This is a genomic window from Pseudomonas sp. PDM28, assembly GCF_019219115.1.
GTDB lineage: Bacteria > Pseudomonadota > Gammaproteobacteria > Pseudomonadales > Pseudomonadaceae > Aquipseudomonas > Aquipseudomonas laurylsulfatiphila.
The window spans coordinates 403008-459542 of the sequence record NZ_JAHUWG010000004.1; the positions used below are offsets into that span (position 1 = coordinate 403008).

The 56535-nt window shown below is 61.3% G+C and carries 52 protein-coding genes and 1 riboswitch (2 of these 53 running past the window's edge); of the genes, 36 read left to right on the forward strand and 16 right to left on the reverse strand.

The window, feature by feature from the left end:
- From KW841_RS11155 to KW841_RS11210, 12 genes are all read left to right on the forward strand, one after another.
- Positions 1 to 314: the 3' end of a glycosyltransferase family 4 protein gene (locus KW841_RS11155; protein ID WP_218475955.1), read on the forward strand. 811 nt of this gene lie to the left of the window's left edge; the window shows 314 of its 1125 coding nt (coding positions 812-1125); its start codon lies beyond the left edge, outside the window; the stop codon is at positions 312 to 314.
- The gene (gene rfaP, locus KW841_RS11160; protein WP_007971806.1) at positions 311 to 1117 is read left to right on the forward strand and encodes a lipopolysaccharide core heptose(I) kinase RfaP; all 807 of its coding nucleotides are present in this window, start codon (positions 311 to 313) and stop codon (positions 1115 to 1117) included. The genes KW841_RS11155 and rfaP overlap by 4 nt, the downstream gene beginning before the upstream one ends.
- Entirely contained in the window at positions 1117 to 1851 is a 735-nt protein-coding gene (locus KW841_RS11165) for a lipopolysaccharide kinase InaA family protein (RefSeq protein WP_218475957.1), read from the forward strand. Before rfaP ends, KW841_RS11165 begins: the two co-directional genes overlap by 1 nt.
- Complete coding sequence (locus tag KW841_RS11170; protein ID WP_218475959.1) at positions 1848 to 2600, forward strand: lipopolysaccharide kinase InaA family protein; 753 nt, start codon at positions 1848 to 1850, stop codon at positions 2598 to 2600. The genes KW841_RS11165 and KW841_RS11170 overlap by 4 nt, the downstream gene beginning before the upstream one ends.
- Positions 2600 to 4051, forward strand: a complete 1452-nt coding sequence (locus KW841_RS11175; RefSeq protein WP_218475961.1) for a lipopolysaccharide kinase InaA family protein — start codon at positions 2600 to 2602, stop codon at positions 4049 to 4051. The genes KW841_RS11170 and KW841_RS11175 overlap by 1 nt, the downstream gene beginning before the upstream one ends.
- A gap of 219 nt (positions 4052 to 4270) precedes the next feature.
- Complete coding sequence (locus KW841_RS11180) at positions 4271 to 4606, forward strand: YceK/YidQ family lipoprotein (protein WP_218475963.1); 336 nt, start codon at positions 4271 to 4273, stop codon at positions 4604 to 4606.
- A 165-nt stretch (positions 4607 to 4771) separates the two neighbouring features.
- Positions 4772 to 6529, forward strand: coding sequence for a carbamoyltransferase (locus KW841_RS11185; RefSeq protein ID WP_007996581.1), 1758 nt, complete (start codon positions 4772 to 4774; stop codon positions 6527 to 6529).
- The gene (locus KW841_RS11190) at positions 6513 to 7643 is read left to right on the forward strand and encodes a glycosyltransferase (RefSeq protein WP_218475965.1); all 1131 of its coding nucleotides are present in this window, start codon (positions 6513 to 6515) and stop codon (positions 7641 to 7643) included. Before KW841_RS11185 ends, KW841_RS11190 begins: the two co-directional genes overlap by 17 nt.
- Positions 7643 to 8539, forward strand: a complete 897-nt coding sequence (locus KW841_RS11195; RefSeq protein WP_218475967.1) for an antimicrobial resistance protein Mig-14 — start codon at positions 7643 to 7645, stop codon at positions 8537 to 8539. Before KW841_RS11190 ends, KW841_RS11195 begins: the two co-directional genes overlap by 1 nt.
- Positions 8540 to 8547: 8 nt before the next feature.
- Positions 8548 to 9990: a PIG-L deacetylase family protein gene (locus tag KW841_RS11200; protein WP_218475969.1), complete on the forward strand. Its 1443-nt coding sequence runs from the start codon at positions 8548 to 8550 to the stop codon at positions 9988 to 9990.
- Positions 9987 to 11141 (forward strand): glycosyltransferase family 4 protein, encoded by a 1155-nt coding sequence (locus KW841_RS11205; protein WP_218475972.1) that lies wholly within the window; start codon positions 9987 to 9989, stop codon positions 11139 to 11141. The genes KW841_RS11200 and KW841_RS11205 overlap by 4 nt, the downstream gene beginning before the upstream one ends.
- Positions 11138 to 12022 carry a glycosyltransferase gene (locus KW841_RS11210; protein WP_102698633.1) on the forward strand — a complete coding sequence of 295 codons (885 nt, stop codon included), beginning with the start codon at positions 11138 to 11140 and terminating at the stop codon, positions 12020 to 12022. Before KW841_RS11205 ends, KW841_RS11210 begins: the two co-directional genes overlap by 4 nt.
- 81 nt (positions 12023 to 12103) lie before the next feature.
- Here KW841_RS11210 and KW841_RS11215 read toward each other — a convergent pair whose 3' ends face one another.
- Entirely contained in the window at positions 12104 to 13969 is a 1866-nt protein-coding gene (locus tag KW841_RS11215; RefSeq protein WP_218475974.1) for a bifunctional O-antigen ligase/aminoglycoside phosphotransferase family protein, read from the reverse strand.
- A gap of 154 nt (positions 13970 to 14123) precedes the next feature.
- On the opposite strand from KW841_RS11215, the gene msbA reads away from it, so the two are divergent.
- Entirely contained in the window at positions 14124 to 15926 is a 1803-nt protein-coding gene (gene msbA, locus KW841_RS11220) for a lipid A export permease/ATP-binding protein MsbA (protein ID WP_218475977.1), read from the forward strand.
- A 177-nt stretch (positions 15927 to 16103) separates the two neighbouring features.
- Positions 16104 to 17528 carry a bifunctional D-glycero-beta-D-manno-heptose-7-phosphate kinase/D-glycero-beta-D-manno-heptose 1-phosphate adenylyltransferase HldE gene (gene hldE / locus KW841_RS11225; protein ID WP_218475980.1) on the forward strand — a complete coding sequence of 475 codons (1425 nt, stop codon included), beginning with the start codon at positions 16104 to 16106 and terminating at the stop codon, positions 17526 to 17528.
- Positions 17529 to 17710: 182 nt separating this feature from the next.
- On the opposite strand, the gene KW841_RS11230 is transcribed toward hldE, so the two are convergent.
- The 4 genes from KW841_RS11230 to KW841_RS11245 all read right to left on the reverse strand — a co-directional run bounded on the left by KW841_RS11230 (position 17711) and on the right by KW841_RS11245 (position 21227).
- The gene (locus tag KW841_RS11230) at positions 17711 to 18676 is read right to left on the reverse strand and encodes a metal ABC transporter ATPase (protein WP_218475982.1); all 966 of its coding nucleotides are present in this window, start codon (positions 18674 to 18676) and stop codon (positions 17711 to 17713) included.
- Positions 18677 to 18708: 32 nt separating this feature from the next.
- Complete coding sequence (locus KW841_RS11235) at positions 18709 to 19521, reverse strand: aldo/keto reductase (protein ID WP_007977442.1); 813 nt, start codon at positions 19519 to 19521, stop codon at positions 18709 to 18711.
- The gene (locus KW841_RS11240; protein ID WP_218475984.1) at positions 19518 to 20693 is read right to left on the reverse strand and encodes an FAD-binding oxidoreductase; all 1176 of its coding nucleotides are present in this window, start codon (positions 20691 to 20693) and stop codon (positions 19518 to 19520) included. Before KW841_RS11240 ends, KW841_RS11235 begins: the two co-directional genes overlap by 4 nt.
- 201 nt (positions 20694 to 20894) lie before the next feature.
- Entirely contained in the window at positions 20895 to 21227 is a 333-nt protein-coding gene (locus KW841_RS11245) for a multidrug efflux SMR transporter (RefSeq protein WP_218475987.1), read from the reverse strand.
- 103 nt (positions 21228 to 21330) lie between these two features.
- Here KW841_RS11245 and KW841_RS11250 point away from each other — a divergent pair, with 103 nt between their 5' ends.
- Complete coding sequence (locus tag KW841_RS11250; protein ID WP_015093203.1) at positions 21331 to 22233, forward strand: LysR family transcriptional regulator; 903 nt, start codon at positions 21331 to 21333, stop codon at positions 22231 to 22233.
- A gap of 11 nt (positions 22234 to 22244) precedes the next feature.
- On the forward strand, positions 22245 to 23522 hold the full coding sequence (gene waaA, locus KW841_RS11255) for a lipid IV(A) 3-deoxy-D-manno-octulosonic acid transferase (protein WP_218475990.1): 1278 nt from the start codon (positions 22245 to 22247) through the stop codon (positions 23520 to 23522).
- A 133-nt stretch (positions 23523 to 23655) separates the two neighbouring features.
- On the opposite strand, the gene KW841_RS11260 is transcribed toward waaA, so the two are convergent.
- Positions 23656 to 25095: a TolC family outer membrane protein gene (locus KW841_RS11260; RefSeq protein ID WP_218475992.1), complete on the reverse strand. Its 1440-nt coding sequence runs from the start codon at positions 25093 to 25095 to the stop codon at positions 23656 to 23658.
- A 205-nt stretch (positions 25096 to 25300) separates the two neighbouring features.
- A riboswitch (TPP riboswitch) is annotated at positions 25301 to 25406 on the forward strand.
- A gap of 150 nt (positions 25407 to 25556) precedes the next feature.
- Between KW841_RS11260 and thiC the strand changes: the two genes are divergently transcribed.
- Together thiC and cytX are read left to right on the forward strand one after the other, a co-directional pair.
- On the forward strand, positions 25557 to 27446 hold the full coding sequence (thiC, locus tag KW841_RS11265; RefSeq protein ID WP_015093206.1) for a phosphomethylpyrimidine synthase ThiC: 1890 nt from the start codon (positions 25557 to 25559) through the stop codon (positions 27444 to 27446).
- A gap of 167 nt (positions 27447 to 27613) precedes the next feature.
- Positions 27614 to 28906, forward strand: a complete 1293-nt coding sequence (cytX, locus tag KW841_RS11270) for a putative hydroxymethylpyrimidine transporter CytX (protein ID WP_218475994.1) — start codon at positions 27614 to 27616, stop codon at positions 28904 to 28906.
- On the opposite strand, the gene KW841_RS11275 is transcribed toward cytX, so the two are convergent.
- Positions 28875 to 29621, reverse strand: coding sequence for an RsiV family protein (locus tag KW841_RS11275; RefSeq protein ID WP_104451577.1), 747 nt, complete (start codon positions 29619 to 29621; stop codon positions 28875 to 28877). The two genes, cytX and KW841_RS11275, sit on opposite strands and share 32 nt — an antisense overlap.
- Positions 29622 to 29845: 224 nt before the next feature.
- Here KW841_RS11275 and KW841_RS11280 point away from each other — a divergent pair, with 224 nt between their 5' ends.
- The 9 genes from KW841_RS11280 (at position 29846) to KW841_RS11320 (ending at position 39275) form a co-directional block, all read left to right on the forward strand.
- Positions 29846 to 30463, forward strand: coding sequence for an NUDIX domain-containing protein (locus KW841_RS11280; RefSeq protein WP_007977460.1), 618 nt, complete (start codon positions 29846 to 29848; stop codon positions 30461 to 30463).
- Positions 30454 to 30906, forward strand: a complete 453-nt coding sequence (locus tag KW841_RS11285; protein ID WP_007977461.1) for a DUF1249 domain-containing protein — start codon at positions 30454 to 30456, stop codon at positions 30904 to 30906. Before KW841_RS11280 ends, KW841_RS11285 begins: the two co-directional genes overlap by 10 nt.
- 112 nt (positions 30907 to 31018) lie before the next feature.
- Positions 31019 to 31834: a 3',5'-cyclic-AMP phosphodiesterase gene (gene cpdA / locus KW841_RS11290; RefSeq protein ID WP_218475996.1), complete on the forward strand. Its 816-nt coding sequence runs from the start codon at positions 31019 to 31021 to the stop codon at positions 31832 to 31834.
- A gap of 203 nt (positions 31835 to 32037) precedes the next feature.
- Positions 32038 to 32646: a YqiA/YcfP family alpha/beta fold hydrolase gene (locus KW841_RS11295; protein ID WP_104451575.1), complete on the forward strand. Its 609-nt coding sequence runs from the start codon at positions 32038 to 32040 to the stop codon at positions 32644 to 32646.
- A gap of 50 nt (positions 32647 to 32696) precedes the next feature.
- The gene (parE, locus tag KW841_RS11300; protein WP_007977465.1) at positions 32697 to 34601 is read left to right on the forward strand and encodes a DNA topoisomerase IV subunit B; all 1905 of its coding nucleotides are present in this window, start codon (positions 32697 to 32699) and stop codon (positions 34599 to 34601) included.
- Positions 34601 to 35590 carry an esterase-like activity of phytase family protein gene (locus tag KW841_RS11305; RefSeq protein ID WP_218475998.1) on the forward strand — a complete coding sequence of 330 codons (990 nt, stop codon included), beginning with the start codon at positions 34601 to 34603 and terminating at the stop codon, positions 35588 to 35590. The genes parE and KW841_RS11305 overlap by 1 nt, the downstream gene beginning before the upstream one ends.
- Positions 35587 to 36111, forward strand: coding sequence for a TIGR02281 family clan AA aspartic protease (locus tag KW841_RS11310; RefSeq protein ID WP_007977469.1), 525 nt, complete (start codon positions 35587 to 35589; stop codon positions 36109 to 36111). Before KW841_RS11305 ends, KW841_RS11310 begins: the two co-directional genes overlap by 4 nt.
- A 7-nt stretch (positions 36112 to 36118) precedes the next feature.
- Positions 36119 to 38386 (forward strand): DNA topoisomerase IV subunit A, encoded by a 2268-nt coding sequence (gene parC / locus KW841_RS11315; RefSeq protein WP_015093214.1) that lies wholly within the window; start codon positions 36119 to 36121, stop codon positions 38384 to 38386.
- A 175-nt stretch (positions 38387 to 38561) separates the two neighbouring features.
- The gene (locus KW841_RS11320) at positions 38562 to 39275 is read left to right on the forward strand and encodes a membrane integrity-associated transporter subunit PqiC (RefSeq protein WP_218476000.1); all 714 of its coding nucleotides are present in this window, start codon (positions 38562 to 38564) and stop codon (positions 39273 to 39275) included.
- 256 nt (positions 39276 to 39531) lie between these two features.
- Here the strand turns inward: KW841_RS11320 and KW841_RS11325 are convergent, their stop codons facing one another.
- Positions 39532 to 41049, reverse strand: coding sequence for an AhpA/YtjB family protein (locus tag KW841_RS11325; protein WP_218476003.1), 1518 nt, complete (start codon positions 41047 to 41049; stop codon positions 39532 to 39534).
- Positions 41050 to 41184: 135 nt separating this feature from the next.
- On the opposite strand from KW841_RS11325, the gene serB reads away from it, so the two are divergent.
- A complete protein-coding gene (gene serB, locus KW841_RS11330; protein WP_057395688.1) occupies positions 41185 to 42399 on the forward strand; it encodes a phosphoserine phosphatase SerB in 1215 nt (404 codons plus the stop codon).
- Between the two features lie 131 nt (positions 42400 to 42530).
- Here serB and asd read toward each other — a convergent pair whose 3' ends face one another.
- The 3 genes from asd to KW841_RS11345 are packed head-to-tail and all read right to left on the reverse strand — an operon-like array spanning position 42531 to position 45806.
- Positions 42531 to 43391 (reverse strand): archaetidylserine decarboxylase, encoded by an 861-nt coding sequence (asd, locus tag KW841_RS11335; protein ID WP_218476005.1) that lies wholly within the window; start codon positions 43389 to 43391, stop codon positions 42531 to 42533.
- Positions 43392 to 43409: 18 nt separating this feature from the next.
- The gene (locus KW841_RS11340; protein WP_104451569.1) at positions 43410 to 44225 is read right to left on the reverse strand and encodes a rhodanese-like domain-containing protein; all 816 of its coding nucleotides are present in this window, start codon (positions 44223 to 44225) and stop codon (positions 43410 to 43412) included.
- A gap of 42 nt (positions 44226 to 44267) precedes the next feature.
- A complete protein-coding gene (locus KW841_RS11345) occupies positions 44268 to 45806 on the reverse strand; it encodes an HDOD domain-containing protein (protein ID WP_218476008.1) in 1539 nt (512 codons plus the stop codon).
- Between the two features lie 167 nt (positions 45807 to 45973).
- Here KW841_RS11345 and motA point away from each other — a divergent pair, with 167 nt between their 5' ends.
- From motA to KW841_RS29675, 5 genes are all read left to right on the forward strand, one after another.
- A complete protein-coding gene (gene motA, locus KW841_RS11350; RefSeq protein ID WP_046039800.1) occupies positions 45974 to 46825 on the forward strand; it encodes a flagellar motor stator protein MotA in 852 nt (283 codons plus the stop codon).
- Positions 46826 to 46828: 3 nt separating this feature from the next.
- Positions 46829 to 47875, forward strand: coding sequence for a flagellar motor protein MotB (motB, locus tag KW841_RS11355; protein ID WP_218476010.1), 1047 nt, complete (start codon positions 46829 to 46831; stop codon positions 47873 to 47875).
- Positions 47876 to 48286: 411 nt separating this feature from the next.
- The gene (locus tag KW841_RS11360) at positions 48287 to 48556 is read left to right on the forward strand and encodes a hypothetical protein (protein ID WP_218476012.1); all 270 of its coding nucleotides are present in this window, start codon (positions 48287 to 48289) and stop codon (positions 48554 to 48556) included.
- A 143-nt stretch (positions 48557 to 48699) separates the two neighbouring features.
- Positions 48700 to 49332, forward strand: a complete 633-nt coding sequence (gene dinD / locus KW841_RS11365; protein WP_256357775.1) for a DNA damage-inducible protein D — start codon at positions 48700 to 48702, stop codon at positions 49330 to 49332.
- A gap of 24 nt (positions 49333 to 49356) precedes the next feature.
- Entirely contained in the window at positions 49357 to 49566 is a 210-nt protein-coding gene (locus tag KW841_RS29675; RefSeq protein ID WP_256357776.1) for a hypothetical protein, read from the forward strand.
- Between the two features lie 315 nt (positions 49567 to 49881).
- Here KW841_RS29675 and KW841_RS11370 read toward each other — a convergent pair whose 3' ends face one another.
- From KW841_RS11370 to rsgA, 4 genes are all read right to left on the reverse strand, one after another.
- Positions 49882 to 50373 carry a toll/interleukin-1 receptor domain-containing protein gene (locus tag KW841_RS11370; RefSeq protein ID WP_218476014.1) on the reverse strand — a complete coding sequence of 164 codons (492 nt, stop codon included), beginning with the start codon at positions 50371 to 50373 and terminating at the stop codon, positions 49882 to 49884.
- Positions 50373 to 51332, reverse strand: coding sequence for a caspase family protein (locus tag KW841_RS11375; protein ID WP_218476016.1), 960 nt, complete (start codon positions 51330 to 51332; stop codon positions 50373 to 50375). The genes KW841_RS11370 and KW841_RS11375 overlap by 1 nt, the downstream gene beginning before the upstream one ends.
- A gap of 2 nt (positions 51333 to 51334) precedes the next feature.
- Positions 51335 to 51742, reverse strand: coding sequence for a TIR domain-containing protein (locus KW841_RS11380; RefSeq protein WP_007978807.1), 408 nt, complete (start codon positions 51740 to 51742; stop codon positions 51335 to 51337).
- A gap of 198 nt (positions 51743 to 51940) precedes the next feature.
- Positions 51941 to 52972 carry a small ribosomal subunit biogenesis GTPase RsgA gene (rsgA, locus tag KW841_RS11385; RefSeq protein ID WP_007978809.1) on the reverse strand — a complete coding sequence of 344 codons (1032 nt, stop codon included), beginning with the start codon at positions 52970 to 52972 and terminating at the stop codon, positions 51941 to 51943.
- A gap of 106 nt (positions 52973 to 53078) precedes the next feature.
- Here rsgA and orn point away from each other — a divergent pair, with 106 nt between their 5' ends.
- Entirely contained in the window at positions 53079 to 53621 is a 543-nt protein-coding gene (gene orn, locus KW841_RS11390) for an oligoribonuclease (RefSeq protein ID WP_007983969.1), read from the forward strand.
- A gap of 152 nt (positions 53622 to 53773) precedes the next feature.
- On the forward strand, positions 53774 to 54385 hold the full coding sequence (locus tag KW841_RS11395) for a trimeric intracellular cation channel family protein (protein ID WP_007973246.1): 612 nt from the start codon (positions 53774 to 53776) through the stop codon (positions 54383 to 54385).
- A 13-nt stretch (positions 54386 to 54398) separates the two neighbouring features.
- On the opposite strand, the gene queG is transcribed toward KW841_RS11395, so the two are convergent.
- A complete protein-coding gene (queG, locus tag KW841_RS11400; RefSeq protein WP_218476018.1) occupies positions 54399 to 55463 on the reverse strand; it encodes a tRNA epoxyqueuosine(34) reductase QueG in 1065 nt (354 codons plus the stop codon).
- 63 nt (positions 55464 to 55526) lie between these two features.
- Between queG and KW841_RS11405 the strand changes: the two genes are divergently transcribed.
- Positions 55527 to 56535, forward strand: the 5' portion of a protein-coding gene (locus KW841_RS11405; protein WP_218476020.1) for an NAD(P)H-hydrate dehydratase. Its footprint extends 491 nt past the window's final position; 1009 of the gene's 1500 nt are visible here — the first part of the coding sequence; it begins with the start codon at positions 55527 to 55529; its stop codon lies beyond the right edge, outside the window.

The following is a 56535-nucleotide window of genomic DNA, read 5'->3' on the forward strand; positions in this document are numbered from 1 at the left end:
CCGATCTGTTGATCCACCCGGCGTACAACGAAAATACCGGCACCGTGCTGCTCGAAGCACTGGTGGCCGGCTTGCCGGTGTTGGTGAGCGCGGTGTGCGGTTACGCCCATTACATCGCTGAGGCCGATGCGGGCCTGGTGCTGGACGAGCCCTTCGATCAGGCGCAGCTGACGCAATACCTGACCGGCATGTTGAACGACGCTCAAGCAAGGGCGGCCTGGAGCCGCAATGGTCTGGCCTTCGCCGAAACGGCCGACCTCTACAGCATGCCGCAACACGCGGCCGATGTGATTCTGGCGGAGCACGCTAAATGAAGTTGATGCTGGCTGAACCGTTCAAGAGCCTCTGGGCCGGACGCGACCCGTTCGCCGAAGTCGAGGGGCTCAAGGGCGAGGTGTACCGCGAGCTGGAAGCACGCCGGACATTGCGCACGGAAGTCGACGGCAACGGGTTTTTCGTGAAAATCCACCGTGGCATCGGCTGGGGCGAAATCTTCAAGAACCTGCTTACTGCCAAGCTCCCGGTACTGGGAGCTGGCCAGGAATGGAAGGCGATTCAGCGCCTGCAGGAAGCCGGCGTGCCGACCATGACCGCCGTCGCGTATGGCGAGAAGGGCAGTAACCCGGCCGACCAGCACTCGTTCATCGTTACCGAAGAGTTGGCGCCCACCGTCAGCCTCGAAGACTTCAGCATCAACTGGGTCAAGCAGCCGCCCGAGCCAAAACTCAAGCGCGCGCTGATCGCCGAAGTCGCACGTATGACCGGCATGATGCACCGCGCCGGGGTCAATCACCGCGACTGCTACATCTGCCATTTCCTGCTGCACACCGACAAACCGGTGACCGCTGACGACTTCAAGCTTTCGGTGATCGACCTGCACCGCGCCCAGACCCGTCCGGCGATCACCTCGCGCTGGCGCAACAAGGATCTGGCCGCCCTGTACTTTTCTGCCCTGGACATCGGCCTGACCCGCCGCGACAAACTGCGTTTTCTCAAGGGCTATTTCCAGCAGCCGCTGCGGCAGATCCTGAGCGAAGAAGCCGGGCTGCTGAGCTGGCTCGATGGCAAGGCCAACAAGCTCTACGAGCGTAAACAGCGATACGGGGATGCGCTCTGATGTCGGGTTGGAAACTGGAGCCGGCCTACAGCGATCTGGCAAAGGACTTTGGCAGCCTTGAGGCGGTGTTTGCACTTCAGGGCGAGCAGTTGACCAAGGACCTGCTCTCCGAGGTCATTCGCGTTCAGCGCAATGGCGTCAACTATTACGTCAAGCGCTACGTGGGTGCCGGCAAAGGCTTGCGGCGTTACCTCGGTAAGCCTCGGGTGAAGATGGAGTGGCAGAACCTCAAGCGCTTCGCCAAGTGGGGCATCCCCACGGCCGAAGTAGTGGCCTGGGGGCTGGAACGTCGCGGTGCGGCCTACGCTCGCGGCGCGATGATTACCCGGGAACTACCGCGTACCGAAGACTTGTCGGCACTGGCCGAGCGCCGCGATCCGAAACTGTCGGATCGCGCCTGGGTCGATGCCGTCAGTCGTCAGTTGGCCCAGTACACCCGGACCATGCACGACCACCGCTTCACCCATAATGATCTGAAGTGGCGCAACCTGCTGATCGACGACGAGGCCCGACTGTTTCTGATCGATTGCCCCAATGGCGATTTCTGGCGCGGTTTCTGGCTCAAGTACCGTATCACCAAGGATCTGGCGTGCCTGGACAAGGTCGCCAAGTATCAATTGTCGGCTACCCAGCGCCTGCGCTTTTACCTGCAATACCGCAACCGGACCCGGCTCAACGCTGCGGACAAGAAACGCATCCGGCACGTGGTGAGATTTTTCGAGGGACGCGAATGACTGATTTCCTGGCCGCTGAAGATCGTGCGCTGCTTGAGCGCCATGGTCTCGGCACGTTCGAGGCGCTCTGGGCCAAACAGCTCGATGCGGTGGACGAACCCAACACCGGTCGCGGCGGCTGGAGCAGTGTGTTTCGGCTGGATCTGGAAGGTCATGGCTACTACCTCAAGCGGCAAAGCAACTACCTGACCCGCACCTTGCGCGCGCCGTTCGGTGAGCCGAGTTTTGCCCGCGAGTTTCGCAACATCTCCCGTTACCGGAAGATGGGCATTCCAGCGCTGGAAGCGGTGTTCTACGGTCAGCGCAAGGTCAATGGCGAAGTCCGCGCGATCCTGCTGACCCGCGCCCTGGACGGTTGGGACGACCTCGACTCGCTGTTGCGGCGCTGGGCTCAATTGAGCCCTGAGCAGCACTCGGAGATCCTCAAGGCCAGTGGCGAACTGGCCCGGCAACTGCACGCGGCACGCCAGGTGCACGGGTGTTTCTATCCCAAACACATTTTCATGCGTGCCACCGGCCACGGCTACCAGGCTCAATTGATCGACCTGGAAAAGACCCGGCCGCTGCTGTACGGGCAGCGTGACCGCATCAAGGACCTGGAACCGCTGACGCGCCGCGCGCCCGAGTGGGGCGAATCGCAGCTGCGGCAATTGCTGGCGGCCTATCTGGATCAGCCGCAGGACAGCTCGCTGATCGACAGCTGGCTGCAGCGCTTGACCGCACGGCGCAGCCAAAAGGGGCCACGTTAATGCGTTTGTCCGAATTGAAATCCGCTGGCCGCCATCCGGCGTTGCCGCTGAGCGTTTCGCTGGCCGATGCCGCCGGCCCCGCCGATTTGCAACTGTTGAGCCTGTTGCGGGTATTGCCGGGGCAGCGTTATGTCGGTGCCGGTGTCTGGCGTGGCCGGCCGGTGTTGGCCAAGTTGCTGGTCGGCAGCAAGGCTGCACGACATTTTCAGCGTGAACTGGACGGCGTGCGCCTGCTCTCCGCCCAGGGCCTGACCACGCCGCAGTTGTTGGCCGACGGCCTGAAAGACGGCGAGGGTGGCTGGCTGCTGTTTGATTTCCTTGAGCATGCCGAAAGCCTGGGCGACACCTGGAAGCAGGTTGAGCAGCAGCCCGTACTGTCCGATGGACAAGGGGCGGTGCTGGCCGAGGCGTTGGGGGCGATCGGTCAGATGCATCGCAGGGGCCTGTGGCAGGAAGACCTGCACCTGGACAATCTGCTGCGCCAGGGTGGCCGCCTGTACCTGATCGATGGTGCCGGTATCTGCAGCGAGACGCCTGGCCAGCCGCTGTCGCGGCAGAAAGTCCTGGAAAACCTCGGGGTGTTCTTCGCCCAGTTGCCGAAGTCGATCGAGCCCTTCATTGAAGAGTTGCTGGTGTATTACCTGCTCAGTAACGGCGAGCACGCCTTGCCCATGGAGGCGCTGCAGAAGCAGATCGACAAGGTCCGCAACTGGCGTCTCAAGGACTACCTGATCAAGGTCGGCCGCGAGTGCACGCTGTTCAGCGTCCAGCGCGGGGCCTTCGGACTGCGGGCGATTCGCCGCGAGGAAGAGGCGTCGATGGTACCGGTGCTGGAGCAGGCCGATGCCTTGCTCGACCAGGGGCATCTGTACAAGACCGGCGGTGCGGCGAGTGTTGGCAAAGTCGAGGTGGATGGCCGCACGCTGGTGATCAAACGCTACAACATCAAGGGTTTTGCCCACTGGCTCAAGCGTTTCTGGCGCCCGAGCCGGGCCTGGCATTCATGGCGCGAAGGCAATCGCCTGGCGTTCCTCGGGATTGCCACGCCCAAGCCGCTGGCGTTGCTGGAGAAGCGTTTCCTGTGGCTGCGCAGCCGGGCGTACCTGATCACCGAGTATCTGCCGGGGCCGGACATCATCGAGCGTTTTGCGCCCTATGTTGAAAGCGGTGACGCACCGCAGGCCGAGCTGGCGGCGCTGGATCATCTGTTTGCCGAGCTGATTCGTTTGCGTATCAGTCATGGCGATTTCAAGGGCCATAACCTGTTCTGGCAGCAGGATCGTTGGGCGTTGATCGACCTCGACTCGATGTGCCAGCACGGCTCGCTCGGCAGTTATGCACCGGCATATGCGCGGGATCGCGCGCGGTTCATGCGTAACTGGCCTGAAGGCAGTGCTCTTTACCAGGTCATCGATCAGCGTCTTCCCAAAGATATCTCCAGCGCGGCCTGAATCGGACCTTCGGTCCTTTCGCGGGCAAGCCCGCTCCCACAGGGATTTCTGAGTGACCGGAACCTCTGTGGGAGCGGGCTTGCTCGCGAAGGGGCCGTAACAGCCAACCGAGAAAGCAGACAGGTTCTTGTGAACCGTCCTACGCGATCTTGGGAAGCCATGAACTGTGGCCGAAATCGCCCCGATGCTAGTTTGCCTGACGTTCTCGGAGGGCAGGCTGTGTCGATCAAAATGGCAGTTTCATCAGGTGTTTTATCCGTGTCGCTAATGGGCTGCGGGACCGCCGCTACGGTCCTCCAGGATGAAGCCGACGCCGCGCACGGGCTGCGCAGGCAAAAAACCTATTGTCAGTCCATTCCCCGGGTCTATAGCGGCCTCGCTTATGACTTCTGCGTACTGAACGCACCGCCCGACCCCACGGGTGTCCTCGTACCGCTCATTTTGCTCGACCTGGCCCTGTCCGGCGCACTGGACACCGCCGCTTTGCCCTACACGATTTACCGGCAGAGCGTGGACGGCAATATCCTTGTCTACTGGCGCCCTTCGAGCGGCTGAAAATACCCTGAGGTCCCCGCTGCAGTTGCTCGCCGCTTGCGGCTAGAGGCTAGCCGCCGCTTTTACGCTATAATCCCGCCCTTTAGCTGTCTCTCGCCCCTTGCGAGGGCACATTAATTTTTGAGGCGCTTGCGCCTGCATGCAGACTAAAGAGGCTAGACCCCTGTGGCATTGACGATTCTTGGCCTGTCCGGCGCCCTTAGCCATGATCCTTCCGCAGCCCTGTACATCGACGGCAAGCTGGTCGCGGCGGCTGAAGAGGAACGCTTCGTACGCGATAAACATGCAAAGAACCGCATGCCCTACGAATCGGCGAAATTCTGCCTGGAACAGGCTGGCATCAAGCCGTCCGATGTCGACGTGGTAGCGATCCCGTTCGCCCCGATCAGCCTGTTCGGCAAGGCCCGCTGGCAGTACGCCAAGCGCTACTGGTACGCCCCGGACCGTGCACTCGACGCGATCCTGATGGGCAACCGTCGCTACAAGCGCTATCGCAACAAGATCGTCTGGTGCCTGGAGCAACTGGGCTTTGATCCGAAGAAGATCAAGATCGAGCCGGTCGAACACCACCTGGCTCACGCCTCCAGCGCCTACCACTGCTCCGGTTTCAAAGAGAAAACCGCGATCCTGGGCATCGACGGCAAGGGCGAGTACGCCACGACCTTCTTCGGTTACGGCGAAAACGGCAAGATCCACAAGATCAAGGAGTTCTTCGATCCGGACTCCCTCGGCGGCCTGTACGGCGCGATCACCGAGTTTCTTGGTTTCGACATGCTCGACGGTGAGTTCAAGGTCATGGGCATGGCGCCGTACGGCGACGCCAGCAAATACGATTTCTCGCGCCTGGCTTCGTTCGAAAACGGCGAGCTGGTGATCAATACCGACTACGCCAACGTCATCGGCCTGCGTCGCTATAAAGAGAAGGGCAAGGGTTACTACTTCTCGCCGAAGCTGATCGAGTGGCTGGGTCCCAAGCGCGAAGGCGACATCGCCGACGAGCCTTACATCCACTACGCCGCCAGCATTCAAGCGCTGTTCGAGAAAATTGCGCTGCAGATGATCGACTACTACCTGGGCGACGTGCTTAAGGAAACCGGTAAGCTGGCCTACGCCGGTGGCTGTGCGTTGAACGTCAAGCTCAACCAGAAAATCATCGCTCGCGACGACGTCAAGGAGCTGTTCGTACAGCCGGCGTCCGGCGATGCCGGTACCGCAGTGGGCGCCGCAGCCTACGTGTCCCACGCCCGTGGCGTACCGGTGGAGAAGATGGAACACGTCTACCTCGGCCCGTCGTACAGCAACGAAGACGTGATTGCCGCCTGCGCCCGTCACGAGAACAAGCCGACCTGGCGCAAGCTCGACAACATGCCGGAGCAGATCGCCAAGATCATGGTCGATGGCAACCCGGTGGCCTGGTTCCAGGGCCGCATGGAGTTCGGTCCGCGTGCACTGGGCGGTCGTTCGATCATCGGTTGCCCGAGCGTGCCCGGCGTGGCCGATCGCATCAACCACCAGATCAAGTTCCGCGAGCGCTGGAGGCCTTTCTGCCCGTCGATGCTCGACACAGTGGCGCCGCAGATGATCAAGATCGATCACCCGGCTCCGTTCATGACCTTCACCTTCGAAGTGGCGGAAGAATGGAAGACCCGCGTGCCGGAAGTCGTCCACGAAGACGGCACCTCCCGCGCCCAGGTGCTCAAGCGCGAATACAACCCGCGCTACTACGACATGATGAAAGCGCTGGAAGTGCTCACCGGCAACGGCGTGTCGCTCAACACCTCGCTCAACCGTCGCGGTGAACCGATGATCTGCTCGCCGACTGACGCGCTGAACATGTTCTTCGGTTCGGATCTACAGTATCTGATCATGGAAGACATCCTGGTGGTCAAAGAGGGCGCAAACGCCTATGACACGTTCGGCTGAACGTCATGTGCTGCAGTTCTGCCACGGCTATGACGGGCCGTTCCTGGACTGCGCACGGCAGTACGCCAGCCTGTTCGCGGGGACTGGCTATCGCGTGACCACGGTGTTTCTCACCGGGGTTGCCGATGCCGAAGTCGCCGCGGGCTGCGCCTCCGACGAGGTGCTGTTCATGGAGTACAGTTCCAAGGCCATTCGTGGCCTGAAACTGGGCGCCATCGGCGATCTGCGCAAGATCGCCGCGTCGCGCAACTTCAGTTTCTGCATCGCTCATCGCTTCAAGCCTATCTATATCGCCCTGCTCGGTACGTCGTTGCCGGTCATTGGCGTGCACCACGGGTTTGAAGACTACAAGCGCGGTAGCCGCAAACTGTTCGCCCATATATTCCGCAAGCGTTTGAGCCTGCTCGGTGTGTCCGACGCGGTGCGCGACGACATGCGCAGTTGCCTGCCGAAGTGGCCGGCCTCGCGAATTCAGACGTTGTACAACCGCATCGACGTCGATGCCTTGCAAGCCACCCAGGTGTCGGCTCGCGAGGCCCGGGAAACCCTCGGGCTGGCGGCGGATGCCTGGATTGTCGGCAACGTCGGACGCCTGCATCCGGACAAGGACCAGGCCACGCTGCTCGATGGTTTCGCCGAAGCATTGCCGCAGTTGCCGGCCAACAGCCAGTTGGTGATTCTCGGCAAGGGGCGCCTGGAGGAGGACCTCAAGGCTCAGGCCCGCGAGCTGGGTATCGGTGACCGGGTGCTGTTCCTCGGCCAGGTACCGGATGCGCGCAATTATTTCCGGGCCTTCGATGTGTTTGCCCTGAGTTCCGATCACGAACCGTTCGGCATGGTGCTGCTGGAGGCCATGGCCGCCGGCGTACCCTTGCTCGCCACGGCGTGCGGCGGAGCGAAAGAAGTGGTCGAGGGCGTGGGCATCCTGTTCCCGTTGGGCGATGCCGGACATCTGGCCCAAGGACTGCAACACCTGGCTGCCATGGATGATCAGCAACGCCGGCAGTGTGCCGAGATGATGCTCGAGCGCTTGCGCGAACGCTTTTCCGACCGCGCGGTGCGCGATGCTTTCTGGCACTTGCCGCACGTTACCGAACTGGCACAGAGGGGCTGATGCTCAACCGATTTCAAGGCTGGCGCGAGCGTGGCTGGGCGGTAGTCGACGCCTCGATTTACGCCGAAACCTGGCAGCGTTATGGCGGCAGCGTCGCGACTCATCCCATGGTGGTCGAGCGCCTGGCGCAACTGGCCGACATCCCGGTGCGTTACCTGGCCTGGATACAGGGTGATGAGGTCAAGGCGGCGATCCCGACCTGGGGGCGCGACCTGGCCTTGTCCAAGGACGTGCTCAAGCGTCGCGGCAAGAAAGGCCTGTTCGACCTGGGCAACGCCGAGATCATCCTGCCGGCCGCGGCCGATGCCCAGGCGGCTTTGCGCCATCGCGGGCGCTATCTGTCGGCGTTGAACGAGGGGCGCTTCACCGGCATCCGGTTGCAGACCGAGCAACTGGCCATGGCTCGTACCCCCGAAGAGCTGTCGAAGAAGTTTCGCTACAACCAGCGCCGCGAATTGCGCCTGCTGGAAGAGGCCGGGGGCGTGGTGCGGCCGGTGTCCGAATTTTCCAGCTTTGATCTGTCAGCGATTTATTGCGACCTGTTCCAGCGCCGCTGGGGTTTCCCGGCGACAGGTGCCGAACGCATGGCCGAGGTCATCGAGTTGCTGCGCGAGTTGCTGATCGGTTCGGTAATTTTCCTCAACGATGCGCCGATTGCGATTCAATTGGTGTACCGCGTCGAAACCCCGCAGTGGATCAGCGTCGAGTACATCAACGGCGGGGTCGATCCCGAGACTCGCGAGTTCAGCCCCGGCAGTGTGCTGAGTTTTCTCAATACGCAAAGCGCTTGGGAGCATGCCCGGGCGCAGGACAAGCCGTTGCGTTTTTCTTTCGGTCGCGCCGACCGTGAATACAAGGATCGCTGGTGCAACCCTGTGCCGGTCTTCACCGTATGAGCCAAGCCATGAGCCGCAAACAGCAACTGCTCAAGCGCCATCGGCGCACTAAACGCATCGGCCTGTTGATCGCGCTGGTGCTGTTGATCGTCATCGGTGTACTGGTGGCCTGGTGGTTGCCGCTGGTGCTGGCGGTACTGGGCTGGATTGCCCATGAAGCCTGGTTTGCCGACCATCTGTTCTACTCGCCGAAAGACGATTATCAGTACAGCTTTCCCCCGTACACGCCACAGCCCAAGGTGCACCTGAGCGGTGAACACTTGCGGCTGGACGAGGGTGTGATGCTGGTCGACGACGCGACGCTGGTACTGGCCCTGCGGGTAAAAAGCACCTGGCTGGGTCGTTTTTTCGATCCGGTGGTCGAGTTGGCGGGGGGCGAAAACCCTGACCGACAAACCTTCGAACGGGGCGTAAACGGCCTGCGTTACCTCAATCTCAGTGGTCAGGCTCAGGCCCTGTCCCGTGGTGACCTGCGCTTGCGCGGGCGTTTCTGTCGGGTGTTCGGCGAGCCGGTGCTGTGGGCGCTGGAACATCCGGATTACCGGCGTCAGCGGGTGATGGTCATCGCGCCCCACGCCGATGACGCCGAGCTGGCAGCCTACGGTTTGTACAGCCAGGCCGACGAAACCTGGATCGTCACGCTGACTGCCGGTGAAATCGAAGCCGAACACTATCGGCAGATGGGCCTGAACAAGGTCGATGCGGCCCGCTTGAAAGGCCGCCTGCGCACATGGGACAGCATTGCCGTACCGCGTTGGGCCGGTGTGCCCGAGGCCCGCTGCGTACAACTGGGTTATTTCTGCCTGCAACTGGCGAGCATGCAGGCCGCGCCTGGCGTGCCGGCGGGATCGCGGGAAGCCGACCTGAGTGATACCCGACTATTTCGCCAGCTGAATCCGTTCACGCTGCCAGGCGATGCCGATGGCGCGCCGACCTGGAACAATCTGCTGGCCGATCTGCGCGAATTGCTGCTACGGGCCCGGCCCGAGGTCATCGTGCTGCCGCATCCGACGCTGGATCCGCACCCCGATCATATCTGCGCCCAGGCGGCAGTCCTCGAGGCCTTGCAAGGCCTGGACTGGCAACCGACCACGCTGTTGGGCTACGCCAACCACCTGCACGACAACGACCGTTGGCCGATGGGCGATAGCGGTGACGGCATCGCCTTGCCGCCGGCCTTCGATTCCGTCCAGCCGATGCAGCCTTATTGCCTGCCGATGCCGCTGGAGCAACAGCGGGACAAGGCCATGGCGTTGGGCATGATGCACGACCTGCAGCCGCCGATGCCGTTCAAGCGCCGCTTGCGTCGCGTGATCCAGCGGTTGTTGGCCGGTCGGGTGCCGCCCACTTATGGCGAGAACGAATTCTTTCGCAAGGCCGTGCGGCGCCACGAGCTTTTGTGGTCGATCAAGCACACACCAGGCAATGTTTCTCAGCGGGGAGAGTTATGAGTCAGCGGTCAAAGGTCCTGCAACTGCAGCCTGACTACAACGTCAAAGCCCATGATTTCGCCGACCTCGCGGAGCAAATCGTCAAGGCCCTGCCCACCGATCGATATGAAGTGACCGCCGCGTTTCTGCGGGGCAAACCCGGGCCGGGCGAAGCGGTGAGCCGGGCCGATCGTTCGGTGTACTTCGAGTTTTCCGACAAGTCCCTCAAGGGCATGCGCCTGCGGGCGATGTGGCAGCTGTACAAGTTCTGCCGCCGGGAAAAATTCGATGTGGTGATCTGCAACCGCTTCAAGCCGGTGAACATGATGCTGGCGCTCAACCGCTGGTTGAAAGTGCCGTTGTGCATTGGCATTTCCCACGGCTTCGGCGAGTACGACCGTTTTTACCGACGCCGCCAGACCCAGCGCCTCATCGATCGTCACTGGCGTTTCGTCGGCGTGTCGCCAGCGGTCAAGCAGTATCTGCTGGACTGCGACTGTGGCTTCACCGGCCAGAATACCTATGCCATCACCAACGCCATCGACATCGAGCAGGCCGAGGCTTTGCAGCACAGCCGCGAGAAGGCCCGTGAAATGCTCGGCATCGATCCGTCGGTACGGCTGATCGGTGCACTGGGGCGGCTGGTGCCGGTCAAGGGTCATATCTATTTGTTGCAGGCCTTTGCCGCGCTCAAGGACAAATACCCGAATACCCAGCTGGCGATCATCGGTGCCGGTCGCGAAGAGTCGCGCCTGGCCGCGGAGATCGACCGTCTCGGCCTCGGCGGTCGCGCCCATTTGCTGGGGTTCAAGGACATTGCCCTGCAGTACATTCGCGCTTTCGACATCTGGACCATGCCGTCCCTGGCCGAGGGCCTCGGGTTGGCGCTGCTGGAAGGCATGAGCGGGCATTTGCCGGTGATTGCCTCGAACGTGCCGGCCATGTTGCCGCTCATCGAGGGGGCCGGTGGCCTGGCGATTACGCCCAAGGATGTGCCGACGCTGCAGGCTGCGCTGGACACTTACCTCGGGCTGTCGGATGACGAACTCAAGGCCAAGGGCGAGCAGTCTTTCCGTTATCTGCAACAACACCATGACATCGAGGAGTTCCGTCGCGAATACCTCAATCTGATCGACTCCGGCCTGGAACAGGCCCGCAAGGAACAGCCATGAACGACGCGCAACCCATCGTCACGGTCATTATCGCGTCGTACAACCACGGCCCCTACATCGAGCAGAGCATTCTCAGCGTCCTCAACCAGACCTATCGGAACATTGAGTTGCTGGTGGTCGACGATGGTTCGAAGGATGACAGCGTCGAGCGGATCAAGGCGTTGCAGGCCACCCATGGCTTCGACTTTCGGGTCCAGGAAAACCAGGGGCTGACCAACACCCTCAATGGAGCGATTGCCCGGGCAAAGGGCAGCCTGATCGTGCCGTTCGGTTCGGATGACATCATGTTGCCGGAGCGAATCGCCATCCAGGTCGCGCATATGGACGGCAAGCCCGAGGTCGGCATTTGCGCCGGCAACATCGAGCTGATCGATGCCGACGGCAACCTCTACCCGGAGAAGCGCCAGCGCCGGGATGTGCCGTTCCGTCGCCTGGATTTCGATGACATGTTCCTGGAGCGCAAGCCCTATCCTCCGGCACCCACCCTGATGATCCGGCGTGAAGCACTGGAGAAGGTGGGCGGTTTCGACCCGACCATTCGCCTGGAAGATTTGCTGATCGAGTTGAAGGTGACCCATGCCGGTTACTTCATCGATGGTCTGAACGTGTTGATGGCGCGCTATCGCAAGCACGCCACCAACTCCTACAAGAACCACCGCTTCATGATCGACAGCATCCTGCGCACCTACGCGCTCTTCAGCGATCACCCGCTGTATGACGAGGTGCGCTACAAGTTTCTCAATTCCATGTTCCTCAAGACCGCCAACCGTGATCGCAAGCTGGCGCGTGAGTTGCTGGCGCAGATTCCCTTCAAGGCCTGGAACAAGAAAACCTGGCGTGGGTTGGGGCGGATGTATTTCTCTCGGCTGGAGAAAGACTGAGACAGGGGCTGGAGGCTTTGCCCGGCGCGATCGCGATAACCGGCCGGTAGGCCGTCATCGCGATCAGCGGGCTGGTTTGCGTCATCGGTGAGCCTGGGCCGAGGGGCTCCCGGCCAGCACTTGCCTGTGCAAATTATCCACGTCGGCTTTCGAGGCCACCGCGGCGTATCCCTGTAGCAGGGCTTCGAAGTGATCCTCGAACAGCCAATGCCGATCTACTGTGTAGCGCTGCATGTGGCGCAGATTGCGCCGACGCAGGGAAGGGCTCAATGATGACGGGTAGATTCGCAGGTCGGCCAGGTCGATCAGGCCGAACTCGCCGTCCTGCAGCACCAGCACATTGCCCAGGTGCAGGGAGCGGAAGTAGATCCCTTTGTGATGCAGTTGAGCCATGAACTTGCCGAAGCGCTCCACCAGTGCCTGGCGTACCGCCGGGGCGGTGATGCCTTGCAGGATCTGGCGTAGCGTGTTGCCCGGCAACGGCGAGTAGTGCACTGCGGTGCTGCCGTCTTCGAACCGGTAGAGATTGAGGATTTGCGGGGTCGGAATACCCATGCCGCGCAGTTGCACACTGTTGACGGCAAAACGATCGGAATAGGGCGTGAAACTGCCCGAGGTATACCAGCGGCGACGGCGGAACAGCTTGAGAAAGCTGCCGTCGGTCAGGCGCAGGACTTTGGGACCCAAACCGTCTTCTTCGATGACCCGGGCATCGGTAATCAGTTGCTGCAGGGCACTCGGCGTCACGGCCATGATCGGTGTGTCCAGCAGGCGTCTGGCGCGCTGATTGATGCTCAATGCGGCAACCAGCGCCAGGGGGATCCACAGCAGGAACCAGTGCTCCTTGGGGCGCGAGATAATCCCGCCACCTTCAGTCAGGCCCGCGCCGATACCGAAGGCCAGCCAGGCCGAGGCAATGATGAACAGCGGTTGCACGCGATGACGCCAGCTTCTGATGAGGCCCCACGCGTGGAAAAACAGCCATGGCAGCAGACCGATAATGCCGACGTAGTAAAGCACGCCGAGGGCAAAGCTATGGGGCTCCTCAAGGGTGTAGCCGACGCCTGGGTCCAGGGCCAGATCGGCGTTGTAGCCATGTCCGATCCACGGATGTTCAGCGATCCGGTCCAGGGTCAATTGCCAGAGCTCGATACGGAAGGAGCTGCCTCGCTCAATGATTTTGTCCGCAAACAGCGCGAACGTCGCCGTTCCGGCAATGAACAGGGAGCCAAGCAGAACGACCGAGCGTCGGTTCCAGGAGATGAGGCACAGCCATAGCGCCGCCAGCGTCAATGCAACCAATGGGGTCCTGGAACCGGTGGCCAGCACGGCGGCGAACATGATCGCCATCGCCGGTATGCTCAACCAGAGTACCTGGCGTCGCTTGCAGGTCATGCTCAGGCTCAGCCAATAGGTACAGAAAAAGCCGAAGACGTGGGAGCTGAGCAGTGGATTGTCGAACGCGCCGACTCCGATCATGCGCATTTCCGGCTGGTAGATCAGGCCGAACCGGTACAGGTTGTAGGCCGAGGTGATCAGCGCCACCGTTGCGGCGCAGAACAGCAGCGGCTGGATGATTTCGCTGCGATAGCGCACCAGCAGGTAGCAGCCAACGAACAGCATCAGGGTATGCAGTGGCGGTTTGAACTGACCGAAGTCTATTTCGTCGCCCGGGCCCCAGCCCAGGCTGAGCATCGCCCAAGCGACAAACAGCAGGACTGCGATGATGATCGGTTCGTACAGCAGTTCCTTGGCGAGCCGCGGACGCAAGCACAGTGCAATCAGTGCCGGAATGCTGAACAGGCCATAGTAGAGCTTGTGGAGCACGCTGCGTCCGGGCAGGAAAAACAGGGCGCAAAGCAACAATAAGTAACCGAGTGGAAGGATCCACAAACAAATGAAATCGAAGGTTCTATTGGACGTGCTGTTCAAAGCGTTTAATTGCATGCTGAGTAACTTATTCCTGAATTGAGCGACCGTACCCAGGCAGGGGCAGCGGGTGGCTATTTGACGCGCCACAATACACAGACTTTATGCGATTGCCAGAACCCTGGGGAAGCTGTGCTAAAGTCAGCGTCCTTTTCATCGACATTCGCGTGATATGACCGACTCCAGTCTCTCCGCAAGCCCATCAAGCTTGAAAATCTACTTCCGTCTGCTCGGCTATGTCCGGCCGTATATCAGCCTGTTCCTGATCAGCATCGTCGGTTTTCTGATTTTCGCTTCGACGCAGCCAATGCTGGGCTACATCCTCAAGTACTTCGTCGACGGTCTATCCAATCCTGAAGCGGCGCTGTTTCCAACCGTGCCTTACCTGCGCGACCTGCAACTGCTGCAGGCGGTGCCGTTGCTGATCATCCTGATCGCCGCGTGGCAGGGGCTGGGGTCGTACCTGGGCAACTACTTCCTGGCCAAGGTTTCCCTGGGCCTGGTCCATGACTTGCGGGTCCAGCTGTTCAACAACCTGCTGGTGTTGCCGAACCGTTATTTCGACAAGCATAACTCGGGGCACCTGATTTCACGTATCACCTTCAACGTGACCATGGTCACGGGGGCGGCAACAGATGCGATCAAGGTCGTAATTCGTGAAGGCATGACGGTGGTCTTCCTGTTTGCCTCGCTGTTGTTCATGAACTGGCGCCTGACGCTAGTGATGGTCGCCATCCTTCCGCTGATTGCCATCATGGTGCGCACGGCCAGCAAGAAATTCCGCAAGCAGAGCAAGAAAATCCAGCTGGCCATGGGCGACGTGACGCACGTGGCGTCCGAAACGATTCAGGGCTATCGCGTGGTGCGCAGCTTCGGCGGTGAAAAGTACGAAGAGAAACGCTTCTTCGACGCCAGCCAGGGCAATACCGACAAGCAATTGCGCATGACCCGCACCGGTGCCATCTATACGCCGCTGCTGCAACTGGTGATCTACACCGCCATGGCCGTGCTGATGTTCCTGGTGCTGTTCCTGCGTGGTGATGCGTCCGCCGGCGACATGGTGGCCTACATCACCCTGGCCGGCCTGCTGCCCAAGCCGATTCGCCAGCTGTCTGAAGTCAGCTCGACCATCCAGAAAGGTGTGGCCGGTGCTGAAAGTATCTTCGAGCAACTGGATGTCGAGCCTGAAGTCGATACCGGTACCGTCGAGCGTGATGTCGTCAGCGGTCGCCTGGAAGTGCGCAACCTCAGCTTTACCTACCCTGACACCGAGCGTCAGGTGCTCAATGACATCAGTTTCTCGGTCGAACCCGGGCAAATGGTGGCGCTGGTGGGGCGTTCGGGCAGCGGCAAGTCGACCCTGGCCAACCTGATTCCGCGTTTCTATCACCACGACAAGGGCGAAATCCTCATCGATGGCGTCGAAGTGGAACAGTACAAGCTGTTGAACCTGCGTCGGCATATCGCCCAGGTGACTCAACACGTGACACTGTTCAGCGACACGGTGGCCAACAACATCGCCTATGGCGACCTGGCCGGGGCGCCCCGTGAAGACATCGAAAAAGCGGCCAAAGATGCCTACGCGATGGACTTCATTGCTCAATTGCCCGAAGGCCTGGATACCCAGGTCGGGGAAAACGGCGTGTTGCTCTCCGGTGGCCAGCGTCAGCGCCTGGCGATTGCCCGGGCGCTGTTGAAGAATGCCCCGCTGCTGATTCTCGACGAGGCGACTTCGGCACTCGATACCGAGTCAGAGCGGCATATCCAGGCTGCCCTGGATCAGGTCATGAAAGGTCGCACCACGCTGGTGATCGCTCACCGCTTGTCGACCATTGAGAAGGCCGACCTGATCCTGGTCATGGATCAGGGGAAAATCGTCGAGCGCGGCACCCACGAGCAACTGCTGGCGCAAAACGGCTACTACTCGCGCCTCAACGCGATGGGCCTCGACGCCCCGGCCGAAGACATCGCCTGACCCTGAAAGGGCGAGCCTGGCTCGCCCTTTCGTGCCGGTGCCGTCGCCTGACGGTTTTTTTTGCTCGAAAAATGAGCAAAAACACCCGGCAAATCATCCCGTTGCAGCCACCGCACAAGCCGACGCCAACCCTGTGTTAATATCGCGCCCCTGTTCATTCTGTATGTGGGTTGCACCATGAAGTTGTCCATGCCGCGATTCGATCAAGCCCCTGTCTTGGTGGTCGGCGATGTCATGCTCGACCGTTACTGGCATGGTGGTACCTCACGGATTTCCCCTGAGGCGCCGGTGCCGGTGGTCAAGGTCGATCACATCGAGGACCGTCCGGGTGGCGCTGCCAACGTTGCCTTGAACATTGCCGCCCTGGGGGCTCCCGCCTCGCTGGTCGGTGTAACCGGCGACGATGAAGCTGCCAATAGCCTGGTCAACAGCCTCAAGGGCGCTGGCGTGCGAGCCATCTTCCAGCGCATTGCGCACCAGCCGACCATCGTCAAGCTGCGAGTCATGAGTCGTCACCAGCAACTGCTGCGTATCGACTTCGAAGAACCTTTCGCCACCGACGCGCTGGCGCTGGCCGCGCAGGTCGACGAGTTGCTCGAAGGCATCAAGGTGCTGGTGCTGTCCGACTACGGCAAAGGCGCACTGAAAAATCATCAGGCACTGATCCAGGCCGCCCGTGCCCGCGGCATTCCGGTGCTGGCCGATCCAAAGGGCAAGGATTTTTCGATCTACCGTGGCGCAAGCCTGATCACGCCAAACCTCAACGAATTCGAAACCATCGTCGGTGGTTGCGCCGATGAACACGAGCTGGTCAACAAGGGCGCGCAACTGATGCACGACCTGGACCTCGGTGCCTTGCTGGTGACCCGTGGCGAGCACGGCATGACCTTGCTGCGTCCGGATCATCCGGCGCTGCACTTGCCGGCCCGTGCCCGCGAAGTGTTCGACGTGACCGGTGCCGGCGATACAGTGATTTCCACCCTGGCAGCAGCGATTGCCGCGGGTGAAGAACTGCCTCACGCCGTGGCCCTGGCCAACCTGGCGGCCGGTATCGTGGTCGGCAAGCTCGGTACGGCGGCCATCAGTGCGCCGGAACTGCGTCGCGCGATTCAACGCGCGGAGGGTTCCGAACGCGGTGTGCTGGGTCTTGAGCAACTGCTGCTTGCGGTCGATGATGCCCGCGCGCATAACGAGCGGATTGTCTTCACCAACGGTTGCTTCGACATCCTGCATGCCGGCCACGTGACCTATCTGGAACAGGCGCGGGCCCAGGGCGATCGCCTGATCGTCGCGATCAACGACGACGCATCGGTCAGCCGCCTGAAAGGGCCGGGCCGTCCAATCAATAGTGTCGACCGGCGCATGGCGGTGCTGGCCGGGTTGGGCGCGGTGGACTGGGTCATCAGTTTCCCGGAAGGTACCCCGGAAAACCTGCTGAGCGCGATCAAGCCGGACGTGCTGGTCAAGGGTGGCGACTACGGGATCGACCAGGTAGTCGGCGCGGACATCGTGACGGCCTACGGCGGTACCGTGAAAGTGCTGGGCCTGGTGGAAAACAGCTCGACCACGGCGATTGTCGAGAAGATCCGCAAGTCTGAATAAGGCTCGGGCTTGTTGTGGCGAGGGGGCTTTCTGTGGCGAGGGGGCTTGCCCCCGTTCGGCTGCGCAGCAGCCGTAAAATGGCTGGATGCGATAAACCTGAAAAACCGCGCTGTATGGTTTTGGGGGCGCTTCGCGCCCCAACGGGGGCAAGCCCCCTCGCCACAAAAGCCCGCCAGTCTTTGCTATCGTGCCGCCTTGCGCGGCACGATTTTCTTCAGCAGCAGCTTGGCCTTCCCGCGCAACCGCGCCAAACCCGAATCCTTCCCCGGCGGGGTCAACCCCTGCTGCCTCACCCAGTCCTTCCAGCGGATTCGCTCATCGCGCACCAGCCAGCCTTCCTGTCGGGCAAAGCTCTCGGCCAGGTACAGGCCGCGCGTGCTGGCCGGGTACAGTTGATCCTTTTTCAGGGTGTAGAGCTCAGCCATCGGGTGGCCGTCCTGCAAGGGCATCAAGTACAGGTCGGGGCGCTTGCGATCGAGACGGGCGACGAGTTGATCGCCTTCCAACCTTTCATCGACATGGAACAGACTCAGGGATTTGGCTTCCTTGGGAACGTCCAGGCGCAGGTCGTAAATCAATTGCAGCGACGCCGTCGGCAAATGCACGTAAGCCCGCGGACGCTCCATCAACGTCAGGTTGGCGCAACGCACTGGCCGCGCCGAGCCGGACAATGGCGACAAGCGAAACGGCAAGGCTTCGCGGTAATGCAGGGCGGCCGAGTAGGGCGCCGGCAGCCAGGTGTCATTGAACCGGCCACCGAGCCAGCCTTCCGGGGTTTCCAGCAGGCATTCTTCGGCAATCTCCTGGATCGCCGTGTGCAGGGGGAGGTTCAGTTCGTGGGCCGGCACGTAACCGGAGATCAGCTTGAGCACCACGTCGCCACGGTCCTGCCGACGCTGACGCACCAGCACCCAGTAGTCGCGATTCTGCCAATGCAGGGTCAGGCGCACCGAGACCCCGAGATTGGCCAGTTCCAGGGCAAATCGTTCGCTGTCGCCGACCGTGACCGGCCGACGACGTTGCAGGGTCTGGGAGAAATTCAGCGGCCTGCCGACGCTCTGGTAGCTCAGGCCTTCAGGAGTCGCTTCGACGAATAACGGCAGGGTCTTGAAGTTGCTCGGGTTCTTTCTGATGAGCGTGCGCGACATGTCGGCTCCTGCTTAAGGCCGCGTGAGCGGCGTCAGTGGCTACGTAGGACCTGGGCAACGGTCGCGACATTGTGGGCGAGGTGCAGCGGATTGATGGTCCCGACAATAGCACTGGCAACACCCGGATGTTCAAACAGCAACTCGAAACTGGCGCGCACCGGGTCCACGCCCGGACTCAGGCATACGTGACCGCTGGCGAGGGCTTTCTTGACCAGAATGGCTTTGCCGTGTGCAGCAGCATAGTCAATGACGGCCTTCTCGTTTTGTTCGTTCAGATTGTAGGTGACCATCGCGCAGTCGCCTTGCTCCAGCGCCTTCAATCCGCCTTCGACGGTCTTGCCGGAAAACCCGAAGCCGCCAATCTTGCCTTCGGCCTTGAGTTCGGCGAGGGTTTCGTAGACTTCGCAGTCATTGAGGATCGCCAGGTCGTTGCCATCGGAGTGCACCAGCACCAAGTCGATGAAGTCCGTTTCCAGGCGTTGCAGGCTGCGCTCTACCGACATGCGCGTGTGTGCCGCGCTGAAATCGTGACGAGACTGGCCGTCGGCAAATTCTTCACCCACCTTGCTGACAATTACCCAATCCTGACGCTGGCCGCGCAGCAACGGGCCGAGGCGTTCTTCGCTGCGGCCATAGGCCGGGGCCGTGTCGATCAGGTTGATGCCCAGGTCGCGAGCAAGCTTGAGCAGCATGCGCGCTTCATCGTCATCGGGAATCCGGAAGCCGCTGGGGTATTTCACGCCTTGGTCGCGGCCCAGTTTCACTGTGCCCAGGCCCAAGGGTGAAACCAGCAGGCCGCTGCTGCCCAGGGGGCGATGCAAGTCATGCAGGGTCGGTTGGCTCATGGCAACAGTTGCTCCCAGGCCGGTACGCCCATCGGCGGCCTCGGCAGTTCAGGCAGCGCTGCCGGGTGGCCTGGCTGGATGCCGTCGCGGGTCAGGCTGGCGATGACCCGGTCAGCGAAGTCCGGCGCCAGGGCGAGTTTGGTTGGCCAGCCCACCAGCAGCCGGCCTTCTTCTGCGAGAAACGCATTGTCGGGGCGGGTCAGGCCCGATTGCAGGGGTTCGGCGCGATCCACGCGCAGGGTGGCCCACTGCACCGTGCTCAAGTCGATCCACGGCAGCAACTGGCCGAGTTCTTTCTGTGCGGTGGCGATTTGCTCCGCAGGCTCACGGAGCACGCCTTCGCTTTCGGCGATGTCGCCACCCATGTACCAGACCCATTGACCGTCGGCGGCCGGGTGGGTGGTGACGGTAATGCGCGGTTTGGTGCCGCCGCCCAGGCAATGGGCGTACAGCGGTTTGAGGCTCGGCCCCTTGGCGATGATCATGTGCAGCGGTCGACGCTGCATCGCCGGCTCGCTGAGGCCCAATGCTTCGAGCAGTTGCGCCGTGCCTGCACCGGCGCTCAAGACGATGCGCTGGGCGCGGATCTCGCGCTCATCGACGATCAGGCCGACCAGCTTGCCACCCTCCAGCAGCGGTTCGATCTTCTGCCCGGCGAGCAAGCCGTCACCGGCGAGGTCGGCGAGGCGCTGGATCAGGCTCGGCACATCGATCACCAGTTCCGCCAGGCGATAGACCTTGCCCTTGAAGCGCTTGTCCTGCAGCGCGGGCGGCAACTGGTCGCCCTTGACCTGATCGACGCGCCCGCGCACGGCCTTGCTGGCGAAGAAGCTGGTCAGGTTGCCGGCGAGGGTGCCAGGGGACCACAGGTAATGGGCTTCAGAGAGCAGACGTACACCAGACAGGTCCAGCTCGCCGTCACCGGCCAGGGCTTCACGCCAGCGGCGCGGCATATCGGCGATGGCTTCCGAAGCGCCGGTCAGGGCGCCGTGCAATGCGTACTTGGCACCACCGTGGATAATGCCCTGGGACTTCACGGTCTGCCCGCCGCCGAGGCTGGCGCTTTCCACCAGCACGGTCGAAAAACCCTGGCGGCGCAGGCGCGCGTTCAGCCAGAGGCCGGCGACACCAGCGCCGACAATCAGAACGTCGGTGGAAATAACGGATGGCATGCAGCGACCTCTGTGTTCAAGACGAGGGCGCAGTATACAGACTCGAAGATTGGAGGGGCTGACGCCAGTGCTCTCGAGCCAACGAGTAACCCTGTGGGAGCGAGCTTGCTCGCGATAGCGGTGGGTCAGTCAACATTGATGTTGAATTCCATGCCGTCATCGCGAGCAAGCTCGCTCCCACAGGGGGTCGCGTTTCGAGTTCTAATGCCCTGCAGTCTTGGAGAAGAGCTGGATGACCACAACCCCCAGCACAATCAACGCCATCCCCAGCATCGCCGGCACGTCCAGCTTCTGCCCGTAGATAAACAGCGCCGCGACGCTGACCATCACGATCCCCATGCCGGCCCACACGGCATACGCCACACCCACCGGAACGCTGCGCACCACCAGGGTCAGCATCCAGAAAGCAATGCCGTAGCCAACGATGACCAGCACCAGTGGCAGCGGGGTGCTGAGGCCTTTGACGGCTTTCATCGAAACAGTGGCAACCACTTCGGCGCAGATGGCAATGGCCAGGTAGTAGTAAGCGGTCATGGGTCAATCCTCGTGTGAAGTGTTGCTCTCTGAGGTCGGCATTCTAGTGATTTGCCAGATGCGGTAAAGTCATTACCTATCTGTTTTGAAGATGGGTTGAACCATGAGCATGCAATGGAATCTGGAGCAGTTGCGGTTGTTTGTCAGCGTAGCGGAGCAGCGATCGTTTTCTGCCGTGGCGCGGGATCAGCGCAAGGCGCAGTCGGCGGTCAGCAGTGCGATAGCGCTGCTGGAGGATGACCTGGGCGTCAGCCTGTTCGACCGCAGCAGCGGCCGTCAGCCGAAGCTCACTGAAGCCGGTACCGCGTTGCTGGACGAAGCACGGGAAGTGTTGCGTCAGTGTGAGCGACTCAATGGCCGGGCGTTGGCGATGATGCGCGGTCAGGAGGCCCGACTGCGTGTGGCGCAGGATGAGGCGATGCCTTATCAGCCGATCATCGAAAGCTTCGAGGCCCTGGCGGAAAAATTCCCCAGCCTTGAAGTGCAACTGACCAGCGCCGCCCAAGGCGATGTCGCGCGCAAGCTGGTGGAGCGGCGCGCCGATCTGGGGCTGCTGTTCTTTCACGATCAGATTCCCGAGGCGCTTGAGCGTCGCGTGCTGGGCAGCGTGGAAATGGTCACGGTGTGCGGCAAGGATCATCCGTTGGCGGGCAAAGGCACGGTGGACGGCCAGCAATTGGCGCAGCATCGGCAGTTGCTGATGTCCACGGAGTCGAGCATTTATCCGGGCAGTGATCCCGCCAGCCCGCAAGTCTGGCGCGCCGACAGTTTCTATGTGATGGCCGAATGGCTGGTGCGCGGCCTCGGCTGGGCGTGGTTGCCGCGCCACGTGGTGCAATACCCGACCTATCAGAACCAGATGGTCGAACTGGTCAGCGAATGGACCCCGCCGGCCCTGGTGGTGGAGCTGGTTTGGCGTCGGGACGAGCCGCTTGGTCCGGCCGCGCGCTGGCTCGCCGAACGTTTTGCCGTGCACTTGCAGACGATTGGTGAAAAAAGCCGATAAACTCCGCCGCCATGAATAGAACTCTCTACACCGCGCTGTTTTATCTGGGGCTGCCATTGGTAGCGATTCGGCTTTGGCTGCGCGCGCGCAAGGCGCCAGCTTATGCCCGGCGCATCAGTGAACGCTTCTCCTATGGGATGCCGGCGATGAAGCCGGGCGGTATCTGGGTGCATGCCGTGTCGGTGGGCGAAAGCATTGCTGCCGCGCCGATGATCCGCGCCTTGCTGGCGCGTTACCCGAATCTGCCGATCACAGTGACCTGCATGACGCCGACCGGTTCGGAACGCATCCTGGCCCTGTTTGCCAATGAGCCACGCATCCAGCACTGCTATCTGCCGTACGATTTGCCGTGCGCTGCCCGGCGCTTCCTTGATCGGGTCCGGCCAAAACTGGCGGTGATCATGGAAACCGAGCTGTGGCCCAACCATATCCATCAATGTGCCAAACGCGGGATTCCCGTAGCGCTGGCCAATGCACGACTGTCCGAGCGTTCGGCCAGGGGCTATGGCCGCTTCCGTAAATTGACCCAGCCGATGCTGGCCGAGATGAGCCTGTTCGCGGTGCAGACCGAGGCCGAAGCCCAGCGCTTCCGTGATCTGGGTGCGCGACCGGAAACCGTCGAGGTCACCGGTTCGATCAAGTTCGACCTGACCATCGACCCGCAACTGCTCGAGCGCGCCAGCCAGTTGCGCGGGCAATGGCAGGCGCTGGAGCGACCGGTGTGGATCGCGGCCAGTACCCATGACGGCGAAGACGAGGTCGTGCTGGCGGCTCATCGTCAATTGCTGGCCAGTCACCCCGATGCGTTGCTGATTCTGGTACCGCGTCATCCGGAACGCTTCAATTCGGTGTACGGGCTGTGCCAGCAACAAGGGTTTGCCACCGTCCGGCGCTCCAGTGGCGACGCGGTCAGTGCCGATACTTCAGTGTTGCTGGGCGACACCATGGGCGAGTTGCTGTTTCTCTACGCCCTGGCTGACAGTGCTTTCGTCGGCGGCAGCCTGGTGCCGAACGGCGGGCATAACCTGCTGGAGCCGGCGGCCCTGGCCAAACCGGTGCTGAGCGGGCCGCATCTTTTCAACTTCCTCGAAATCGCTGCGCAGTTGCGCAGTGCCGGGGCGTTGCAGGAAGTGGAGGATGCCGAAGGGTTGGCGGTGGCGGTGCAGCGGCTGTTCGAACTGCCCCGTGATGCACAGCGCATGGCAGAGGCCGGGTTGAAGGTGATGCGCGCCAACCAGGGGGCGTTGCAGCGCTTGCTGGACGGGTTGGGGCGGTTGATCGAGCGGTAGACCGCGCTGCCTTCATTCGCGAGCAAGTCGAATCGTCGCACCGCCGCTCCCACATTGGGCTACTGTCGTACACAAAACCTGTGCTCGCAGAAGATCCAATGTGGGAGCGGGCTTGCTCGCGAAGCTTTTGCTTTTACTGCTCCGGTCGCGCTTTCAACTGCTCCGCTGCCGCCTTGGCCAGATCCGGTGGCAGGAAATCCTTGTCCGGGTTGTAGTTGGGATTGAGCCAGCGTGCCAGGTTTTGCAGGTCTCCCGGATTCAACGTGCCAGCCTGTTGCTTCAGGCGCAGGTTGTCGAGGATGTAGTCGTAGCGGGTGTTGTTGTAGTCGCGCACCGAGTTGTAGAGCGAGCGCTGCGCATCCAGCACGTCGACGATGTTTCGCGTCCCCACCTGATAGCCGATTTCAGTCGCTTCCACCGCACTCTGGTTGGAGATGATCGATTGCTTGCGCGCCTGTACCTGCTCGACATCGGTGTTCACCGCGCGGTGCAGGTCGCGGGTGTTTTCCACGATGCTGCGGCGCAAGGATTCGCGTTGCTGCTCGGTCTGGTCCAGTTGTGCATACGACTGACGCACCTGGGAGTTGATCAGGCCGCCGCTGTAGATCGGGATGTTCAGCTGCAGGCCGACGGTGGTTTGATCGACGTCGCCACCGTACGCCTGGGGCAGGTTGTTCGGGTTGCTGAAGCCCAGTGCATCGTTGTCGCCTTTCTCGTACTTGGCGATCGCGTCAACCGTTGGCAAGTGCCCGGACTTGCGTTGCTTGAGGGTTTGCTCGGCGGCGCTGACGGCATAGTTGCTGGCCAGCAGATTGAGGTTCTGCCTGCCCGCGGTTTCGACCCAGGCCTTGGCGTCGTTCGGTACCGGCGGCAGGATTGGCAGGTTATGGCTGATGCCCCAGATCGAGTTGTACTGACGGTTGGTCAGGGTGATCAATGCTTCAAAGGCGTCGTCCACCTGGCGCTGCGCAACGATGCGGTTGGCGCGTGCGGTGTCGTAGCTGGCCTGTGAGTTCAACACGTCGGTCTTGTCCGAGAGGCCGACATCGAAACGCTCGTTGGATTGATCGAGCTGGCGCTTGAACGCCGCTTCTTCGGCCTTGGTCGAGGCCAGGTTGTCCTGGGTGCGCAGGACGTTGAAATAGCTGTCGGCGGTTTGCAGGATCAGGTTCTGCTCGGTCGCCGAGAGTTGCAGGGCGGCCTGTTCATTGACTTCCTTGGCGGCCTGGAACTGGAACCAGCGGTCAGCCCGGAACAGCGGCTGCGCCAAAGTTGCCTGGTAGGAATGAGCATCGCGGTTGGACGTGCCCGAAGGTTGATCGAGCGAGGTCCGCACCTCGGAAACATTCGCACCGCCCGAGAGGTTCGGCAGCAGCCCGGCGCGGGCCTGGGGCACGACTTCCTTCTGCGCGCCGTATTGGGCGATGGCCGCCGCCAGATCGGCGTTGTTGTTGACGGCTTCCTGATAAACGCTGACGAGGTCGTTCTTGTTCGATAAGGGCGCATCTGCTGCCCAGGCCAATCCGTTGGACGCACAAGACACGGCAAGGGCCAGTGAGAGTTTGCGCAGCATAGACGATCCCTAGAATTGATATTACAAAGGTAATTTGAGCGCCAAGGCTAAGGCCCTGCTTCGATAGCGTCAATGCGCGGCTCAGCGTAGCGAGTGTAGTTGCGCATTGGGGGGGCAACAATCCTGATACTGCGTGTTATTACGCCATTCATCATGGTATTTGCCGGGGGGTTGGCGTTCTTTGCCAGTTGTGTCTAGACTGGCCGGGTTCTTGTCGGGGTGCCTTGCTATGAGGCTGAGATCGAATAATTTCGGATCCCGTTGAACCTGATCAGGTTAGCGCCTGCGTAGGGAACAAGATTTCTCGTCACCCGGCGAGTCCTCTTGTGCTTCGTCCGGGAAATTGTTCGACAATCGAACGCTCCCCGTGTGACGACGCACAGCACCAGTCCTGGTGCGTCCGTGCCTTTCAGGTTCTGCTCCGACAATCCACTGCCTGGATGCTGTCTGGAGAGCCCGTGATGACCATAAAAGCAAAAAACGCGATCAACCTCAGTGAGTCGGCCAAGGTCGATGAGCAGTCGGTTCAACCGTTCACCCGTTCGCAAAAAATCTACGTCCAGGGCTCTCGCCCGGACATCCGCGTGCCGATGCGCGAAATCACCCTGGACGTGACGCCGACTGACTTCGGCGGCGAAATCAACGCCCCGGTGACTGTCTACGATACCTCGGGCCCTTACACCGATCCCAACGTGGTGATTGACGTGCGTAAAGGCCTGGGTGACGTGCGTTCGGCGTGGATCGACGACCGTGGTGACACCGAACGCCTGAGTGGCCTGAGCTCGAACTTCGGGCAGGAGCGCCTTGCCGATCCAGAGCTGACCAAACTGCGCTTTGCCCACGTGAACAACCCGCGCCGTGCCAAGGCCGGGGCCAACGTCAGCCAGATGCACTACGCGCGCAAAGGCATCATCACCGCCGAGATGGAATACGTCGCCATCCGCGAAAACATGAAGCTGCAAGAGGCCCGCGCCGCCGGCCTGTTGAAGCAACAGCACGCTGGCCACAGTTTCGGCGCGAGTATCCCGAAAGAAATCACCCCTGAATTCGTCCGCGAGGAAATCGCCCGCGGCCGCGCGATCATTCCGGCCAACATCAACCACACCGAACTGGAACCGATGATCATCGGCCGTAACTTCCTGGTGAAGATCAACGGCAACATCGGCAACAGCGCCCTGGGTTCGTCCATCGAAGAAGAAGTGGCGAAACTGACCTGGGGCATTCGCTGGGGTTCGGACACGGTCATGGACCTGTCCACCGGCAAGCACATCCACGAAACCCGTGAGTGGATCATCCGCAACTCGCCGGTGCCGATCGGTACGGTGCCGATCTACCAGGCGCTGGAGAAGGTCAACGGTGTGGCCGAAGATCTGACCTGGGAGCTGTTCCGCGACACGCTGATCGAGCAGGCCGAGCAGGGCGTCGACTACTTCACCATCCACGCCGGCGTGCTGCTGCGCTACGTACCGATGACCGCCAAGCGCGTGACCGGCATCGTGTCCCGTGGCGGTTCGATCATGGCCAAGTGGTGCCTGGCGCACCACAAAGAGAACTTCCTCTACACCCATTTCGACGAAATCTGCGAAATCATGAAGGCCTACGACGTCAGCTTCTCGCTGGGCGACGGCCTGCGTCCGGGCTCGATTGCCGACGCCAACGACGAAGCGCAGTTCGGCGAGCTGGAAACCCTCGGCGAGCTGACCAAGATTGCCTGGAAACACGACGTGCAGTGCATGATCGAAGGCCCGGGCCACGTGCCGATGCAGTTGATCAAGGAGAACATGGACAAGCAGCTGGAGTGCTGCGATGAGGCGCCGTTCTACACCCTCGGCCCGCTGACCACCGACATCGCGCCGGGCTACGACCACATCACCTCGGGCATCGGTGCGGCAATGATCGGCTGGTTCGGTTGCGCCATGCTCTGCTACGTGACGCCGAAGGAGCACCTGGGGCTGCCGAACAAGGATGACGTGAAGACCGGGATCATCACCTACAAGATCGCCGCGCACGCCGCCGATCTGGCGAAGGGGCACCCGGGCGCACAGATCCGCGACAATGCCTTGAGCAAGGCGCGTTTCGAGTTCCGCTGGGAAGACCAGTTCAACCTGGGCCTCGATCCGGACACCGCGCGTTCGTATCACGACGAAACCCTGCCGAAGGATTCGGCCAAGGTCGCGCACTTCTGCTCGATGTGCGGGCCGAAGTTCTGCTCGATGAAAATCACCCAGGAAGTCCGCGAGTATGCGGCCAACCAACGGATCGAAGCGGTCGACGTGGACGTCGCCCAAGGCATGGCCGAACAGGCCGAGCGCTTCAAGCAGGAAGGCAGTCAGCTGTACAAGAAGGTTTGATCTGACCTGGGATTGACGGTGCCTTTGGTGCCGTCTTCGCGAGCAAGCCCGCTCCCACATTTGACCTGTGTACGCAGGACCAATGTGGGAGCGGGCTTGCTCGCGAAAGCGCCAGTTCAGACACCGAAACTCCCAAAAACAAAATGTGTCCCTCTGAGATAACACCCTTGAGCATTCAACCCAGCACTTACTCCCCCGACATCGCGGTGCCAACCGACAAACGTGTGTTCGGCGGTCGCGATCTGTTTTCCCTGTGGTTCTCCCTCGGCATCGGCCTGATGGTGTTGCAGACCGGCGCATTGCTCGCGCCGGGACTGGGCCTGTCCGGTTCGTTGCTGGCGATTTTCCTCGGCACCCTGGTCGGCGTTCTGCTGCTGGCGGCGGTCGGGGTGATTGGCAGTGACACCGGCCTGTCGTCGATGGCCGCCCTCAAGCTCAGCCTCGGTACCAAGGGGGCGAGCCTGCCAGCGGTGCTGAACCTGCTGCAACTGATCGGTTGGGGTTCGTTCGAAATCATTGTCATGCGCGATGCCGCCAGCCTGTTGGGCGCGAAAGCCTTCAGCGAAGGCAGCCTGCTGTCGAATCCGCTGCTCTGGACCCTGTTCTTCGGCGCCCTGGCGACCCTGTTGGCGGTCAGTGGCCCGCTGACTTTCGTCCGGCAGATCCTGCGCAAGTGGGGTATCTGGCTGCTGCTGGCCGCGTGCATCTGGCTGACCTGGAACCTGTTCGCCAAGGCTGACCTGGCTGCATTGTGGGCCCAGGCCGGTGACGGTTCGATGCCGTTTGCCGTGGGTTTCGACATCGCCATTGCCATGCCGCTTTCCTGGCTGCCGCTGATCGCCGACTACTCGCGGTTCGGCAAGCGGGCGAAAAACGTCTTCGGTGGCACCTCCATCGGTTTCTTCATCGGTAACTTCTGGCTGATGAGCCTGGGCGTGGCCTACACCCTGGCATTCGCGCCGAGCGGTGAAGTCAATGCCTTGCTGCTGGCGCTGGCCGGGGCCGGCCTGGGGATTCCGCTGCTGCTGATTCTTCTGGATGAATCGGAAAACGCCTTTGCCGATATTCACTCGGCGGCGGTGTCCAGCGGGATTCTGTTGCGTGCCAAAGTCGAGCATCTGGCCCTGGCCATCGGCGTTATCTGCATGCTGATTGCCCTGCTGGCGCCATTGGCCCAGTACCAGAACTTCCTGCTGCTGATTGGTTCGGTGTTTGCGCCATTGTTCGGCGTGGTACTGGTGGACCACTTCATCCTGCGCAAGCGCAGTGGCCAGGTGGCTTCAGCCGCTTTGCGCTGGCCGGCGCTGCTGGCCTGGCTGGGTGGGATCAGCACTTACCATCTGCTCGCCAACCTGTATCCGGACGTGGGTGCAACCCTGCCGGCGCTGGTCCTGGCAGGGTTGCTGCAGCTGGTGCTGGGCCGGGCCTTCAGTTACGGCCGGGAAACAGCTCGGGCTTGATGATGCCGTTCAGGCGAGGGTAGGGGATCTTCAGTTCGACATGGCCCAGCGCGTAAGGCGCAATGGTGCTGGTTTCGTACTTGAGGATCACCCCGCCGTAGGTCAGCGCCACGTTCTGGGTTTTCTGGAACGGCCAGCTCTTCACGAACTCCGGTTCCTGATCGAGCTTGGTGCTGATCAGCCAGCTGTTGTGCGCCACTTGCGCGGCTTTCCAGAACGCGTCTTCCTGCCCCGGCACCAACATGTCAGACAACGTCAGCACTTTATGCTGCTGGCGCGAGTAGTTGATGAAACCCCGCCCCGGCGTGCCATGGGCGCCGCCGGTGTCCAGGTAGCTGGACAATTCGATGATCACCAAGCCGTCATGCTGCTCACGTACCTTCGCCTGCAGATAGCTGCTGTTGCGCGGGCCGGCGGTGCGCAGGAATTCTTCGCGATAGGCTGCCAGGGTCGGGGCGACCGGCGCGTCGGGCGAGGTGCGGGTCATTTGCAGCAGGCGTTTTTCGATGATGCCGTCCAGGGCAGGCTCGTCCGGAAAGTGCAGGGTGTCGATGTTGACCAGCGGGCACTCCGGGTTGCTGCAACCGGGCTTGAGTTGCTCGGAAGCGTCGCGGGTGGTTTCCAGCGGCGTCCGGTAGTTGGGCTGGAACAGGCTCGCGCAAGCGCCCAGGGTCAAGGCGATGGCGGCCACGGAGGCGATTTTGAAAAGCGACATGGGCGTCCTTTCTGAAACAGGGGAAGGCAAAAAGTTACCGGCTTCGACTCTCAACAAAGCAATCAGTTCGCCACTAAGCTAATTAGAGAGGGTTTCGCCTTCACCGTCCATCCCGCTGACGGGAAAGGGGCTGCATCAAACATCGCGGGCGCGTTAGGATGGCGCGAAGTCGAGGCCCAGGAAGATAGGAGCCTCGTTCAGGATTCGCAGTCACGAGGATTGTCATGACGGATTTTGCCAACGCCATTCCGACCGCCGTTGATATCGTGCGGCGCGAAAAATGCTACGAGGGTTTCTACAAGCTCGAACGCGTGCACTTGCGCCACGAATTGTTCGCCGGTGGCATGAGCCGTGAGATCAATCGTGAAGTGTTCGTTCGCCATGATGCGGTCTGCATGTTGCCTTACGATCCGCAGCGCGATGAAGTGGTGCTGATCGAGCAGTTTCGCGTCGGCGCCATGGGCAAGGCCGACAACCCGTGGCTGATCGAACTGGTCGCTGGTCTGATCGACAAGGATGAAGTGCCGGAAGCAGTTGCTCACCGCGAAGCGCAGGAGGAAGCTGGGCTGGAAATCGGGGCGCTCTGGCCGATGCTCAAATATTTTCCATCGCCGGGCGGCAGTAACGAATTCGTGCATTTGTACCTGGGGCGTTGTGACACTACCGGGGTTGGCGGCCTGCATGGGCTGGAGGAAGAGGCAGAAGACATCCGCGTCACGGTCTGGGCTTTCGAAGATGCCCTGCAAGCCGTGCGCGACGGGCGTATTGCCAACGCGGCGAGCATCATTGCCTTGCAATGGCTGGCTTTGAACCGCGTTGAAGTGAGGGGGTTATGGTCGTAAACAAGCTGCGCGATCGCTATCGGGTAGACCTGGTGGGGCTGCAAGCGTCCTGCGAGGCGAACTACGCGCGCCTGATGCGACTGCTGCCGGACATGCGCAGCGAGCCTGCCGCGCGGCGCATCGCCGTGACCCATGGCGACCAGATGCTCGGCGTGCTGGCCCTGGAGGTATTGCTGACCTGTCCTTACACCACGACTCTGCAAGTGCGCCAGGAACACAGCCTGCCATGGCTGCCGGTGCCGCAACTGGAAGTGCAGGTCTATCACGACGCGCGCATGGCCGAAGTGGTCAGCGCCGAACATGCACGACGCTTTCGCGGCATCTATCCTTACCCGAACGCCTCGATGCACCAGCCGGACGAAAAAGCCCAGCTGAACATGTTTCTGGGCGAATGGCTGAGCCATTGCCTGGCGCTGGGGCATGAGTACGAAGTCGTACGTTAACCGTGAAGCGCAGTTGTGAACTGCGTCAGGTTCACGGATTTCCCCTTTCGATCGTCCCCCAGCATAATTGCGGCACTTACCCATCCCCGTGATCACGCCCTGGGAGAACGCCTTGCCGAGCGTATCCACATTGACCACCGCCGATCCGGCGTTGCTGGTGCAACTCTCCGACAGCCATCTGTTTGCCGAAGCGGACGCTGCGTTGCTGGGCATGAACACCCGTGACAGCCTGCAAAAGGTCATCGAACTGGTGCGCGCGCAACAGCCGCAGATCGATTTGATCCTGGCCACGGGTGATCTGTCCCAGGACGGGACGCTGGCGTCCTATCGGCAATTTCGCGAGATGACGCGCCAGCTCGATGCACCGGCGCGCTGGATCCCCGGCAACCACGATGAGCCGCAGGTCATGGCCGAGGCCGCGGTGCAGAGCGCTTTGCTCGAGCCGGTGGTGGATATCGGCAACTGGCGGGTCACGATGCTCGATTCGGCGGTGCCGGGCTCGGTGCCGGGATATTTGCAGGATGAACAGTTGCAGTTGCTCGCCCGCTCGTTGAGCGAAGCACCGGAACGCCATCATCTGGTGTGCTTCCACCATCACCCGGTGTCCATCGGTTGTGCCTGGATGGAACCGATTGGCTTGCGCAATCCCGAGGCGCTGTTCGCCGTGCTGGACCGTTTCGAACAGGTGCGCGCGGTGTTGTGGGGGCATGTGCACCAGGAAATCGATCAGAGGCGCAACGGCGTGCGATTGATTGCCTCGCCCTCGACCTGCATCCAGTTCGAGCCTGGCAGCGAGGATTTCAAGGTCGGGGAACAGGCGCCGGGGTATCGCTGGTTGCGCCTGCTGCCCGATGGGGGGCTGGAAACCGGGGTAGAGCGGGTCACCGGGTTCGATTTCACCGTGGATTACGGTTCCAACGGCTACTGATTTTTCATTTTTCTGGAAAACCGGGGCGCGGCCTTCGCGAGCAAGCCCGCTCCCACACGGGATTGGCGTCGGTCACAAGTCCCCTGTGGGAGCGGGCTTGCTCGCGAAGGCGTCTACACAGACGCCTTGAATTTCGCGGATATCCCCGATTCCCCAGAGTCCCTGTAAACTCCGACTCTTTAGCCGACGCACAGGGAACTCAAATGTCCGGTTCGATCCTATATATCCACGGCTTCAACAGCTCGCCGTTGTCGAAGAAGGCCTGCCAGTTGGTCGAGGTGATGGAACGTCTGGGCCTGAGCGAACACTTGCGCGTTCCGGCATTGCACCACCACCCGCGCCAGGCTATCGAGCAACTGGAGCAGGCGATCGCCGAACTGGGACGGCCACTGCTGGTCGGCAGCTCCCTCGGCGGCTACTATGCCACTCACCTGGCCGAGCGCCATGGCTTGAAAGCCCTGTTGATCAACCCTGCCGTCAGCCCGCACCGGATGTTCGACGGCTATCTGGGGACGCAGAAAAACCTGTATACCGAGGAGGCCTGGGAATTGACCCACGACCACGTGACGGCCCTGGCCGAGCTGGAAGTGCCGGCACCCCGGGATCCGCAGCGTTATCAGGTATGGTTGCAGACAGCTGACGAAACGTTGGACTATCGTCTCGCCCAGCAGTATTACCGGGCATGCGCCTTGCGTATCCAGGCCGGTGGCGACCACAGTTTCCAGGGTTTTGCCACGCGACTGCCGGCCATGTTGAGTTTTGCCGGCATCGGCGCCGATTTGTATCAGGCAATCGATTTCAGCGCATTGTGAGCGATAGCCCCATGAATTCTTTTTTCACCGAACACTGACGACGAGACCCCATGGCCACTCCCAGCGCTAGCTCTTATAACGCCGACGCCATCGAAGTCCTCTCGGGCCTCGACCCGGTGCGCAAACGCCCCGGCATGTACACCGACACCAGTCGGCCGAACCACCTTGCCCAGGAAGTCATCGACAACAGTGTCGACGAAGCCCTGGCCGGGCATGCCTCATCGGTACAGGTGATCCTGCATGCCGACCATTCCCTGGAAGTCAGCGATGACGGCCGTGGCATGCCGGTGGACATTCACCCCGAGGAAGGCGTTTCGGGCGTCGAGTTGATCCTCACCAAGCTTCATGCTGGTGGCAAGTTTTCCAACAAGAACTACCAGTTCTCCGGCGGTTTGCACGGGGTGGGTATTTCCGTGGTCAACGCCTTGTCCACCGAAGTGCGGGTACGGGTCAAGCGTGACGGCAACGAGTACCAGATGACCTTCAAGGATGGCTACAAGGCCACCGAGCTGGAGATCGTCGGCACTGTCGGCAAACGCAACACCGGCACCAGTGTGTTCTTCGCACCGGATCCGAAATACTTCGACTCTCCCAAGTTTTCCATCAGCCGCCTCAAGCACGTGCTCAAGGCCAAGGCCGTGTTGTGCCCGGGGCTGCTGGTCAGTTTTGAAGACAAAGCCACCGGCGAGAAAGTCGAATGGCATTACGAAGACGGCCTGCGTTCCTATCTGGTGGATGCGGTCAGCGAGTTCGAGCGCCTGCCGGACGAGCCGTTCTGCGGCAGCCTGGCCGGTAATAAGGAAGCGGTGGATTGGGCGCTGCTGTGGCTGCCCGAAGGTGGCGACGCGGTACAGGAAAGCTACGTCAACCTGATCCCAACCGCCCAGGGCGGTACCCACGTCAACGGCTTGCGCCAAGGCCTGCTCGACGCCATGCGCGAGTTCTGCGAATTCCGCAGCCTGTTGCCGCGCGGCGTGAAGCTGGCGCCGGAAGACGTCTGGGAACGTATCGCCTTCGTACTGTCGATGAAGATGCAGGAGCCGCAATTCTCCGGCCAGACCAAGGAACGCCTGTCGTCCCGTGAAGCGGCGGCGTTCGTCTCCGGTGTGGTCAAGGATGCGTTCAGCCTGTGGCTCAACGCTCACCCGGAAACCGGCATGCTGCTGGCGGAACTGGCGATCAATAACGCCGGCCGTCGCCTCAAGGCCAGCAAGAAGGTCGAGCGTAAACGCATTACCCAGGGCCCGGCGCTGCCGGGCAAGCTGGCCGACTGCGCCGGGCAGGACCCGATGCGTTCCGAGCTGTTCCTGGTGGAAGGTGATTCCGCCGGCGGCTCGGCCAAGCAGGCGCGGGACAAAGAGTTCCAGGCGATCCTGCCGTTGCGCGGCAAGATCCTCAACACCTGGGAAGTCGACGGCAGCGAAGTGCTGGCCAGCCAGGAAGTGCACAACATCGCCGTGGCGATCGGTGTCGATCCGGGTGCGGCCGACATGAGCCAGCTACGCTACGGCAAGATCTGCATCCTCGCCGACGCCGACTCCGACGGTCTGCACATCGCGACTTTGCTGTGCGCCTTGTTCGTCCAGCACTTCCGCCCGCTGGTGGATGCCGGTCACGTCTACGTGGCCATGCCGCCGCTGTACCGCATCGACCTGGGCAAGGAAATCTACTACGCCCTGGATGAAGCCGAACGCGACGGCATCCTCGATCGTCTGGTGGCCGAGAAGAAACGCGGCAAACCGCAGGTCACCCGATTCAAAGGGTTGGGTGAAATGAACCCGCCGCAGCTTCGCGAGACCACCATGGACCCGAACACTCGGCGTCTGGTGCAGTTGACCCTGGAAGATTTCGAGGCGACCTCGGAAATGATGGACATGCTGCTGGCGAAGAAACGCGCCGGTGACCGCAAGACCTGGCTGGAGTCCAAGGGCAACCTGGCCGAGGTGCTGGGCTGATGCGTCTGGGCTTTGCCCTGGCCTGTGCGTTGCTGCTGACGTCGATTACGGTATCTGCCGAGCCGGCGCCACAGCTGCGCCTGTTGTCCGGGCATGTCGTCGACAGCATGCGCGGCGGCAACCTGTCCGGGCTGGCGCAGTGCGGCAAGGACCTTTGGGCAGTTTCCGACCGCGACGATGACCAGATCTATCGCCTCGATACCAGCGGACCTGCCTGGCAGGCCGAAGCGGTGCACATTGACGTGCCGCCGGTACCTGACAGCGGCTTGCCCTGGGGGTTGAAGTCTAGTGTCTGGGGGGCTTCGTTCGTGCGTGGCGGCGATCTGGACTTCGAGGGCATCTCCTGCGACAGCGCCGGCAATCGCTACATCGTCAGCGAAGGCCATGCCGCTGTCTTGCAAGTGCCGCCAACGGGGCCTGCTACCTGGCTGAAAATTTCGCCGATGATGGTTCGCGAGGCGCGGGCCAGAGGTCTGTTGCTGCAATTCAATGCGCTGTTCGAAGGGCTGGCGGTCAATCCGGCGGGCGATCAGATGTGGCTCGCCGCCGAGCGTCAAGGTCGCGGGCTGCTGATGGTCAAGCGCAAACAGACGTTGTGGGATTGCGACGGTGGCTGCGTGCTGCTGAGCGAGGCGGGCATGGAAATGCAACCCGAGCAGTTTCCCCACGCCAAAGCTGTCTCGCAGGATTTCTCTGACCTGTCGCTGTTCAACGGCAAGCTGTTCACCCTTGAACGCAACGCCTATCAGATTTGTCGCCGGGATCCGCAGACGGCCAAGGTCGAGCGCTGCTGGTCCTACGCCGCGGAGTTGTTGCAGGAAAACCGTCGTTACCCACAGAACTACGGGCTGGAAGAAGCGTTGATCGTGGATGCCGATGGCGCCTGGATTGGCGTTGACAACAATTTTGGCGCCCGTGTCGATGGCGAAGTGCGTCCGGTGGTCTGGCGTTTCGCTGCGCCGGAAGGTGGCTGGAGTGCCAAGCCATGAGCCGACAAACGCCGGGGCAGCGCATCGGCCGGGTGTTCATGGTGCTGGCCTGGTGCGCAGCGCTGTTTCTGGCCACGCGGTTTTTCGGCCAGTGGGAAGCACGGCAGCAAAACCCGAACGTGGTGGTCAGCTCGGAGCAGGGCGAAGGTTTCATCGAGGTGAAACTGGTCAGCAATGTGCAGGGGCATTTCGTTGCCAGCGGTCAGATCAACGGCCAGCCGGTGGACTTCATGCTCGATACCGGGGCGACCGATGTGTCGATTCCGGCGGACCTGGCCAAGCGTTTGAAGCTCGAAGAAGGATTCGGCGTGACCCTGAGTACGGCCAATGGCTTGAGCCAGGGCTATCGCACCCGTATTGAACGCCTGCAACTGGGCGACATCGTGCTGCGGGATGTGCGCGCACTGGTGGCCCCGGGGCTGCACGGCGATCAGGTGTTGCTCGGCATGAGCGCACTGAACAAACTTGAATTTACCCAGCGCGGTGGCACCATGCTGCTGCGCCAGACAACGAACCGATGAGGCCCGCATGAGCGACTCCCTTGATCTCAGCCTGGACGGTGTAGAACGCCGGTCATTGGCTGACTTCACCGAAAATGCCTACCTCAACTACTCCATGTACGTGATCATGGACCGTGCCCTGCCGCATATCGGCGACGGTCTGAAACCGGTACAGCGGCGTATCGTCTACGCCATGAGCGAGCTGGGGCTGGACGCCGATTCCAAGCACAAGAAATCGGCGCGTACCGTCGGTGACGTGCTCGGTAAATTCCACCCCCACGGCGACTCGGCCTGCTACGAAGCCATGGTCCTGATGGCCCAGCCGTTCAGCTATCGCTACACGCTGGTCGACGGCCAGGGCAACTGGGGTGCGCCGGATGATCCCAAGTCCTTCGCCGCCATGCGTTACACCGAAGCGCGGCTGTCGCGTTATTCCGAAGTGCTGCTCAGCGAGCTGGGCCAGGGCACGGCGGACTGGGGGCCGAACTTCGACGGCACGCTGGACGAGCCGCTGGTCCTGCCGGCGCGTTTGCCGAACATCCTGCTCAACGGCACCACCGGCATCGCCGTGGGCATGGCCACCGACGTGCCGCCGCACAACCTGCGCGAAGTCGCCACGGCGTGCGTGCGTTTGCTCGATGAGCCCAAGGCCACGGTCGAACAGCTCTGTGAACACATCCAGGGCCCGGACTACCCGACCGAAGCGGAAATCATCACCCCGCGCGCCGACCTGCTGAAAATCTACGAAACCGGTCGCGGTTCGGTGCGCATGCGTGCCGTGTATCACATCGAAGACGGCGACATCATCGTCACCGCGTTGCCACATCAGGTCTCGGGCGCCAAGGTGCTGGAACAGATCGCTGCGATGATGCAGGCCAAGCCGTCCAAGGCGCCGCAAATCGCCGACTTGCGCGACGAATCCGACCATGAAAACCCGTGCCGGATCGTGATCATTCCGGGGGCGCGCAAGAACTTCGACCACGATGCCTTGATGCAACACTTGTTCGCCAGTACCGAGCTGGAGTCGAGCTACCGGGTCAACATCAACATCATCGGCCTGGACGGCAAGCCGCAGCTGAAAAACCTGCGCGCGTTGCTGGTCGAATGGCTGGAGTTCCGGGTGCAGACCGTGCGTCGTCGCCTGCAATTCCGCCTCGACAAGGTCGAGCGTCGCCTGCACCTGTTGGACGGTTTGCTGATTGCCTACCTCAACCTGGATGAAGTGATCCACATCATCCGTACCGAGGAACAGCCGCGGGCCAAACTGATTGAACGCTTCGCCCTGAGCGAGATCCAGGCCGACTACATCCTCGACACCCGTTTGCGTCAGTTGGCGCGACTGGAAGAGATGAAGCTGCGTGCCGAGCAGGATGAATTGCTCAAGGAACAAGCCAAGCTGCAAGCCCTGCTGAGCAGCGAAGCCAAGCTGAAAAAGCTGGTGCGCACCGAGCTGATCAAGGACGCCGAAACCTACGGCGACGACCGTCGTTCGCCGATTGTCGAGCGCGCCGAGGCCAAGGCCCTGACCGAGCACGATCTGCTGCCGAACGAGAAAGTGACGGTCGTACTGTCGGAAAAAGGTTGGATTCGCTCCGCCAAAGGCCACGAGATCGATGCCACCGGGCTTTCCTACAAGGCCGGGGACGGTTTCAAGGCGCTGGCCGCCGGGCGCTCCAACCAGTTTGCCGTGTTTATCGACTCCACCGGCCGCAGTTATTCGGTGGCTGCCCACACCTTGCCGTCGGCCCGTGGCCAGGGCGAACCGCTGACCGGACGCCTGACGCCGCCGCCGGGAGCGAGTTTCGAATGCGTGCTGATGCCCGAAGATGACGCGTTGTACGTGATTGCCTCCGACGCCGGCTACGGTTTCGTGGTCAAGGGCGAGGACCTGCAAGCCAAGAACAAGGCGGGCAAGGCCCTGTTGAGCCTGCCGAACAACGCCAAGGTCATGCTGCCGCGCCCTGTGGCCGATCGTGAGCAGAACTGGCTGGCGTCGGTGACGACCGAAGGTCGCCTGTTGATCTTCAAGATCAGCGACCTGCCACAATTAGGGAAAGGCAAAGGCAACAAGATCATCGGGATTCCCGGTGAGCGAGTGGCCAGTCGCGAAGAGTATGTGACGGACATCGCCGTATTGCCGGACGGTGCAACATTGGTGTTGCAGGCCGGGAAACGTACCTTGTCACTGAAAGCGGACGACCTCGAACACTACAAAGGTGAACGTGGCCGTCGTGGCAACAAGTTGCCGCGTGGCTTCCAGCGGGTAGATGCGCTGCTCGTCGAAAACCTCAATTAGGCGACATAGAAGCACCGAACTACGAATTAACCCGTAGTTCGGCGCTTTGCGCTGGAGTCGGAACGCATATTCACGGATGATATGGCCTTTCAAGCGCCGGCACTGCCGCGCGTTATTCATATTTATTGAGTATTTTCACTGTGATCAGCCTTTTATTGATCACCTGGATGGGACGATGACTGCTCTGCGCCTTCCTTTTATTCTTATGCTCGCCGGCATTCTTGGCCTGGCGGGTTGCAGCGTTCACCAACCGGTGTCGCTGTATCAGCTGGACGCTGGAAACCCGGTTCAGCCTGCACAGAACGCGGGCATGGCGGTATTGTTGGGCCCGGTCACCGTGGCCGACTACCTGCAGCGCGAAACCCTGTTGCAGCGCCAGCCGGATGGCAGCTTGCAAGCAGCGACCGACGGTCGTTGGGCCGGTAGCCTTTCGTCGGATATCGATCAGTTGCTGCTGCGTCAGGTCGCAGGTCACCTGGACAGCCAGCGCGTAGTGCTGGCCCCGGCAACATTGGGCTTCACCCCGGACGTTCAGGTGCTGCTGACCATCACGCGCCTGGATTCGGGTGCAAAGCAACCGGCGATCCTCGATGCGCAATGGCGCCTGATCGACCGTCGCGGACAGGTCCGCGACAACCGCATCATCCATTTGCAGGAACAGCATGCCGGTAGTACGGCGGCTCAGGTCCAGGCGCAGGGCGTGTTGCTGCAACGCCTGGCAGAGCAATTGTCGGTGGCGCTCAAGCCGCTGGCCAATCAGCCACCGATCGCCGAAGCCCCGCGTAAAGCGCCAGCGAAGGCGGCTGCACCTGCAGTAGAGCGGGAAAAGCAGCCGAAGATCCCGATGGCTGCGCCTATTCGTACGGATATGGAAGTGTTCCGCTTCTAAGCTTCGACTCAAGCTGTTCCCCCAATAAAGGCCGCCTTGTGCGGGCTTTATTGTTTCTGCCGGCTGGGGATATCTGGCGTCAGTTCCGGCCTCTTCGCTGGCAAGCCAGCTCCCACAGTGTCCGTGTCGTACACCTGATTTGTGTACGACACGGACACTGTGGGAGCGGGCTTGCCCGCGAAGGCGTCAGGACAGGCAACAAAAAGCCCGCAGACGATCACTCATCTGCGGGCTTCATTGTGGCCGGGCCTAAGGTTTACGCCCGACGTTCGTGCATCCGCGCCAGTTGCCGTTCAAGCATCGATGGATACGGCTCCATCAACCGCTCCACACAGCATGCACCTTCGGGGCTGGCAATCGGGCGGATCCGTGCGCGCTGACGGATTAGGGCGTCGTCGCTGATCTTGCGCTCCACCAGCAGCAGGTTACGGCTGTGCTGCGACAGGGCCAGGGCGTCCTGGGCAGGGTCGGTCAGCAACAGGTCGATCTGGCTCAGGCCGAACAGTTCGTCGCCCAAGGTCAGGCCCAGCTGCAATTGCAGGGTGATGCCGCTGTCCGCGACTTCGATCTGCAACTGGTGGCCAAGGGCTCGCAGCAGCTCGCCACAGCAAATGGCGTTGGTCAGGTAATCGTCGCCGCTGTCTTCGGTGTGAAACAGCATCAGCGTGCTGCCATCGTTCAAGGTCTCCACTTCGCCTTGATACAGCGATGCGGCCTGGTCGAGGCAATCGCGATAGCGCTCCAGCAGTTCTTCAAGGCGCGCCCGCGGCAAGCGTCGCAGTTGCTCCTGGGAGCCCAGTTGCACCGCCAGTACCGCGCTGTGTTGCGGCACGCTCGGCGTGGCCTTGCGAATCACCGGTTGCGGGGAGCTGTCCAGCGACTCGTCGCGCAGGTCGGCGAACGGGTCCTCGTCATCGTCGTCTTCGACGGTGCTGACGATCTGCCGTGGCGCTGGCTTGAGCACCGCTACCGGGCGGCTCTCGTCGAAACTCGGATCGCGCAGGTTGCGGACTTCGAAGGCCGGGTCAGCCTCGTCATCGACGTCGTCGAATTCCGGCTCCGGTTCCGGCACAGGGGCAGGCTCCGGGGCGAAGTTGGCGTGCAGCTGGCGCGCCAGGTCGCCGATTTCGTCCTGGCGGTCGGTGGCCGGGGTGTATTCATCGATATTGCGCAGCCACACCCGCAATTGCAGCAGGGGTGTTGAGAGATAACGCCCCATGCGCAGGCTCAGGGCCAGGGACAGGGCCAGCAGGATGGCGCTGAGGATGCCCATGCTTTGCAGGCTGATGGTCATCGGCTGCTGGAACTGGTCCATGTCAAGGCTGATACGCAATTGCCCGGCGGTCACGTCCTGGAAGGTGATCTTGCTCTGGTACATGCCTTCGGCCTCGCCCAGCAGGCCATGCTTGGGACGCTGGCCGGATTCGGCAAGGATGCGGTTGTCCGGGCTGTAGATGGCGGCGTGGGCCACCAGCTTGTTCTTGGTCAGGTTGTTGAGCAGCACATTGAGGCTGAGGATGTCGTTGGACACCAACAGCTCCGTGGCCGAAGTGGCCGTCTGCGTCGTCAGGCTTTCGCCCAGCGCATCCGCCTGCTCGTGCATGGCCTGCTTGAACTGCAGGCCCATCACACCGGCATAGATGACCAGGGCCAGGGCGACCAGGATCACGTTATGGCTGGCGATGCGCAATGCAATCGGTACACGGCGGTGGCGCAGTGCCCGGAAGATCAGCAGGAAGAAGTTATCGGTTTTTACTGGCGTGGGCCGGTTCACTTGAGCTCGGCTCTTTTGTCCGTGAAGTTGACGCGCAGTATAGCGACAGGCCCTAGACCGTCAAAGCGCTCACGGTGCCCGATGGTCACTGAAAGTGGGTAGAATGCGGTTTTTTTCCACCTGCGGGGGTGCGCCTTGCGCGAAATCGTCCTGATAAACATCACGGGAGTCGACCGTCCGGGTCTGACTGCGGCCATTACCGGCGTTCTGGCCCAGGGTGGTGTGAACATTCTCGACATCGGTCAGGCGGTGATCCACGACACCTTGTCGTTCGGCATCCTGGTTGAAATTCCCGACACCGAGCAAGGCAAGTCCGTGCTCAAGGACATCCTGTTCAAGGGCTACGAGCTCGATCAACAGGTGCGTTTCACGCCGGTGTCCGAGCAGGATTACCAGCAGTGGGTCGGCAACCAGGGCAAAAAGCGCCACATCGTGACCCTGTTGACCCGCAAGGTGACAGCCGGGCAGTTGCAGGCCGTGAGTTCGATCACCGCCAAATATGGCCTGAACATTGACCACATCGATCGTCTGTCCGGGCGCATGCCACTGGACACCCCGGCCGACAAGGGCAAGGGTTGCATCGAGTTTTCCGTGCGTGGCGAGGCGGCTGATCCGCAGGCGCTGCGGGCCGAATTCCTCAGCGTCGCCCAGGAACTGAACGTCGACATCGCCTTCCAGGAAGATTCGCTGTTCCGTCGCAATCGTCGCCTGGCGGTGTTCGACATGGACTCGACCCTGATCGAAGCCGAAGTGATCGACGAACTGGCCAAGGCGGCTGGCGTGGGTGACAAGGTTTCGGAAATCACTGAGCGGGCGATGGCCGGCGAGCTGGATTTTCGCGCCAGCTTCAAGGAACGCCTGGCCTTGCTCAAAGGTCTGGACGTCAATGTGCTGGACTCCATCGGTGCCTCGTTGCGCCTGACCGAAGGCGCGGAAACCCTCTTCGCCGAACTCAAGCGCCTGGGCTACAAGACTGCGATCCTGTCGGGCGGCTTCACCTACTTCGCCAAGCAATTGCAGGCCAAGCTGGGTATCGACTATGTGTTTGCCAACGAACTGGAAGTGGTCGACGGCAAAGTCACCGGCGTGGCGGTCGAGCCGATTGTCGATGCTCAGCGCAAGGCGGATTTGCTGAAGGAACTGGCACACAAGGAAGGCTTGCGCCTGGAGCAGACCATTGCGGTCGGCGACGGTGCCAATGACTTGCCGATGCTGGCGATTGCCGGGTTGGGCGTGGCGTTCCGCGCCAAGCCGCTGGTCAAGCAGTCAGCCAAACAGGCGATTTCGACGCTGGGGCTGGATGGCGTGCTGTACCTGCTGGGCTTCCGCGATCGCGACGGCCAGCTGTAACACCGCAAAACACCTGTAGGAGCGAGCCTGCTCGCGATGAACCTGAGAGCGACGCGGGCATTCAGAATGCCCGCGTCATCGTTAACGTCCATCGCGAGCAGGCTCGCTCCTACAGTGAATGGCGGTGTCTATCAGGCTTTTGGTGCGCCCATGCCCTGACCCATCTGCACCGCTGTACCCGCCGTCATTTCCTCAGCCCACTTCACCTGATCCGGCCCGAACAGCACGACGGCGGTCGAACCCAGCTTGAAGCGACCCAGTTCCGCACCTTTTTCCAGGTGGATCGGTGCGCGAGCGGCTTCGTCGTAGCGGAAGGTTTTCAGCTCGCGTTTCGGCGGCGTGACCAGGCCGGCCCAAACGGTTTCAATCGAAGCCACGATCATCGCACCCACCAGCACCACGGCCATCGGCCCGCGCTCAGTGTCGAAAATGCACGCCACGCGCTCGTTGCGGGCGAACAGTTCCGGAACGTTTTCAGCGGTGGTCTGGTTGACCGAGAACAGGCGACCCGGGATGTAGACCATCTCGCGCAGGGTGCCGGCCAGCGGCATGTGCACGCGGTGGTAGTCTTTCGGCGACAGGTAGATGGTCGCGAAGTCACCGCCCATGAACGGCGCAGCATTCGCCGCATCGCCACCCAACAGTTCCAGCACGCTGAAGCTGTGGCCCTTGGCCTGGAAAATACGACCGTGCTCGATCGGGCCGAGCTGGCTGATCGCGCCGTCGGCCGGGCTGAGGATCGCGCCCGGAGTCTCGTCCAGCGGGCGGGCGCCGTCTTTCAGTGCGCGGGTGAAGAACGCGTTGAAGTGCTCGTAGGCAGTCAGGTCTTCGACCAGCGCCTGGGACATGTCCACCTGATAGCGCTTGGCGAACCAGGCGGTAAAGGCATTCTTGAACCAGCGCACGCGGCATTCGGCGATGCAGCCGGCCAATCGCGAGAGCAAGTTGTGGGGCAGCAGGTACTGGCCGAGGAGAAACAGACGCTTGTTCATTAACAGTCCTTAAAAATCTTAAATTTCTACCGGGGTATCGGGATGGTTGCCCCATTCGCCCCAGGAGCCGGCGTAGCCCTTGACCCGCGGATAACCGAGAGCCTTGGCCACCAGATAGGTGAAGCCAGAACGGTGGTGGGTCTGGCAGTGGGTAATCACTTCTTTGTCTTTGCTGATCCCGAGTTGTTCGAGGATCTGCGGCATGTCGGTGCGGATGCGCAGCTGGCGCGACTGATCCATGCCGGCGGTCCATTCGAAATTGACCGCACCAGGAATGTGCCCGCCCTTGGCTGCCAGGACTTTCTCGCCGGAATACTCCAGCGGTCCGCGTGCGTCCCAGATTGCCAGGTCGGCGGCGCCGAGGCGGCTTTGCAGGTATTCGCGGGTGGCGGTGGGTTCGTCGTGCAAGGTCAGTGAAACCGGGCCGCCCACGGCCGGCGGGATCTGGATCGACATGGGCAAGCCTTCCGCCAGCCAGGCCGTCAGGCCGCCGTCGACATAGTGGTACTTGCTGTGGCCGATGACGTCCAGCAGCCAGATAAAGCGCCCGGCCCAACCGCCGCCTTCATCGTCATACACCACGTAGACCGCATCGGGATTGTGTCCCAGCTCGCCAAACAGCGTTTCGAGCGCTGCCTGCGGCGGCATCAGTCCCGGGGCGGGTGCCTGCCCCAGTTGCGTGCGTTTCGGATCGACAAAGCGCGCGCCGGGAATGTGTCCCTCGGCGTAGCGGGCGGCACTGGTCAAGTCCACCAGAATCAGTTCGCGGGCGTCGAGGCGAGGGAGCAAGTCGCTCGGCTCGATCACCAGCGGCAAGCCAGAGAAGTCAGACATGTGAGGTCTCCAGAGCACAAAAGGGAGGATTGTAGCGCAGCCTTATTGGCCGCGGTGGCTAAAGCTATGCAGGGCTTTTTCGATGCACTGCGCGGTTTTGCCGAAGGCCTGTACGGAAATTTCCGAAAACGGCCCGCCGCCCTGGTCCGCCACGACGATCATGATCACCCGGCCATTATTGACCAGCGAGCGCAGCAGCAGGTGTTCGCCGCTGAACTGCGAACGCAGGCTGTTGGGCAGCAGGGCCGAGAATTGCGCGTTGTTGGCCGGCGTCAGGCGGACCTGGGCCTGTTGCGCGAGCAGGCGTTGCAACACGTTGCTCTGGCTGACCACGAAGTTCAGCCCGGCCGTTTCCTTCGGCAGGCCGGCCGTCTGGTGCACGCGCAGGTTGGCGTGGTTACGGTCGGCCATCAGGATCATCACCCGACGCATGCCGCAGGCCACCAGAGCATCGCGGGCGGCAATGGTCAGGTGCATGGCATTGGTGAACCGACTCGGCTCGACCAGCAATTCGGCGCATTGCTTGCGCCATTTCGCCAGATCTTCGGCGGTGGGTGCCGCGGCCGGTAGCAAACCTGAGTGGACACGGTTCATGCCCCACGGCCAGATCAGCGATTCGGCGGGGTGCCAGAGGTCGGGCATGGCGTGATGGCGTGCGCTGTTGGCGGCTTGCTGGTGCAGTTGTTGTTGCACCTCATCCATCGGCATTTGCAGGTAAAGACTGGTCAGGTACTGCCAGCGTTCACTGTGCGGGCTGTCCCAGGCGTGTTGTGCCGACAGCGCCAGCCCGTTGGCCAGCAGCACCGTATTGGCCGGTTGATTGAGCCAGCGGCGCAGGGTCGGATCGTCATCGAGGCGGTTCTGCTGGCGCAACGGGTGCTCGCTGTCACGGGCGATGCGCAGGACTTTCACCAGTTCCCGCTGCTCGTTGAGCAACAGGCGATAGCCCTGTTGCACCCAGATCGGCAAGCGCCAGACCTCCACCAGTGCCTGGCCGATGTCCAGCAGGCGTACGCCAAACAATTGCTTTTCGACTTTACGTGCCGACTCGCCTTTATGGATGACCCGCAGCTCCCAGTCTTCGAGCAGTTCTGGATGGGTCAGCGCCAAAGGCCACAGGGGAGAAAGAAACAGCAGGCTACCCCAGTGGATGTCCTGCCACAGGCGCGCCAGGCGACTGGCAAAAAAACCATTGGCCTGTTGCGTGGCGTGCTGGCTGATCATCTGCAGCTGACGCAAGGCTTTGGGGATTTCGGACTGGGGCTCGGCGGGCAGGCGCGCGAGCAATTCTTCGGTGCGTTTCAGGCCGAGGCGATTGATCGCGACTTCAAGGTTTTCCGCAGGCTCGGTCATGCCGCCGTGGGTGTGCCGGTTGGCTTCGCGAATCACGCTCAAGGCCAGGGCGGGGCTGCCTTGCATGAGGTCGGCGATATCGCGCAGCGAGCTGCGATTGTCGCGGATGGCCTTGCAGACCCGGTCGTGGCTGGCTTGCGGAACCGGCAGGCGCACGCCATCGAGCAGCTTGATCCAGCCTTCGAGCGTCGTCGGTTTAGGGGTTGGAACGTTCGTTTCGTTAACCATGGTGGGAGGCGATCATCGTCAACAATACCTGTGCCCGGAAGGGGTCAAATTAGCTTTTCGCCTGAACTGGCTATAGTCTGGCGCAGTTTTGCCGATAAGTAGAAGAAGAGATTTTTTAACTTCCGAATATGACCTTGAACCCGACTCAGTAAGTGCTCTCCTAACCTATGGCTAAAATTATCGGCATCATCGTCGTATTCGCGAGCGTGCTCGGCGGATACGTGCTTTCCCACGGCAAGATTGCCGCCCTGATCCAGCCTTTCGAGGTCATGATTATTGGCGGTGCAGCCCTCGGCGCATTCTTGCAGGCCAACCCCGGCTACATGACGATGCACGTGCTCAAGAAATCCCTGGGCATGTTCAGTTCGCGTTTCAACCACGCCTTTTACCTCGAGGTGTTGGGCCTGATCTACGAGATCCTCAACAAGAGCCGCCGCGAAGGCATGATGGCCATCGAAGGCGACATCGAAGATGCCGCCGCGAGCCCGATCTTCGCCAAGTACCCGACGGTCCTCAAGGACGAGCGCATGACCGCGTTCATCTGTGATTACCTGCGCATCATGTCCTCCGGCAACATGGCCCCGCACGAGCTGGAAGGCCTGTTCGACATGGAGCTGTTCAGCCTCAAGGAAGACCTGGAACACCCATCCCACGCAGTCAACGGCATCGCCGACGCCATGCCCGGTTTCGGTATCGTCGCGGCGGTTCTGGGTATCGTGGTGACCATGGCTTCCCTGGGTGAGGGCGACCAGAAGTCCATCGGCCTGCACGTCGGTGCGGCACTGGTCGGTACCTTCTTCGGTATTCTCGCCGCCTACGGCTTCTTTGGCCCACTGGCCCATTCCCTGGCCCACGATGCCAAGGAAGAGCTGAACGTCTACGAAGCCATCAAGGCCTCGCTGGTGGCTTCGGCGTCCGGCATGCCGCCATCGCTGGCCGTCGAGTTCGGGCGCAAGGTTCTGTACCCGGCGCACCGTCCAAGCTTCGCCGAGCTGGAACAAGCGGTTCGTGGTCGTTAAGCCATGGAAAATAATCAGCCGATAATCATCAAGCGCGTCAAGCGCTATGCCGGCGGGCATCACGGCGGGGCGTGGAAGATCGCCTTCGCCGACTTCGCCACGGCGATGATGGCGTTCTTCCTGGTGCTGTGGCTGCTATCCACTGCCACGCCGGAACAGAAGATTGCCATCGCCGGTTACTTCAAGGACCCGATCGGCTTTTCCGAAAGCGGCACGCCGTACATCATCGATCTGGGCGGCACGCCGACCATGGCGCCGGAAAACACCCTCAACCCTGAGGTGAAGTCCCAGCCGCAGCCGGACAAGGTCACCGTCGATACCGACCAGGTCGAAGGCATGGCCGAGCAGGTCGAAAAGGAACGCCTCGAGTTGTTGCTGCAGGAACTGCAGAACAAGGTCGAAGAAAACCCGCAGATGCAGAAGTTCAAGGACCAGATCCTGTTCGAAATCACTCAGGACGGCCTGCGTATCCAGATCATGGACGCGGAAAACCGCCCGATGTTCGACTCGGGCTCAGCTCGCTTGAAGCCGTATTTCGAAGACATCCTGCTGGCCATGGCCGACACCATCAAGGCGGTGCCGAACAAGATCAGCATCAGCGGCCACACCGATGCCAAGCCGTACACCGGCACCGGTGATTTCGGTAACTGGGAGCTCTCGGCAAACCGTGCCAACGCCGCACGTCGTGCGCTGGTGGCGGGCAGCTATCCGGATGCACAGGTGGCGCGCGTGGTCGGTTATGCCTCGTCGGCGTTGTTTGATCGCGAGCATCCGTTCAACCCGGTCAACCGCCGTATCGACATCGTGGTGCTGACCAAGAAAGCCCAGCGTGCGATCGAAGGCTCGCAAGGCGCAGAGCCTGCTCCCGATGCGCCGCAAGGTTCGGCTGCACCAGGCGCAGCACCGACCGCGCCGGTCGACCCGAACGCGTTGCCGGCGGACAAGGAACCACTGCCGGCCCACGAAGTGCGTGAGCGTTTGAATCTGTTTGATGATCCGGCACCGAAACCGGATGAGCCAGCCAAACCGGCTGAAGTGCCCAAGCAGTGACGGACAAAAAAGCCGACAGTGATGTCGGCTTTTTTGTGTTTGTAAGAATGAATTCAAATCCGCTGCATTGCGAGAAAACTCAAGGAATGAGGCTTGGTCCGAAAATCGTGTAGGACGGGTCTGAGACCCCTAAACCGGGTTTTACTTCGCTTGGGGCCTCGGTACAGTTCGCTTGTCGCCGACGAATCGGTGATCGACCTTAGCCGGTCGTTTGAGAGGAATGCACAAGCGCCCGTATAATCGCGGCGCTTTTTGCTGCCTGACATCTATATGTCTATGGTGGCTGTGCGTGGGACACTTTCGGGTGTGCCGGGTTCCTCTGACCGGTCGGCTAACCCGCGTACAGCTGCCACCCCATTCGATTAGCCGCGAAAAGGGTGGGAGTTTCATCTTTCAGACGGAATTCAAACCATGCCCCAATTCCACCCGCTCCAAAGCAACTTCAGCGTCGGGACCACGCTGTACATCAACACTGAAGCTCGAGCTTCCGATCTTCTTGAAACCGCCACCCACCGAATCAAGGCCGCACGCAACCTGCTCAACAGTGTCACCTGCTTGTGCGTGAAAGATGCTGAAGGTCACGATTTGGAACATTTCGCCAGTGCTGCACACATACTGATACAGGAGGGCTGTGACGCGCTGGATGCGCTGGGCTGGAAGCTGGAAAAGACCGCACGCTGAAAATAGGAAAGCCGCAATGTTCGCGGCTTTTTTTGTCACACATTTGAGGCTATTCGGTCGGAAATCTGCCCATCACTATCGGACAGATATTTACTGTCGAAAAGCTTTCGAGATCGACGCCCTCTGACTGCTCCGGAATTGCCATGGACAATCAATCACTACCACTGCTGCAGCAGCGTTTCGACGCGCTGGTACATCGCGTGCCTGATGAAGGCATCGAATTCTGGTTCGCTCGTGAGTTGCAGGCCCCCTTGGGTTACGCACGCTGGGATAATTTTTTGACCGCCATCAGGCGTGCCATAGCCTCCTGTGAAGCGACAGGAGTTGAGGCTTCCGATCATTTTCGTGACGTCACGAAAATGATCGAGGTAGGCAAAGGTGGTAAGCGCCCTGTCGAAGACTTCATGCTCACGCGTTATGCCTGCTACTTGATTGCCCAAAATGGTGATCCGCGTAAACAATCGATTGCTTTCGCTCAGAGCTACTTCGCATTGCAAACGCGCAAGCAGGAGTTGATCGAAGACCGAATGCGCTTACAGGCCCGCTTCGACGCTCGAGATCGTTTGCGTGAGTCGGAGAAGGAACTATCGCAGAACATCTACGAACGTGGTGTAGATGATGAAGGATTTGCCCGAATTCGCTCCCGAGGAGATGCCGCATTGTTCGGCGGCAAGACAACACAGGCGATGAAGGACAGGTATGGCATCGTTAAGAGTCGTCCATTGGCTGATTTTTTACCGACGCTGACTATTGCTGCCAAAAACCTGGCTAATTAAATAACTAATCACAACGTGCTACAGGTGGATTTGCAAGGCGAGCCGGCCATTGCCAAGGAGCATGTCCAGAATAATTTGAGCGTCCGAGATATGTTGGAACAGCGCGGCATCAAGCCCGAGGAGTTGCCCGCTGAAGAGGACATAAGAAAGCTTGAACGTCGCGTGAAATCCGAAGAGAAAAATCTTGCGAAACAGGCGACCAAGCTTCCTGCAGATGATTCAACCGATGGTTGAGTTTGAGTCTTACCTGGCTAACTGAATTGGCAATAGTGAATCGATTCCCTCGGGTGTCGATTGATTGGTCAACATGACCGACAAAAAAGCCGACAGCGATGTCGGCTTTTTTGTGCGGCTTTCACTGATTTGGAGGCCGCCAAGGGCATGATCCCCTGTAGGAGCCAGCTTGCTGGCGATGGTCGTCAACGATAACGCGTGCTGTCTGAATCCACTCGGCGTACTGGAGTCCATCGCCAGCAAGCTGGCTCCTACAGATGATGGGGTGAGAGAAACCCCGACCGGTCAAGAGGACGGATCGGGGAGCAAGGTGGCTCAGAAGCCGCGGATGATTCGGGACTTGAGCTCGGCGTGAAAGCGATCCGCATTGGACTTGTTCACGCTGCGCACCGACTCGCTGCCGGTCACCGATTCCAGCGACATCGAGCGCTTGAGCGTCGCTTCGTTGCGATAGGCATCGATAAAGAACTCGATGTCCCGTTCGCTGGTCAGCTTCGGCCATTTGTCCAGGTACAGCGGTAGCTCGGTCGGGCCGGTCTTGAACGAGCAGATGCGTCGGTTGGTGATGGTCGCCTCGCCGATTTCGAACGGCACCCACCAGGACAGCGCGGTTTTCTCCGAGACCACTGCCAGCAGGTGCGTGCATTCGCTGATGTTGCGGGTGATCACCCCGGTGATGTCGTCGGTGGTTTGGGATTCGGCATCCAGCACATCGAGGTAGGTCTTGATGTTGGCCTGGATCAGGCGCCCGTTGATTTTGACCGCATGGGCGCGGTCCATGTGGCGGTAGCTGATAAACACTGGCATCAGAAATGTCCCTTGATCGCGAGTTCGCGGTAATAGGCGCCGAGAGCGGTGAGGCGGCAGCCGGTGGAGTGGATGGCGGCGTAGTACATGTGTTCGGCGTCCACCGGTTCGATGAGGCTGTGGCGGTTGCACTTTTGCAACTGAGCGAAGACGTCGCCGTGCTCCGGGTTGAATTCGGGCTCGGTGGGCTCAAAGCTGGGGGCGAGGGGGTACACCGACTCCGCTTCGGCAAACCATTCGGGGAGTTTGCGCAGGATCTCCTTGGGGATCAGCGGCGACACTTCGCGCAGGGAAATGAACTGCGAGACGTTGGTCTTGAACACCGGGCGCTGTTCCCAGGCATCGAGGGCGTTGTCGACAAACGAATAGAGGCTGCCGGGTGTAATCTTGCCCAGGATGTTCGCTGCTCCGCCGTGCAGGGCCTGGAGCAATAGTCCGGTGAACACGCCGTGTTGCGTGCCCTCCATCGCCGGCTCTTCCTTTTTACAGGCGGTCAGGATGGTCATGCCTTCGCCGACCACACTGCCCTCGCTGCGCAAGGCGCGCAGTTCGCCGGCCGAGCCGCTCTGACAGCAATCGAGGATGATCACTTTGTTTTTGATCTTCGTGGCCTTGCTCGCCCAGTTGAGAATGTCGCTGAGGCGAATCCCGTCCTTGGCGCTCTTGTAATCCTGGGGGATCAACATGCCTTCGTCGGTGTCGGTGTCGAAGCTGCCGTGGCCGGCGAAATACAGCAGCGCGACATTGCAGTCCCCGGAAAACAGTTCGCGAATCTGGTCTTCGAGCTTTTCCCGGCTCAGGTAGTCCTCGGCGGAGGTCAGCACGATGTTCTTGAAGTTCGGATCGCCATTGGCGTCGGTCTTGAGCACGGAAGCCATGGCCATGGCGTCATTGCTGCAACCGCTCAGGCGCGAAACGTGGGTGTAGTCGTTGATGCCGATAAACAGTCCCTTGCGCATGGTTACACCGCCGTATGCTGGCGAATGGCGCTGATGATGCTGTTGGTGTTCCAGGCACACTCGGCATGTGCCGCCTCACGTACTACCGTGGAAATCCGCTCGGCACCGAACGGCTTGATCGCAATGATCACCTTGCCCATGCGCTTGGCGATCTCGATTTCCTTGTTGATCCACTTGCTGTAGGTGGAATACATCCCGGCCATGATCAATACCGCCGAACACGGACGGATCTTGTTTTCGATGGCCTCCTCAAGTTGTTTGTCGGTTTTCGCGCCGACAATCGGGTTGTCCGGTGGCACCGAAAAATTCTTGTAGGTGAAGCCGGGCTTGGCGTTGAGCAGGCGCACGAGATTGTCGTGGGCGTCGGAGTAGTTCCACGAGTGGCTGATGAACAGATGGTAGGTTTGCATGGGTGTCCCTCGGTGTCGCTGGAGTGCGAAGAGGGTTTGAAACTAGGCGATTACAGGGCGGCTACAAGAGGTCGGCGCGGAAAGAGAAATGCCCTACAAGCGAGCGTGCGCACGTCTTACAGAAAGGTCTGATGTTTAAGTGGGGGAAGATCCAGCCGCCGACCACCCCGCGTAAAGCCGGGCGATCGGCACGTCTGTTTAGTAGCCGTTTTCCGGCAGGCTGGCGATGATCGAGCGGTAGCTGTTCATCCGTTGCTGCTGCACGCGGCCATCTTCAAGGGCCTTGAGCAGGGCGCAACCGGGTTCGCGGTCATGCTTGCAGTCGCGGAAGCGGCAGGTACCCAGCAAGTCGTTGAACTCGATGAAGCCGGCTTCGACGTCGGCACGGCTGACGTGTCCCAGGCCGAATTCGCGGATACCCGGGGAGTCGATCAACTCACCGCCGCCGGGGAAGTGGAACAACCGCGCGGTGGTGGTGGTGTGGGTACCCTGGCCGGACAGCTCGGACAGCGGGCCGACGCGGGTCTCGACGTCCGGCAGCAGGCTGTTGACCAGCGACGACTTGCCGACACCGGACTGGCCGACGAACACGCTGATGCGTCCGTCCAGTTGCGTCTGCAACTGCTCCATACCGTTACCGTGATGCGCCGACACTTCCAGCACCGGGTAACCGAGGGTGCGGTATACGGCGAGCAAGGCATTCAGCGCGGGGGCGTTGTTTTCGTCGATCAGGTCGAATTTGTTCAACAGCAGCAGCGGCTTGATGCCCGCATGTTCGGCCGCCACCAGGTAGCGATCGATCAGGTTGGCGTGGGGCTCGGGTAGCGGTGCAAACACGATGACGATCATGTCGACGTTGGCCGCCACCGGCTTGAGCTGACCACGGCTGTCCGGGCGGCACAGCTCGGTGTTGCGCGGCAGTTGCGCCACGATCACACCGATGCCCTGGTTGCCGGCGCGCCACACGACCTGATCACCGGTCACCAGCGCCGGCAGGTTGGCGCGCAGGTGGCAACGGAACACCTGGCCGGCCAGTTCGCCGTCGCGGGCCTCGACCTCGACCTGCACACCGAAGTGCGCGATCACCAGACCGTGCTGTTCCGGGCCCAGATCGCCGCCCTCAAGTGCCTCGACAGCTGAGGACTCGCGTTTGGCGGCGCGGGCAGCGCGTTCGCCCTGAATCTTTTCGATGCGCCAGTTTTGGCGGCGATTGAGTTGGCGTTTGGCCATGGGTGTTCCGTATAAAGAATGCAGCGATTAGGTAAAACGGCCGCGAGTTTAGCACGCCCGGCCACCGGCCTAGGCTAAACTGCGCAGCATTGCTTAGGAGCCGAACATGCAAAATCCGCAGAACCTGATCTGGATCGACCTGGAAATGACCGGTCTGAACCCTGATACCGACGTCATCATCGAAATGGCCACCATCGTCACCGACAGTGACCTGAACACCCTGGCCGAAGGCCCGGTGATCGCCATCCACCACAGCGACGAAATCCTCGCCGGCATGGACGAGTGGAACACCCGCCAGCATGGCGGTTCCGGGCTGACCCAGCGGGTTCGTGACAGCCGTATCAGCATGGCCGAAGCCGAAGCCGAAACCATCGCCTTCCTCGAGAAGTGGGTGCCGAAGGGCAAATCGCCGATCTGCGGCAACAGCATCTGCCAGGACCGTCGCTTCCTTTATACCCACATGAAATCCCTGGAAAGCTATTTCCACTACCGCAACCTCGACGTGTCCACGCTCAAAGAGCTGGCGGCGCGCTGGGCACCGGACGTGCGTGACAGCTTCAAGAAGGGCAGCACCCACCTGGCGCTGGACGACATCCGCGAATCCATCGCCGAGTTGCAGCACTACCGCAAGCACTTCATCAAGGCCTGAGCTTGAAACCCGACATGTAGGAGCTGGCTTGCCAGCGAAGAGGTCCTTGAGGACGCCATCGCCGGCAAGCCGGCTCCTACAAGTAGCGGCGCCCTCTTTTGGTGCTTCGGCGAAGTCAGTAGACTGCGCGCCTTTTCGCAAGGACCGCCACCATGTTGCTGATGCTCTACCTGATCGCCATCACCGCCGAAGCCATGACCGGCGCCCTGTCTGCCGGGCGTCGTGGCATGGACTGGTTTGGCGTGGTGCTGATCGCTTGCGTCACGGCGCTGGGGGGCGGTTCGGTGCGCGATGTGCTGCTTGGGCATTACCCGCTGACGTGGGTCAAACACCCGGAATACCTGGTGCTGACCACGGCTGCGGCGATGATTACCGTGTTCACGGCACGCTGGATGCGGCATTTGCGTTCACTGTTTCTGGTGCTCGATGCCATGGGACTGGTGGCCTTCACCCTGATCGGCTGCATCACCGCTCTGGAAATGGGCCATGGCATGTTGGTCGCGTCGGTCAGCGGCGTAATCACCGGAGTATTTGGCGGCATCCTGCGGGACATTTTCTGCAACGACATTCCGCTGATCTTCCGGCGTGAGCTGTATGCCAGCGTCTCGTTTGCGGCAGCGTGGTGCTACATGCTCTGTCTGTACCTGAACTTGCCAGGGGAACAAGCGATTCTGATCACCCTGTTCGGCGGTTTCCTGTTGCGCTTGCTGGCGATCCGTTTTCATTGGGAAATGCCCAAGTTCGTCTACAACGACGAGGCCTGACGCCGCGATCCCCCTACACGAGGCCGTGTTGCTTCAAGGCCCACTCGACGTGTTCGCGAACCAGTTCTGACGGATGCTCGCGCCGCGCCTTCAGCGCCTCCAGCACCGGAATCGTCGAAGGCGCATTGCCCAGACCTACCGCCAGGTTGCGCAACCAGTTTTCGTAACCGGTCCGACGCAGCGGCGAGCCTTCGGTACTGCTCAGGAATTTCTCCTCATCCCACATGAACAGCTCCGCCAGTTCGGCGTTGTCCAGGTTGTGCCGCGGCTTGAAGTCGCTTTCACCGGACGGGCGGGCGAAGCGATTCCAGGGGCAGACAATCTGGCAATCATCGCAACCGAACACCCGATTGCCGATCAGCGGCCGCAGGTCTTGCGGGATCGCGCCTTTGAGTTCGATGGTCAGGTAGGAAATGCAGCGCCGGGCATCCAGCACATAAGGGCCGACGAAAGCATTGGTTGGACAGATGTCGAGGCAGGCACTGCACCGACCGCAGTGTTCGGTGGCGTGGGGCGGGTCTACCGGCAGCGGCAAGTCAACGAACAGCTCGGCGAGGAAGAAATAACTGCCTGCCTTGCGATTCAACACTAGGGTGTTTTTGCCAATCCAGCCCAGGCCGGCCTGTTCGGCGATGGCTTTTTCCAGCACCGGTGCACTGTCGACAAAGGCACGGAACCCAAACGGGCCGATTTCTGCCTGAATCTTGTCTGCCAGTTGTTGCACGCGCTTGCGGATCAATTTGTGGTAATCGCGACCCAGGGCATAACGCGAGACGTAGGCTTTTTCCGGTTGGACGAGCATTTTCGCCATGTGGGTGTCGCCCGCCAGGTAGTCCATGCGCAGCGAAACCACGCGCAAAGTGCCGGGCACCAGCTCCTCCGGGTGTGAGCGTTTGCTGCCATGGGCGCCCATGTAGTCCATCTCGCCGTGGTAGCCGGCGGCGAGCCAGCGCTCCAGGTGTTGCTCGTGCTCGCCCAGGTCGAGGCCGCTGATGCCGACTTGCTGAAAGCCTAGCTCGCGGCCCCAGTCCTTGATGGATTGGGCGAGGGCAGGCAGGTCTGTGGTAATAGCAGGCATGAGGCGAGAGAAACCGGAGCTGAGGTGCGTATAATTCTGCCAGACATCGGAGCCCGAAGACGCATGCCGCACACTAAAGATGAATTACCCGACGCGCTGTACAGTGCCGCGCAAGTGCGAGCACTCGACGCGAGCCTGATCGCCGCCGGCACACCGGGCTTCGAATTGATGCAGCGCGCGGCGCGGGCGACGTGGCGGGCGCTGGTGCGGCAATGGCCGACAGCGAACGAACTGACGGTACTCACCGGCCATGGCAACAACGCCGGGGACGGGTATCTGGTGGCCGTGTTGGCCCAGCGTGCAGGATGGGCCGTCCGGGTGTTGGCCGTCGGAGATCCGCAGCGCCTGCAGGGGGACGCGGCCTTGGCCCATGCCGAGGCGGTGTCTGAAAAAGTGCTCATCGAACCCTGGAAGGCACAATCCGGATTGCGCGGCATCGTCCTGGATGCTTTGCTCGGCACCGGCCTGAGCGGCGAGGTGCGTGAGCCTTATGTCGGTGCGATCACCGCGATCAATGTGAGCGGGCTGCCGGTTGCGGCGGTGGATATTCCTTCAGGACTGTGCGCCGATACTGGTCGCATCCTCGGCCTGGCGGTGCAGGCCGACCTGACAGTGACCTTCATCGGCTTGAAATTGGGGTTATTCACCGGCGAGGCGGCGGATGTGGTCGGCGAACTGCTGTTCAACGACTTGCACGCAGACCCCCGGTTGATAGAAGGCGCTGCTTTCACCGCCCGTCGCCTGACTGCGGCTAACCTGCCGCGTCCAGCGGCGCGGGCACCGGCTTCCCACAAAGGCAGGTTCGGCCATGTGTTGCTGATTGGCGGCGACCGCGGGTTGGGTGGTGCGATTCTGCTGAGCGCGCAAAGTGCGCTACGCAGCGGGGCGGGCATGGTGTCGGTGGCGACCCGCAGCGAACATGTCGCGGCCGCACTGGCGCGGATCCCCGAGGCGATGGTGCTGGGAACTTCCTCGGCCAATCAGCTGATGGATTTGCTGCAAAAGGTTTCCGTGTTGGTGGTCGGTCCGGGGCTGGGGCAGGCGGGTTGGGGGCGCAGTTTGTTGTCGGCCG

Excerpts from the sequence above, each read along its gene's own strand:
- parC (WP_015093214.1), top strand. The coding sequence starts at position 36,119 with ATGAGCGACTCCCTTGATCTCAGCCTGGACGGTGTAGAACGCCGGTCA.
- KW841_RS11210 (WP_102698633.1), top strand. The coding sequence starts at position 11,138 with ATGAACGACGCGCAACCCATCGTCACGGTCATTATCGCGTCGTACAAC.
- KW841_RS11250 (WP_015093203.1), top strand. The coding sequence starts at position 21,331 with ATGAGCATGCAATGGAATCTGGAGCAGTTGCGGTTGTTTGTCAGCGTA.
- parE (WP_007977465.1), top strand. The coding sequence starts at position 32,697 with ATGGCCACTCCCAGCGCTAGCTCTTATAACGCCGACGCCATCGAAGTC.
- KW841_RS11245 (WP_218475987.1), bottom strand. The coding sequence starts at position 21,227 with ATGACCGCTTACTACTACCTGGCCATTGCCATCTGCGCCGAAGTGGTT.
- KW841_RS11370 (WP_218476014.1), bottom strand. The coding sequence starts at position 50,373 with ATGCCAGTGTTTATCAGCTACCGCCACATGGACCGCGCCCATGCGGTC.
- KW841_RS11195 (WP_218475967.1), top strand. The coding sequence starts at position 7,643 with ATGCTCAACCGATTTCAAGGCTGGCGCGAGCGTGGCTGGGCGGTAGTC.
- thiC (WP_015093206.1), top strand. The coding sequence starts at position 25,557 with ATGACCATAAAAGCAAAAAACGCGATCAACCTCAGTGAGTCGGCCAAG.
- rsgA (WP_007978809.1), bottom strand. The coding sequence starts at position 52,972 with ATGGCCAAACGCCAACTCAATCGCCGCCAAAACTGGCGCATCGAAAAG.
- KW841_RS11380 (WP_007978807.1), bottom strand. The coding sequence starts at position 51,742 with ATGCAAACCTACCATCTGTTCATCAGCCACTCGTGGAACTACTCCGAC.
- KW841_RS11375 (WP_218476016.1), bottom strand. The coding sequence starts at position 51,332 with ATGCGCAAGGGACTGTTTATCGGCATCAACGACTACACCCACGTTTCG.
- KW841_RS11190 (WP_218475965.1), top strand. The coding sequence starts at position 6,513 with ATGACACGTTCGGCTGAACGTCATGTGCTGCAGTTCTGCCACGGCTAT.
- motB (WP_218476010.1), top strand. The coding sequence starts at position 46,829 with ATGGAAAATAATCAGCCGATAATCATCAAGCGCGTCAAGCGCTATGCC.
- msbA (WP_218475977.1), top strand. The coding sequence starts at position 14,124 with ATGACCGACTCCAGTCTCTCCGCAAGCCCATCAAGCTTGAAAATCTAC.
- KW841_RS11310 (WP_007977469.1), top strand. The coding sequence starts at position 35,587 with ATGAGCCGACAAACGCCGGGGCAGCGCATCGGCCGGGTGTTCATGGTG.
- KW841_RS11320 (WP_218476000.1), top strand. The coding sequence starts at position 38,562 with ATGACTGCTCTGCGCCTTCCTTTTATTCTTATGCTCGCCGGCATTCTT.
- orn (WP_007983969.1), top strand. The coding sequence starts at position 53,079 with ATGCAAAATCCGCAGAACCTGATCTGGATCGACCTGGAAATGACCGGT.
- KW841_RS11285 (WP_007977461.1), top strand. The coding sequence starts at position 30,454 with ATGGTCGTAAACAAGCTGCGCGATCGCTATCGGGTAGACCTGGTGGGG.
- KW841_RS11305 (WP_218475998.1), top strand. The coding sequence starts at position 34,601 with ATGCGTCTGGGCTTTGCCCTGGCCTGTGCGTTGCTGCTGACGTCGATT.
- hldE (WP_218475980.1), top strand. The coding sequence starts at position 16,104 with ATGAAGTTGTCCATGCCGCGATTCGATCAAGCCCCTGTCTTGGTGGTC.
- asd (WP_218476005.1), bottom strand. The coding sequence starts at position 43,391 with ATGAACAAGCGTCTGTTTCTCCTCGGCCAGTACCTGCTGCCCCACAAC.
- KW841_RS11340 (WP_104451569.1), bottom strand. The coding sequence starts at position 44,225 with ATGTCTGACTTCTCTGGCTTGCCGCTGGTGATCGAGCCGAGCGACTTG.
- KW841_RS11360 (WP_218476012.1), top strand. The coding sequence starts at position 48,287 with ATGCCCCAATTCCACCCGCTCCAAAGCAACTTCAGCGTCGGGACCACG.
- KW841_RS11275 (WP_104451577.1), bottom strand. The coding sequence starts at position 29,621 with ATGTCGCTTTTCAAAATCGCCTCCGTGGCCGCCATCGCCTTGACCCTG.
- KW841_RS11395 (WP_007973246.1), top strand. The coding sequence starts at position 53,774 with ATGTTGCTGATGCTCTACCTGATCGCCATCACCGCCGAAGCCATGACC.
- KW841_RS11240 (WP_218475984.1), bottom strand. The coding sequence starts at position 20,693 with ATGCCATCCGTTATTTCCACCGACGTTCTGATTGTCGGCGCTGGTGTC.
- KW841_RS11170 (WP_218475959.1), top strand. The coding sequence starts at position 1,848 with ATGACTGATTTCCTGGCCGCTGAAGATCGTGCGCTGCTTGAGCGCCAT.
- motA (WP_046039800.1), top strand. The coding sequence starts at position 45,974 with ATGGCTAAAATTATCGGCATCATCGTCGTATTCGCGAGCGTGCTCGGC.
- KW841_RS11345 (WP_218476008.1), bottom strand. The coding sequence starts at position 45,806 with ATGGTTAACGAAACGAACGTTCCAACCCCTAAACCGACGACGCTCGAA.
- queG (WP_218476018.1), bottom strand. The coding sequence starts at position 55,463 with ATGCCTGCTATTACCACAGACCTGCCTGCCCTCGCCCAATCCATCAAG.
- KW841_RS11200 (WP_218475969.1), top strand. The coding sequence starts at position 8,548 with ATGAGCCGCAAACAGCAACTGCTCAAGCGCCATCGGCGCACTAAACGC.
- KW841_RS11215 (WP_218475974.1), bottom strand. The coding sequence starts at position 13,969 with ATGCAATTAAACGCTTTGAACAGCACGTCCAATAGAACCTTCGATTTC.
- KW841_RS11175 (WP_218475961.1), top strand. The coding sequence starts at position 2,600 with ATGCGTTTGTCCGAATTGAAATCCGCTGGCCGCCATCCGGCGTTGCCG.
- KW841_RS11295 (WP_104451575.1), top strand. The coding sequence starts at position 32,038 with ATGTCCGGTTCGATCCTATATATCCACGGCTTCAACAGCTCGCCGTTG.
- rfaP (WP_007971806.1), top strand. The coding sequence starts at position 311 with ATGAAGTTGATGCTGGCTGAACCGTTCAAGAGCCTCTGGGCCGGACGC.
- KW841_RS11205 (WP_218475972.1), top strand. The coding sequence starts at position 9,987 with ATGAGTCAGCGGTCAAAGGTCCTGCAACTGCAGCCTGACTACAACGTC.
- KW841_RS11230 (WP_218475982.1), bottom strand. The coding sequence starts at position 18,676 with ATGTCGCGCACGCTCATCAGAAAGAACCCGAGCAACTTCAAGACCCTG.
- KW841_RS11260 (WP_218475992.1), bottom strand. The coding sequence starts at position 25,095 with ATGCTGCGCAAACTCTCACTGGCCCTTGCCGTGTCTTGTGCGTCCAAC.
- waaA (WP_218475990.1), top strand. The coding sequence starts at position 22,245 with ATGAATAGAACTCTCTACACCGCGCTGTTTTATCTGGGGCTGCCATTG.
- KW841_RS11235 (WP_007977442.1), bottom strand. The coding sequence starts at position 19,521 with ATGAGCCAACCGACCCTGCATGACTTGCATCGCCCCCTGGGCAGCAGC.
- KW841_RS11280 (WP_007977460.1), top strand. The coding sequence starts at position 29,846 with ATGACGGATTTTGCCAACGCCATTCCGACCGCCGTTGATATCGTGCGG.
- KW841_RS11165 (WP_218475957.1), top strand. The coding sequence starts at position 1,117 with ATGTCGGGTTGGAAACTGGAGCCGGCCTACAGCGATCTGGCAAAGGAC.
- dinD (WP_256357775.1), top strand. The coding sequence starts at position 48,700 with ATGGACAATCAATCACTACCACTGCTGCAGCAGCGTTTCGACGCGCTG.